The following is a 57,671-nucleotide window of genomic DNA, read 5'->3' on the forward strand; positions in this document are numbered from 1 at the left end:
ATCTCGTACCGTACACTTGATGATGACTTCGATACTGACAACGGTTATAGCGGTAACGTACAGTTTGGCTATATCCTGCGTGATCCCAAAGTAGCTGACCAGGCTGGTGACTCTAATACGTTTGAGTCGGACAACGATGCCGGTGGATCAGAAGCTACTCCTAAGACCAGTGCTAAGTTTGCTAACATCACTTCTACCATTGCGGCTGGTGACCTGGATTCTAAGTACCGTTCAGCGATGCGAATTCGTCGCAGCAGCGAAATCTCCATCTATAACAGCATATTCGCAGGAGCTTTCCCAACCGGTATCGAGCTGCAGGATAAAGTAGCTGATAACTACAAAGCTGGTAAGATGAACATTCAGGGTGTAGGTATCCAGGGGGCTGTGACTCCTATGAAAGGTGTAGATACTACCATGTTCAACACTACGGCTCACAAAAACAAAGTATATACCAGCGTAGCCGAACTGCTGCTGCCTGCTGCTTACAACTCTATCTCAGCTCGTCCAAGCGCCGTTCCTCAGGCTGGATCACCTCTGATGGGTAATGGTGTAACCCTGCCTGCCGGATTTGAAACTACTACCTACGTAGGTGCTTTCGGAGCTACTGACTGGACTCAGGGCTGGGCTAACTTCGATCCTCAGAATACTGATTATTAATAGTATAAAGATCTCTAAGTAAACATCTTATATTGGTGTCAGATTGTCAAAAGGCCGGGGGCATTGCTCCCGGTCTTTTTTGTATGTGATGTTCACTCCCGCCCGGGGCGTACGTCAGAGAAGGCAGCTCAGCTGAAAAAGCAGTCCATTACCGCTGGTGTAGAATATCAGTAACCTTTACCTACGAAATCAGGGCTTTTGCGTAACTTTACCGATTGGATTTACGTTCTTTGATGGGAAGTCTTCTAAAAATATATTTAGAGCTTCAAAAACGTAAACTCTTACTAATTAACGGAGGTAACGGGCAGGAGCCGGCGAATAGTTGCCGTTATGCTTTTACCTGCAATTTACTTTTTATAAAAAACTGAATGGAAGTATTGATTATGGCCGGACAGCTCATTCTGGGCTTGTCCATACTAGTAGGCTTACATGAGTTAGGGCACCTGGTGGCCGCCAAGATGTTCGGAATGAAGGTGGAGAAGTACTTTATAGGCTTTCCGCCCAAGGTGTGGAGCATTCAGCGGGGCGAAACAGAGTATGGTTTAGGAGCAGTACCCCTCGGAGGTTTTGTAAAGATATCCGGGATGATCGATGAATCACTGGATACTGATCAGATGAGCGCGGAGCCCCAGCCGTATGAATTCCGGGCCAAGCCGGCCTGGCAGCGGCTGATCGTTATGCTGGGTGGTATTATTGTCAATGTCATTGTAGGTATTATCATCTTTATTGCCATCGCCTATAGCAACGGAAACAGATTTCTGTCCAAGGAAGAAGTAAACAAGAATGGTATCGTAGCGGGAGAGCTGGCCCAGGAGATCGGCCTTCAGACCGGTGATAAGATCGTCAAAGTAAATGGTAAAGACTTTAAGGATTTCAGCGATGCCGTTGGGTCGGATGTGTTTCTGGGCAGTGGCAGCTACTATACCGTTCAGCGCAACGGTAATCTGGTAGATATAGATATCCCAAATGATTTTATTGAAAAACTGTCTGAGCCGGAAGCAAGAGGTACGTTTATACGCCCTGCCGAGCCTTTTGTGGTAGGAGAGGTAGCCGCCGGTTATCCGGCTGAAGAAGCGGGTCTGCAAGCGGAGGATCGTATTGTAGCCATCAACGGCAAACCTGTAACTTTCTTTCACCAGCTTCAGCAATCGCTGGATTCGCTGAAAGGCAAGACAGCTACCCTGACTGTTCAGCGTGGCGGGCAGAACGTAACACTTACCTCCAAAGTAACTCCCGAAGGAACGCTTGGTTTCCAGGCTAAGAGCCTGCTCAACTACACTGTTGTAGATTATACGCTCGGCCAGGCGATGGTCGTAGGTACCAAAGAGGCCTTCGGTGTCGTTTATAATAATATCAAAGGCTTCGGCAAGATATTCCGTGGCGAAGTATCTGCCTCTAAGGCCATCAGCGGTCCTATTGGTATTGCCCGGATGTTTGGTGGAGTGTGGGACTGGGGCCGCTTCTGGTTCCTGACGGGCCTCCTGTCGATGGTACTGGCCTTTATGAACGCTCTGCCTATACCGGCTCTTGACGGCGGACACTCGGTTATACTACTTTATGAAATGGTATCAGGTCGTAAGCCTTCGGACCGTTTCCTCGAAAACGCCCAGAAGGTAGGTATGGTACTCTTGCTGGGACTGATGGCTTTCGCTATATTCAACGACGTCTTTAAGGCAGTTTTCTAAGATATTACACGTATTAGTGCCTACGACAGCCCACGCTACTTGGAGAGAGCGCGGGCTGTCGTAGGCTTATCTTACAGGCTGTAAAAGCTATGACGAAAAGAGTAACTACATGGTTGGCTTTGGGAGTACTGGTGTTATTCATAGCAGCCAGGGCTATTCATGAATACCACGTGAGCGTCACGCAGATGCAGTATAACCCCGCTCAGAAGGCCCTCGAGATTAGCATCCGGGTATTTACGGATGACCTTGAGAAGGCGCTGTCGGTAGAAAATAGCAACCGCCGCTTCGTGGTAAACAATACTGACCAAAATGACCCCTTCGTAGAAAAGTACCTGCGAAAGAGTTTTGTACTGATGGATGCAAAGCAGCAGGTGCGTAACTTTCAGTACGTTGGGAAAGAGCAGGAAGCGGATGCCACCTGGATTTATCTGGAAGTACCTGCTGCGGGTAGCCTGGAAGGGTGGGCGCTACAGAACAATTTGCTGATGGATGTGTTCAGTGACCAAATGAATATGCTGAACCTAAAGCTGCCTACTGGCAAAAAAACGATTTTATTCAAGAAAGGACAGTCGCTGCACCCGCTCCAGTAGTCAACATGGATAACTTGTCAGTAGTAAGGCAGGTAGTTGGCAAATGGATGTGTGGTATGGCTATTTTATCATTAGTATACCCCTCTTGATAATTATATTTTATTGTAAATTGGGAAAAGAATCTCTGTCAGCCTGACAGAATGCCTATGAAGTTTGAAAATTCTGATCTATACAGTCGGATATTGATGTCTGACACCGACCTTGATAGCCTTGAAATTGTACCCCTGGGTGGGCCCGAAGGCTCCGATGAGCCGTTTGATGTCCCCGAGGAGCTCCCCATATTGCCAATCCGCCAGACCGTACTATTTCCGGGAATGGTCATTCCTGTTACCGTAGTGCGGCAGAAAGCAATACGGCTGGTGAAGAAGATCTACCGTAATTCGGATGTGAACTCCCGGATCATGGGTGCGGTTACGCAGGCCAAGCCTTTAAAAGAAGATCCCTCCGCGGATGATCTTTATAAGGTAGGTACAGTAGCGCATATTCTGAAAATGATCACCCTGCCCGATGGCAATGTGACCATAATCGTACAGGGACGGCAGCGTTTCCAGATCAAGAGTATCATACGCGAAGAGCCTTATATTACGGCTAAAGTGGAAGCCATTGAAGATTCTTTCGCGAATCCAAATCGCAAGGAGTCGAAAGCCTTGCTGCAGTCATTACGCGATGGCGCCCACCGGATCATGCGACTGAACCCTGAAATACCTCAGGAAGCTCGTATTGCGCTGGATAATATTGAAAGTCCCGTTTTTCTGATCCATTTCTTATCTTCCAATATCAATGTGGAGGTTGCCGATAAACAGCGGCTTCTGGAAGAGACCAATGGGCAAAAGCAGGCCAATCTGCTGCTGCAGTACATGATGCGCGAGATTGAAATGCTCGAACTGAAGCGGGAGATACAGACCAAAGCCAGTTCGGACATTGACCAGCAGCAGCGTGACTACTTCCTGCGTCAGCAGATCAAGGTACTGCACGATGAGCTGGGAATCGATAGCCCGGAGCGTGATATGGATGAGCTGCGCATTAGGGGAAGCCAGAAAACCTGGCCCGCTCCGGTACGTCAGCATTTTGAGAAGGAGCTAAGTAAGCTTCAGCGTGTAAATCCCATGGCTCCGGAGTACCCGGTTACGCTCAACTACCTCGAAGTTATGGTAGATCTGCCCTGGAACCAATACACCAAGGATAACTTTGATCTGGTGCGGGCGCAGAAAATACTTGATGCCGATCACTTCGGTCTGGAGAAGGTAAAAGAGCGGATCATTGAGTACCTGGCGGTACTGAAGCTCAAAAACAATATGAAGGCGCCTATCCTGTGCCTCTACGGGCCTCCGGGTGTAGGTAAGACCTCGCTAGGCAAATCCATAGCTAAGGCTCTCAACAGAGAATATATTAGGATGGCGCTGGGTGGTGTGCACGATGAGGCCGAAATACGGGGCCACCGTAAGACCTACATTGGAGCCATGCCTGGTAAGGTTATTCAAAATATTAAGAAAGTAGGTTCTTCGAATCCGGTTTTTATTCTGGACGAAATAGATAAAGTAAGCTCTGACTTCCGGGGTGATCCGGCTTCGGCCTTGCTGGAAGTACTGGACCCCGAGCAGAACTCGTCGTTTACGGATAACTACCTGGAGGTGGAGTATGACTTGTCAAAGGTACTTTTCGTAGCGACTGCCAACTCACTAGAGACCATTCACCCCGCCCTGCGCGACCGGATGGAGATCATCGAGATGACAGGCTATACGATTGAGGAGAAGCTTCAGATCGCTAAAAAGTATCTGGTACCTAAGCAGCGTAAAGAACACGGTCTGAAGTCGACTGACGTAAGGGTAGAAGACAAAGCCCTGCTCCGCATTGTAGAAGGCTACACCCGTGAGTCAGGTGTGCGTATGCTCGAGCAGAAAGTAGGCGCTCTGATCCGTAAAATAGCCAAGGCCATTGCGATGGAGCAGGACTATCCTAAGGTCATCAAAGAAGACCACGTAGAAAAACTGCTGGGTGCCGAAATATTTGATAAAGACCTGTATCAGGATAACGATATAGCCGGTGTGGTAACGGGCCTGGCTTGGACATCGGTAGGGGGTGAGATCCTCTTCATTGAGTCAAGCCTTAGCCGTGGTAAAGGTGGCCTGACACTTTCCGGGCAACTGGGAGATGTAATGAAGGAATCGGCTATCACGGCCCTTTCGTACCTCAAGGCACACTCGGATGACTTTGATATAGATTACCGCATCTTTAACAACTACGACCTGCACGTACACGTACCGGCCGGTGCAGTACCTAAGGACGGTCCTTCGGCGGGTATTACCATGCTGACTTCGGTAGCGTCTATCTTTACGCAGCGTCGTGTGAAGCCTTTTGTGGCCATGACGGGTGAGATTACCCTGCGAGGAAAGGTACTGCCGGTAGGAGGCATTAAGGAGAAGATCCTGGCGGCCCGTCGGGCTGGCGTAAAGGAGCTTATCCTGTGTGTCAAAAACCGTAAAGACGTAGAGGAAGTACATCCTGATTATATCAAGGATCTGCAATTTCACTACGTTGATACCGTTGATGAGGTACTGGCGGTAGCTCTGCTACCCGAGAAGGTGTCAAACCCGATTAAGTTTATACTACCCGAAGAAAGAAAAGAAACGGAGGATAGTATGATCAAGGTTAACGTGGTTTAAGAAATACAATTTTATAAAAGCGGAACGGCGTGCTATCAGGTACGCCGTTCTGCTTTTAGTAAGGGTTAAGCCAGAGAAAGTGCGTCAGGAACTATGAACACTTTTACCAGAATACTATGACGCGCCTTACACCCCAGCTACTGATACAAAAGCCTGAACTATGCCCTGATGCCGAGCGACTACTGGCTTTACCCGAAAAGATAGTGCAGTTTGGTACCGGAGTACTACTACGGGGCTTACCCGATTACTTTGTGAACAAGGCCAACCAGCAGGGCATCTTCAACGGACGCATTGTGGTGGTCAAATCCACGGATCGGGGTGGGGTAGATGCCTTCGCTGATCAGGAAAATATCTACACCCAGTGCATCAGAGGTATCGAGGGAGGAGCTCCGGTCCAGGAGGATATCGTCAATACCTCCATCAGCCGTACGCTTTCGGCCCGTACTGAGTGGCCCACTATACTTGAATGTGCCCGTAACGCCGATATCCAGATTATCATTTCCAATACAACCGAAGTAGGTATTCAACTCACGGATGATGATCTGATGGCTTCGCCGCCCGCTTCCTTCCCGGGTAAACTCACCGCTTTTCTTTGGGAGCGTTTTAATGCCTTTGCCGGCTCGCCCGAGAGCGGTATGGTCATAGTACCTACCGAGCTGGTACCTGATAATGGTCCTAAGCTACGCGAGATCGTGCTCGAACAGGCGCGCCGCCATGCACTGGGAGAGGCATTTGCTACGTGGGTGGAGGAGCATAACCAGTTCTGCAGCTCCCTGGTCGATCGTATTGTGCCCGGTCAGCCCGATGAGGCTACCCTGACCGAACTGACGGAGAAGCTTGGCTATCAGGACGACCTGCTCATTATGTCAGAAGTATACCGCCTGTGGGCTATCGAAGGCGACGCTCAAGTACGCTCTGTACTGAGCTTTGCTGAGGCCGACAAGGGCGTAATCATTGAGCCTAATATAGATCTGTACCGTGAGCTGAAGCTACGCCTGCTGAACGGTACCCATACTCTGTGCGTAGGCCTGTGCTATCTGGCCGGACTGGATACCGTCAGAGAAAGCATGGAGACTCCAGAAACCGAACGCTTCATATCAGAGCTGATGCTGGACGAGCTGGCTCCGGCTATTCCGTATGAGGTAGATTTGGGTCGGGCCCGGCAGTTTGGCGGGGAGGTACTCGATCGGTTCCGCAACCCATTCATCCGTCACCAGCTTATTGATATTACGGTCCAGTATACCGCTAAGATGCGGATGCGTAACATCCCGACTCTGCTGAACCATTATAGTCAGCAGAGCGAAATACCTGTACGTATAGCCCAGGGGTTTGCCGCTTATCTGCAATTTATGAAGGCCGTTGAAACTACCGAAGGCAAGTACTACGGCCTGCGTGATGGTGTAAAATATCCTATTCGCTGCGACTCGGCCGACTATTTCTATAAAGCATGGCAGCAGCACGGTACTGATTCGGCTAAGCTGGTAGAGGTAGTACTATCAGATAGCCAACTATGGGGGAGCGATCTGACGGCCCTGGCGGGCTTCAGGGAGGCTGTTACTGAATATATTCAGTTTATAAATGCAAACGGAGCTAAATCACTTTTGACCAACGAAGTACCTTCTTAAGTACCTCCATGAACAGACTGTGGAGTAGGTAGTAGTTTCGATCTGCTCCACTGGCATACTTTTTTATCAAGGCTTTCTTATGTAATCTTCTCCTACATTGTGGGAGAAGATTTTTTTAACTAAACACATCAGAAAACTTTGAGAAAGTCTGTCAAGATATTGCTGGGATTGGTAGTCTTACTGATCATAGCCCGGCTTTTGCTTCCCTACTTTGTCGTTCGCTACGTCAATAAGGTACTCGCAGATATGGATGGGTATACAGGTCGTATTGAGGATGTAAACATATCCCTTTTACGCGGAGCCTACCAGATTGAGGGTATGAATATTCAAAAAGTAAATGGCCAGGTAAAGGAGCCGTTTATCCAGATCCCTTTAACTGACTTATCTGTTGAGTGGGATGCTATCTGGAAAGGAAAGCTGGTAGGTGAAGTAATAACCTATAACGGCGAAATAAACTTTGCTTTCAGTGAGGACGAAGGCTCTAGTCAAACGGGGGTTGAAAATGACTGGACCCAGGTTGTAAAAGATCTCATGCCAATCGAAATCAACCGCTTCGCCATTGTAGATGGCCAGATTGACCTGACCAACGTAATCAGTCAGCCCGGTACTGATCTGTCCATGAAAAACTTCCAGCTTCAGATCGAAAACATCCGGAATGTAGAGGAGAAGGGGGCACGTCTGCCATCGCCGGTGAAGGCATCCGGTGATCTGCAGGGGTACGGAGGATCGCTGGACTTCAAGGCGGATATGAATCTGTTGAAACAGACGCCTGACTTTGACTATCAGCTCAATTTTGACAAGGTACAGCTGGTGGAGCTTAATAAGCTGGCCCGGGAGTACGCGGATATTGACTTTGAGAAAGGTACAATCAGCATCTACAGCGAGTTGGCGATGTACGATGGAAAGCTGGAAGGCTACGTAAAGCCTCTCACCAAAGATATGCAGATATTTAAGCTGAAGGAGGAGAACAACAAAGAAGAAAAACGAGGCGTCGGAGGATTTATTAAAGAGCTTCTGGCGGAGGGAGGAAAAGAGGTACTGGAGAATCAGAAAAAGGACCAGGTTGCTACCAACATACCTCTACAAGGTGATGTAAGTAACGTCGAGACCAGTATCTGGCCCATACTTGGAGGTATGGTCCGAAATGCCTACATAGAGGCCTTTAAGGCGGAATTTGATAACTCAGTTCAGTTCTCGGATCTTTTTAGCTCATCATCGAATGAAACTAAGGGTAGTTCTAATGCTACCAATAAGGCAAATGATAGAAAGCAGCGCCGGGAGGAAAGAAAGCAGGAGCGAAAGCAGAGGAGAGAAGAACGGAAAAAAGACTAACAGCATCCAGAGCATCTTCCGCCTGAAGTTATAAATAGAAAGAGCTATGGTCGTCAAGGCCATAGCTCTTTTTTAGCTCTATATGTTTAGTGGCTCTAAGATCTGAGCTCCTTTACAATACCGATACACTCAGCGACTTTATTTGTAATCCAGGTGTAGTTGTCACTGGCCAGTACATCCTTTGGAAACAGGTGAGATCCAAGTCCTACACAGTAGGCGCCAGCTCCTATCCACTCCTGCAGGCTTTCCCGAGTTGGCTGTACGCCTCCGGTTACCATCATGCGCAGGTGAGGCATTGGGCCTCTTGCAGCCTTTACAAAGCCTGTTCCTACTACTTCACCCGGAAATACTTTTACCACCTCAGCACCGGCCTGCTGAGCCTGAAAGATCTCTGTCAGCGTAGCTATACCCGGCAACCAGGGGATACCAGCCTCCGAGCATACTTTTCCAACCTCGGGATTCATGAAAGGAGCCACCACAAAATCAGCACCGGCATCAATGAATTTGCGAGCTATATCAGCGTCATAAATAGTACCAATGCCAAGAGCCATACCGGGGAGTTCTTCCTGAACATACTTCAGAAGCTCTACAAAGGTATCGTAGGCGTTTTCACCACGGTTGGTAAATTCAAATACGCGGGCACCGCCGTCGTAGCACGCTTTCAGAACCTCTTTGACAAGACCTGAATCAGCGTGATAGAAAAGGGGAACAACGCCCACCTCCTTCAGAAGAGTAATAATTGTATCTTTATCAATAGATGCCATTGTATATATGTTAACCGGTCAGGTACTGGTTTTATCGTTTAATGCGTCCCGAGGTGTCCCCCTGACGGATAGCCTCTACTTCTGCTTCGGTAGATACCAGAGCATCCCCTTCGATCGTATGCTTCAGAGCCGAAGCCGCTACACCAAATTCCAGTGCGCGCTGCTCATCATTGAATGTTAGCAATCCGTGGATGAGTCCCGCTATGAATGCGTCGCCACCGCCTACGCGGTCTATAATAGGGTTGATCTCGATATCTTCGGTTTCCAGTACCTTTTCACCATTCCACATAGAGGCCCGCAACAGGTTATGACTGGCACTAAGGGAGGTACGGTGGGTATCTACCACCCGGCTTACCTGCGGAAAAGCATTATGAAGACGCAGACACGACTCCTCAAAAGTAGCTCCCGGCTCTATGCCAAAAATATCTTTAAATATAAACGGACTACCAATCACCAGATCGGTACCGGCTGTCAACTCAGGGAGTATATCCGAAGGCTTTTTGCCGTACTTCCATAGGTTGGAGCGGTAAAATATATCGCCGGACACGGTCAATCCACGTCGGCGGGCTGCCTTGATGCCGTCCAGGCAGGCGTCGGCTGCGGCCTGTGACAGTGCCGGGGTTATGCCTGCCCAGTGAAACCACGTAGCATCTTTGAGGATGTGGTCCCAGTCTATTTCAGCTGGATTGATCTCCGCAAAAGACGAAAATTGCCGGTCGTAAACGATCTGGCTGGGACGCATGGCCACACCGGTTTCCAGAAAATACACGGCAATACGATTACCGCCGTAAATCATGTGGGAAGTATCAACGCCGTGAAAGCGCAGGTACTGAGCCGCTGCCCGCCCAACCGGGCTGTCCGGGAAGCGGGTAACGTGGGCAGTCGAGTGGCCCCAGTACGCTAGTGCGGAGGCTACGTTGGCCTCGCCGCCGGCGTAAGTAACATTGAACTGCTGAGCCTGTTCGAAGCGGGCAAATCCGGGCGTACTGAGCCGCATGAGTACCTCGCCAAAAGTAATGATCTGAGCCATTGGGTTACGTTAGTCGTAAATACAAAAAGAACTAATCTTCTGACCTGGCCAGAAAATTAGTTCTTTCTATCAAACAATTCTATTCTACTCTCTTAATGGGTTCCAGGCGGGGCATGATCAGCTGGATGATACCGAGCGCGATCAGATAAGCTACCGACGCAAAGATGAATAAGGGCAGGTATCCAACATAGGCTACTACAATACCCGTTACAATTCCGAAAAGGGTACCTCCGATAGCCCCGGCCATACCTCCGATACCGGTAGCCGAAGCAACCATGCTCTTAGGGAACAGGTCCGAGCCAAAGGTATACAGGTTAGCCGACCAGCCCTGGTGAGCCGAAGCTGCCAGCGATATCAGGGCGATCGCCACATAGATATTGCTCGTAATAGATGCAAAGAATGTAGGTACTACGCAGAGGGCGCAGATGAGCATAGTAGTCTTGCGGGCTTTGTTGAGTGACCAGCCCATCTGCATGAACTTGGTACTGAGCCAGCCAAAGAATACGCTTCCCACATCCGATACCAGATAAATCACCAGGAACGGAATACCGACTGTTTTCAGGTCGAGCTTTTGATCCAGGGCCTCGTTGGAGTTGAAGAAGTCTGGCAACCAGAAAAGATAAAACCACCATATAGGGTCAGCCAGAAACTTACCTACCATCAGCGCCCAGGTCTGTCGGTAGCTTAGCATCTTGATCCAGGGGATTTTCTCCTGGGCTTGCTCCTCAGAAGCGTCACTATTGATATAAGCCAACTCTTCTTTAGTGAGGTTTTTGTTCTCCTCGGGCTTACTGTACAGGATCCACCAGAACAGCAGCAAAAAAGCCCCCAGCGCTCCTGTAATCAGGAACGAAGCCCGCCAGCCGTAGGTCAGCGTCATATAGGGAATAGCCAGGGCAGTCAGAATAACTCCAATATTGGTACCGGCGTTGAAGATACCGTTGGCCAGAGAGCGTTCCTTCTTAGGAAACCACTCAGCAACGGTCTTAATAGCTGCCGGGAAGTTGGAGGCTTCACCAAGACCTAGTAGTCCCCGCATGAAACGCAGGCCCATCAGCGAACCAACAAAGGCAGTACCAATACCAGCTACACTCCAGATAAATATACCTAATGAGTAACCTTTCTTGGTACCGATCCGGTCGATCAGCCAGCCGATCAGGATAAAGCCTAAGGCATACATAAGCTTAAAAGCCCCGTCAACATAGCCCATCTGTACCTTAAACTGCGCATTGGCAGCCTCAGTAAGGGGCTGATTGCTTGCCAGACCCAGCATATCCCTTTTAAAATTATCATCAATAATAGTAAAAGACAGTACCGTACGGTCCACGTAATTTACAACCGTAGCAAAAAAGAGGAGCGCTACGATACGCCAGCGGTAGTTTCCGGCGGGCTTGGGGACCTGTGAGGCCGCAACGGGGGGAATGACAGGCTTGGTAATCATGTGGAATTAAAGTATAAAGGTTGTAAACTCACTACGAGAAGCTGGCTGAGCCGCTGTGTAGTTTATTCGGGTTTAGTGTCAGCAACGCAGGCAGCCTGGCTGCCTGCATTGTATATAATGAGTACTTGTGTAAGTGCGTATTCTCTTTATAAGGAGTATAGGGTAAACACCTACCCTCTAAATCCAAAGTAATTCTTGGCGTTGTTGTAGCTGATATCCTGTACCAGCTTACCTAGCCAGGGAAGATCATTAGGCAGCTCTCCGTTCTCTACGTCATTACCGATGAGGTTACACAGGATGCGGCGGAAGTACTCGTGACGTGGGTAAGAGAGGAAGCTGCGCGAGTCAGTCAGCATACCTACAAACCGGCTCAGCAAGCCCATGTTTGACAGGGCGTTCATCTGTCGCTCCATACCGTCCTTCTGATCCAGGAACCACCAGCCCGAGCCAAACTGAATCTTACCCGCTACACTACCATCGTTGAAGTTACCGATCATGGTAGCGATGATTTCGTTGTCTGAGGGGTTAAGGTTGTACAGGATGGTCTTGGCAAGTTCGTCGCTGGAATCGAGGCGGTCGAGGAAGCGGGTCAGGGCCTGAGCCTGGCTGAAATCGCCGATAGAATCCCAGCCGGTGTCGGGACCAAGCTGGCGCATCATGCGCGAGTTGTTGTTACGCAGAGCGCCCAGGTGGTACTGCTGGGTCCAGCCGGCGGCAGCATCCCACTGAGCCAGCCAGTACAGCATCGCCGACTTGAACATCAGTGACTCAGTCGGGGTAGGTACATCACCAGCCAGTACCTTCGCGAAGGTAGCGGCTACGGTAGCCTCATCGAAGTCAGCGGCATATACCTGCTCCAGACCGTGGTCGGAGAGGCGGCAGCCCATCGAAGCAAAGTAGGCATGGCGGCTACGCAGCGCCTGCAGGTACTCGTTCAATGATCCTATCTCCTGTCCCGTCGCCACCGATAGTTTGGTCACGTAGTCAACAAAAGCCTTAGGCTGGTCGATGAGCAGCATCGATTTGTCAGGACGGAAGGTAGGCAGTACCTGTATATCAAATTCTTCATTCCGGAGTTGCTGGTGCGCCTGCAGGGCATCCACCGGATCATCCGTAGTACATACCACCTTTACATTCATCCGGCGCAGCAGATTACGAACGCTGTACTCAGGCAGTTTCAGCTTGGCTGAACATTCTTCGTATATATCGCGAGCGGTATCTTTATTGAGCAGTACATCTATATCAAAGTAGCGCAGCAGCTCCAGGTGCGTCCAGTGGTACAATGGGTTACGCATGGTATAGGGTACCGTCTCCGCCCATTTCTCAAATTTTTCCCAGTCGCTGGCATCACCGGTGCAGTAGCGCTCATTGACGCCGTTGGTACGCATGGCGCGCCACTTGTAGTGGTCGCCGTACAGCCACACCTGCGTCAGGTTTTCAAACTGAGTATCTTCGGCTATCTGCTCAGGTGAAAGGTGGCAGTGATAGTCAATAATCGGCATGTTCTTGGCATACTGGTGGTAAAGATGCCGGGCGGTTTCGGTGCGAAGCAGGAAATCTTCAGTAACAAAGGTTTTCTGTGCGGTATGTTGAATGACAAACATCGAAATTTGATTTTAATCGTTCCTACTACTATGTACGTGGTGGCTATAAGATGCCAGATCTTTCTATTCCCATTTCCAAACCTCTTAATTCAGCCAGTCCACGCAGGCGGCCAATGGCCGTGTAGCCAGGGTTAATTTTCTTGACCGAGTTGAGGTCGTCAAGCATACGGTGACCGTGGTCGGGGCGGAAGGGCATCCTGAGGTCGCTTCTGCCACTGCTTTGCCGACGTTTCTGCTCCGTCAGGAGTGCTTTCATCACTCCGAACATATCTACGTCTCCCGTCAGGTGGTCGGCTTCGTAAAAGCTGCCGTCCGGTTCGCGGCGGGTCGCCCGCAGGTGTACAAAATGAATTCGGTCGCCAAGACGCTCTACCATACCTACCAGGTCGTTGTCGGCGCGTACGCCGTAAGAGCCTGTACAGAAGCATATACCATTAGCAGGTATATCGCAAGCCTGCAGGAGCTGCCGGGCATCCTGCTCGGTACTTACTACCCGGGGGAGTCCCATGATCGGGTACGGAGGATCATCAGGGTGAATAGAGAGCCGTACCCCCGCTTCGGCGGCGGCCGGGGCTATCTCCTGTACGAACAGGTACAGGTGCTCGCGCAGTTTGGCGTCATCTATATCCTTATACGTATCCAGTACATTCCGAAACTCTTCAATGGTGAAGCTCTCTTCTGAGCCGGGTAGTCCGGCTATGATGTTGCGGGTAAGCTTATGTACCTCCTCGTCGGTAGCGGCATCCAGCCACTGACGGGCCTTCTGCTTCTGCTCATCGCTATAATCCTGCTCGGCGCCTTTGCGTTGCAGTATATACAGTTCAAAGGCCGCAAAGTGCGTAGCATCAAAGCGCAGACCCGTAGAACCATCGGCCATGGGAGCGTCCAGGTCGGTGCGGGTCCAGTCCAGTATGGGCATGAAGTTGTAGCATACGGTATCGATGCCGCTCCGTCCCAGATTGTACAGGGTCTGCTTGTAGTTATCTATGTATTCTTTGAAGCGTCCGGTGCGGGTTTTGATGGCTTCGTGTACAGGTACACTTTCTACCACCGACCAGCTGAGTCCGGCCTCTTCTATAGTTGTTTTACGCTTTTGTATTTCTTCTTCGCTCCACACTACGCCATTGGGCAGGTGATGAAGCGCTGATACGATACCTGTAGCACCGGCCTGTCGTATATCCGAAAGAGACACGGGATCATTGGGGCCAAACCAGCGCCAGGTTTGTTCGAGAGCCATTCTGTAATGTAGTTCAATAAGTAAAAAATAGATTCACAAAAAGAGGACGAAAGATCCGTCTCTTTACCCGCACTTAAGCCACCAGTCGATTTTCGGGTACGCGCTCACGCAGTACCTTCAGCGCACGGCCCATCTGGGTTTCTACGGTCTTAACCGAGATCTGCAGGCGCTCGGCGATTTCGCGGTAACGCAGGCCTTCCTCGCGGCTCAGTCTGAATATGACCTGGCACTGGCGTGGTAACTCACTGATGCAGCCTTCAACCCGGTCATAGAACTCATTGAATGCTATTTCCTCAATAGGAGTGTAGTGGTCGGCGTGGGCCATATTCCACTGTACTGAGTCCAGTGAGTCTCGCTCACGGCAACGATACGACCGTAGCTTCAGATAGTCAAGAGCCTGGTTACGTACAGCACGGTACATATAAGCCTCAAATGAGGTATGTACCTCTATCTGCTCCCGGTTTTTCCACAGTTTCACAAATACATCCGATACTACCTCTTCGGCAATTTCCCGTACTACTACTACGCGCATCGCATAGGTACACAGGCTGCGGTAATGGCGCGTAAATAACTCACGGAATGCAATGTAATCGCCCTCCCGAACGACTTTCCCGAAAAGTACCTCCATACCACCTGACCGGCGCGAGGTAAAAGAAGCTGAAGTAACAGCAGTGATTTCCATGGTAACTGTGTGAGGTAAGGAATAGTAATTTTTTACGAAAACGATTGAATGGCTCGGGTAGATTATAGAGTATAATCTTACTGAGATTACACAGAGTACCGTTGATATGCAAAAAAACTTCTTGAAAAAAAGCAAGAAATCTACGCAACCGTTCCCGGAACCGTTCCCGGAAGACCGTCTTTTTCCGGGAAATTTTATAATTTTCGATATATTGCGGAGAAACGAGTGTGCAGACGAAGCAAAGGATGTTTTGAAATAATTGCATTATTCAAATAATATACATGGGAAAGGCCTCCGTAACCATCAAGGAAATTGCGCGTGAGTTGAATGTGTCCAAATCGACGGTGTCCAGAGCACTACGGGACAGTTCGGAAATAAGCGAGGAGACCAAGCAACGGGTACTGGAGCTGGCCCGGCAACTCAACTATTCGCCTAACCCCATTGCGCTCAGCCTGTTGAAGAACCGTACGCATACCATCGGGATCATAGTACCTGATATCGCCAATGCGTTCTTTTCGTCGGCTATCGCGGGGGTAGAGGATGTAGCGTACAGCCGGGGGTACCATGTGATGATCTACCAGAGCCACGAATCGTACGAGCGGGAGTTGATAGATGCACGACACATCGCTACCCGACGGGCGGATGGGTTGGTTGTTTCGCTTGCCAGCAGTTCAGAGCGCTATGATCACTTTCGGGAACTTCAGGAGCAGGACATTCCGGTTGTTTTTTTTGACCGGGTTACGGATGCCATCACTACCCATAAGGTACTGGTAGATGACTACAAGGGTGCTTTTGAGGCCACTGAGCATCTGATTCAGCGGGGATGCCAGCGTATTGCTCATATAGCCGGACCTCCCAAGCTGTCCATTAGCCGCAACCGGTTCAACGGCTACAAGGATGCTATGGACAAGTACGGAATTGCCATGCGGGATGAATGGGTCGTATCCAGCGAGTACAACCAGGCCGGAGGTACCGAGCGGGCCTACCAGCTGATGGCGCTGCGGGAGCGGCCGGATGCTATATTTGCCGCTTCGGACCGGATTGCGCTGGGGGTACACTGGGCCTTGCGCCAGCTAGGGTACCGTATGCCCGCAGATGTAGCGCTTATTGGTTTCTCGGATCTGGCGATTTCGTCGTTGCTGGACCCGCCGCTGAGTTCGGTAGCGCAGCCTTCGTTTGAGATAGGGCAGCAGGCCGCCGAGCTGCTGCTGGAACTGATTGAAAGCAGAAACACCCCAGTCTCTTTCGAAACCAGGGTGCTCAAGACAAAACTTATGATACGTAAATCCTCAATGAAAGAGATTAGCTGAGAGAGTCCAATCTCTTCTGGAACTCGCGCAGGATACGATCTTTCATTGCTACTTTACGCTTCTGAATATTCAGCTTACCCAGTAGTTGCTTATCCTGGTCCTCGTTGCCAGTCAGCATACTTTCGGTACTCTGTGTAGCCAGCTCGAGATCGCTTCGCTCCCGCTTTACCAGCCACTCCATCTCCCGGATCTGGGTACGTAGCTGCTCTTCTTCGCTTTTCAGTTCAAAAGCCGGGTACTTGCGGTGGATCACCCGAGCCAGGTAGCTCAATTCAAATATTTTATCGCAGGTAGAGCGGAATTTCTCGGCCATGTCCTTGTCCACCAGCTTGAAAGGAATCTTGATATCCTTCCACTTGCTCAGTAGTACTTTGGCCTGCTCTGCCGCTACTACTATGTTTTCATTTTTAAGGAGTGACTCCGCCTGCGTGAGCAGCTTCTGCTGTTCGAGCACGCGAGGGTCTACTTTTACCTTCGGCTCAATACCCTTGGCGGTGTTGTAGCGGTCGTAAAACAGCTTGAGGAAGTGTCGGTAGGCTTTATTGATCTTAAAGAATTTCTTGGGAGGTACTTCACCTATAGTATTCCAGGCCTGACGTATGTCGCGGGCCTTCTGATACGAACCATCGAGGTCATTCCCCCAGTTGAGTTGCTTGGTCTGCTTGATAAGTCGCTCGTAGGCGTCGATCCGTTCCTGAATCACGCGGTTCTGCTCGGCAAAGAAATCGCGACGGCGCTGGAAGAAATCATCAAGTACCCCCTGAAAAGCAGTTTCCACTTCTTCCTGGTACTCTTTGTCGACTGGGCCCGTCCGTATCCACTTGGCCTTTACCTCCTGGATCTCGTCCGTCGCATTTTGCCAGTCTTCAATGGCAGCGGCAGTTTTGGCATCCTCGATAAGGGCGCGTTTGATCTCAAGATTTTTTAGCTGGTTGGAGTGGATCAGGTCTGTCAGGTAGGACTCTGCTTTGTCCAGGCGCTCGAGCAAAGGAATAAAGTCACCGATTGCATCAAAGCCAATCAGTTTACGACGTAGCTGCATCAGTTTGGTCAGGTATGATCCTTTGTTCTGAGCCTCAGCTACTTCCTCTTCCAGTTGGGCCACCTTACTTTCGGCAATCGTGAAACGATTCTTAAAGTAATCAATGGCTTCCTGTTCTGTGCGCTTCACTTCGCCAATCTGCCGATCGGGGTACTCAAGGTATCCCTTTAAAAATACTTTGCCGTCTTTGACGTAACCGTATTCATCCATTAATGTGGCATTTTCCATTATTTCACTTTTTATCTGCTTTACTGTAAGGGTTTATTTGATGATATTTGCCAAGCACAAATTAACTAAAAAATGAGTAACGAAACCATTATTTTCTCGATGGCGGGAGTTAGTAAAATAATTCCGCCTAATAGACACATCATAAAAAACATCTATCTATCCTTTTTTTACGGTGCCAAGATCGGTGTTTTAGGTCTGAACGGATCCGGGAAATCTACTCTGTTGCGTATTATAGCGGGTATTGACAAGGATTTTCAGGGCGAGGTAGTATTCTCACCCAACTACTCCGTCGGTATGCTTGAGCAGGAGCCAAAATTAGATCCCACAAAAACTGTGCGAGAGGTAGTAGAGGAAGGGGTGCAGGAAATCGTAAACCTACTAAAAGAGTTTGATGAAATCAATGAGGCCTTCGGTGATCCGGATGCGGATTTTGACAAACTACTGGCTCGTCAGGGTGAAGTACAGGAAAAACTGGATGTTACCGACGCCTGGAACCTGGACAATCGCCTGGAAGTAGCCATGGATGCGCTACGCTGTCCACCCCCGGATGCTACTGTGGGTAATCTGTCGGGGGGAGAGAAGCGCCGCGTGGCCCTGTGCCGCCTGCTGCTGCGCCAGCCCGACGTACTGCTACTCGATGAGCCTACCAACCACCTCGACGCTGAGTCGGTACTGTGGCTGGAAGAGCACCTGCGTCAGTACAAGGGTACCGTTATTGCCGTAACGCACGACCGTTACTTCCTCGATAACGTAGCCGGCTGGATTCTGGAACTGGACCGTGGAGAAGGTATCCCCTGGAAAGGCAACTATTCATCCTGGCTGGAACAAAAGCAGGACCGCCTGAAGAAAGAAGAAAAGCAGGAGTCGAAGCGTCAGAAAACCCTGCAGCGTGAGCTGGAGTGGGTAAAGATGGCACCCAAAGCCCGTCAGGCTAAATCTAAAGCACGCTTAGGTGCATACGAAAAGCTACTGAGTGAAGAAGGACGGGAGAAGGAAGAGAGACTGGAGATCTTTATCCCGGCCGGTCCGCGCCTGGGTAGCAAAGTAATTGAAGCTCACGATGTGTCCATGGCCTTCGGTGATAAGCTGCTGTTCGAAGACCTGAGCTTTGCGCTGCCGCCTGCCGGTATCGTCGGTATTATCGGGCCTAACGGTGCCGGTAAAACAACGCTCTTCAAACTCATCACCGGGCAGGCCAGCCCACTAAAAGGTCACTTTGATGTAGGCGAAACCGTGCAGTGGTCGTACGTAGATCAGGAGCACGACAACCTGGACCCTAACAAGACCGTATTCCAGACTATCTCTGATGGGAACGAGTGGGTGATGCTGGGTGGAAAGCAGGTGAATGCCCGTGCCTACGTGAGCCGCTTCAACTTTGCCGGAGCTGATCAGGAAAAGAAAGTAGGTAACCTATCAGGGGGAGAGCGTAACCGTGTACACCTGGCTCTGATGCTCAAAGAGGGCGGTAACCTGCTGCTGCTTGATGAGCCTACCAACGACCTGGACGTAAATACCCTGCGGGCGCTGGAAGAAGGTCTGGAAAACTTTGCCGGCTGTGCGGTAGTCATCTCCCACGACCGCTGGTTCCTTGACCGAGTAGCCACGCACATCCTGGCTTTCGAAGGTGAATCGCAGGTATACTGGTTTGAGGGCAACTTCTCCGAGTACGAAGAAAACCGCCGCAAGCGCCTCGGTACCGATGCCACGCCTACCCGGATCAAGTACAAGAAGCTGGCGTAGGGCAATTATGAGTTGATAGGTAATTAGCCGGAAGCTAAACAGAAGATAGATGTATATTTTCAAAAACATAATAACGCTGGAAGAAGGAAAGCGTAGCGGTAAACCCTGTATAAGGGGAATGCGCATAACCGTTGAGGATATACTCCGCTGGTTAGCTTCCGGAATGACTACTGAGGATATATTGGAAGACTTTCCAGAGCTTACCAGAGAGGATATTCTGGTAGCACTTGAATTCTCAGCGCTACTTCAGCGCCGTACGTTTTTTGATGTTGCGGCATGAAGTTGTTGGTAGACCAAAATATTTCTCACCGGTTGTTAGGAAAAGTAGAGAATTTCTCTGCTACGTTAACACATGTTAAGGATGAAGGGCTTGTAGACGCCAGCGACCATACTATATTTATGTATGCGCGCATGGATTTGATGCCGGGATAACACTAGATGATGACTTTGTGCGGCTACTAAATGCCTATTCTGCTCCTCCAAAAGTAGTATGGATACGTACAGGTAATTGTTCTACCGCATACTTGGCGGATTTGCTTTTGGATAAAGCAACTGTAATCAAAGAGTTTGTAGAGAGTCCAGATTTTATTCTTTACGAGCTGTTTTGAGTACTGGTATTGATAAAGATAACAGCGGCAGCCCATCAGGCTGCCGCTGTTGCTTTGTACCCCAATAGTATTACTGACCGTACGGAATTTCTTCGACCTTTAGAAAGCCTACTGCATACAGATCAAAGCCGCCTTTGCCGCCGGGGCGATTGGAGGAGAAGATTCCTACGTGGTAGTCAAAGTTACTTCGGTCGCGGAGCGTGACAGGGCGGTATTCATCGTAGGTAGTATTGATGCGGTTGCCCATGTTAACCGGTTGTTTCCACTGGCTATTCTCCCGCGTCGAATAATAAATATCAAAACCTCCGTACCCGCCAGATCGATCAGACACAAAATACATCACATTGTCATTGCTCCATTTTCCCGGCAGATATGATCCTGGGAGGTGAGGGCACTTATCATCGGCGGGGGAGGAGAGACGCGTATTTTTAGTAACCGGCAGAAGCTTGTCCGATAGCAGCGTTTGCAGGAGCTGTTTTTTGTCAGTGGGTACGGCTACTTCAAAAATGTCGAAATTGCCGTCGCGGTTGGAGCAGAAGTACACGGTCGAGAAGTCGCTCGAGAAGGTAGGGTAGGCGTCGTCCTTGTAGCTGTTGAGCCAGCTTACTTCAAAGGGGCCTTCGGCCTTCGTCTTATCGTTAAAGTTATGGACAAACTTAATTTGCAGATCCCCCCTTGCTGTCGTCGGCGTAGAGTAGCAGGTGCTTTCCTTTCTCGTAGATGCTCGGGTTAGTAAGTTCCTGCTCATACAGGGTATACATCACCGGGCCCAGCACGTTGCAGTCCTGATTGGCCTTCTCTATTAGCCTTTCGTAGTAATACTCATCCTGGGCAAGTTGGCCCCAGCCAGAGTGTACTATGCGAGCCGTAAGTTGTCTGGTATCATCATACGCCAGCGCAAGAGGCTTAAGTACCAGGTTAAACTTATCCCTGCGGTCACGCTTTGACGAAAAAAGGAGGTAGTCATGGCCATACCGGTTCCTGGGTAGGTCTGAGTTGTAATCATCCGTATCCGAGTTAATAACGTCCAGGTTAACGGGTGTCGCCTGAAATTTTCCATGGCGCTTGTTGAAGATGGAACCCGGACAGGAGCTCAGGCCTATCATAAGGCCCAAACACAGGGAGAAGATCAGGAGGCGATTCATGACAGGGGAGTAGTGGTTCTTACCAAATATAAGGAGTAGTGTCATCAGTCCAACCCTCCTTCATCTAAACTTAACATAGTAGTAACTCTCGGTTTGCAAAGCCCCTCTGCCTGACGTATTTTTGTTGGTTAAGCAACTAGTTCATCAACCATTTTCATGTTCAAGCCCTTACGCTATCTTATATCTTTGGCAGTACTGCTGACTGCCCCCGAGGTATCCGCCCAGACAGCCCCTTCCTGGCTGCGCTACCCGAGTATCTCGCCCGATGGCAAAACCATCGTCTTTACGTACAAAGGGGATATCTGGAAAGTACCTGCTGCAGGAGGTACTGCCACGCCCCTGACGCTGCACGAAGCCCACGATTATATGCCCGTATGGTCGCGCGACGGCAAGTCCATTGCCTTTGCTTCGGACCGTTACGGTAATTTTGATGTATTCGTAGTCCCTGCCGATGGTGGACAGCCCCGGCGGCTTACGTTCCACTCGGCCGATGAGTCACCCTATGATTTTATACCCGATGGCAAGGGGGTACTCTTCGGAGCAGCCCGGCAGGATGTAGCCTCCAACCGCCAGTTCCCGACGGGCTCGCAGCCGGAGCTATACTCGGTAGCCATCATCGGAGGCCGCGTGGAGCAGGTACTTAGTACCCCCGCCGAAGATGTCAGGTACAGCAAGGATGGTAGCCAACTGGTGTACCACGACAAAAAAGGGGGCGAAAATACCTGGCGCAAGCACCATACCTCTTCCATCGCCCGGGATATATGGGTATACGATGTAAAGTCGGGTAAGCATACTAAGCTCACTACCCACAATGCTGAGGACCGCAACCCTCTATTCACCGAAGATGGAAAAAAGGTGGTGTACCTGAGCGAGCGCAATGGTTCGTTCAATGTACACCAGATGAGTCTGGCTAATCCGGCCTCGTCCGAAGCACTTACTACATTCAAAAAGCACCCGGTTCGTTTCCTGAGCCGCGCCAATGATGGTACGCTGTGTTTCAGTTACGACGGTGAGTTGTATACACTGAAAGCTGGCGCGAAGCCTCAGAAAGTACAGGTACAGATATCCTCTGACACGCGTAGCAACAATGAGCAGGTAATGGCAGTTAGCGGTGGGGCTCGTGACATGGCCGTGTCACCCAATGGTAAAGAGGTGGCCTATATATTCCGGGGTGAAGTGTTTGTGAGTTCGGTAGAAGGCGGTGTCACCAAACGTATCACCAACACGCCTGAGCAGGAGCGGAGCGTGAGCTTTTCTTCCGATGGAAAGGCGCTGCTATACGCGTCCGAGCGGGGCAATAGCTGGAAAATCTACGAAACCCGCATGAGCCGCAGCGAGGAGCCTTACTTCTACGCCTCGACGGTACTGAAAGAAACGCCTATTATTGAAAATAGTAAGGAGAACTACCAGCCGGAGTACTCGCCCGATGGGAAAGAGATCGCTTTTGTCGAAGATCGCATGACTCTGAAGGTGTACAACATCGCCTCCAAAAAGGTACGTACCCTACTGACCGATAAAGAACTCTTCTCCATGCGCGACAACGACCAGTACTTCCAGTGGAGCCCCGACAGCCAGTGGATGCTTTTTGACTACAGCGTACCCGGGATGGCCAGTGGCGAGATCGGTATCATCGCCGCCGACGGCAAAGGCAAGGTAACTAATCTTACCCAGAGCGGCTTCCAGGACTACCGCGCCAAGTGGGTAAATGGTGGTAAGATGATGCTATGGTTCAGCAACCGCGATGGCCTTCGGAGTCAGGCGCAGAGTGGCGGCTCACAGGCCGATGTGTACGCGCTGTTCTTTACGCCCGATGCCTATGATCGCTTCAAATTGAGCAAGGAAGATGCGGCCCTGCTGAAAGAGCAGGAGGAAAAAGCTACCAAGGCGGATTCATCTAAAAAGAATAAAAATGAACCCGTAGTGATAGATTGGGACGGTCTGGCGGATCGTAAAGCCAAGCTGACTATTCATTCGGCCAGCCTGGCTGATGCGCTCCTGAGCAAGGATGGTGAAACGCTGTACTACCTGGCCCGCTTCGAAAAAGGTCATAACCTGTGGAGTACCAACCTGCGTACCAAGGAGACCAAGCAGCTTATCACACTCAACTCTGGCGGTGGCTCGATGGTATGGGACAAAGACCAGAAAAATATCTTCCTGAATACCGACGGCAAGATCCTGAAAATAGACCCTGAGAAGAGCAAGCAGGAGCCTGTCAGCCTCAAGGGCGAGATGAACCTGGACGTAGCGGCGGAGCGTCAGTTTATGTTTGAGCACATCTGGCGCCGCACCAAGAAGACCTTCTATACCGCCAGTATGCACGGAGTAGACTGGGACAGCTACAAGCCCGACTACGAGAAGTACCTGCCGCACATCGGCAATAACCACGAGTTTGCGGAAATGCTGAGCGAGTTGCTTGGTGAACTGAACGTATCGCACAGTGGCGCGCGCTACGGTACCTCTAACCCTACTGACGATGCTACCGCTTCGCTGGGAGCCTTCTACGACCTCAGCTACCGGGGCAACGGCGTCCGGATTGAGGAGGTACTGAAGGACGGTCCACTAGATAAGGCCGGTTTTAACATCAAGCCCGGTATGATCATCGAAGCCATAGACGGCGAAGCGATCACACCCGACCGCGACCTGGCGCAGTACCTCAACCGCAAAGGGGATAAGAATACACTGGTAACTATCCTGGACGGAAAGAATCACCGGGAGGTGATAGTAAAGCCTGTATCAACAAGCGAAGAAAGCCGCCTGCTGTACAGGCGCTGGGTAAAACGTAACCAGGATGAGGTAGAGCGACTGAGCAAGGGAGCCCTGGGTTATGTACATATACCCGGTATGAATGACGGTGCTTACCGGACTACTTACGAAGAGATTATGGGTAAATTTGCCGGTAAAAAGGGCATCGTGGTAGATACTCGCTTCAACGGCGGAGGCGACCTGGTAGCAGACCTGGCGATGTTCCTGAGCGGGAAACAGTTTATGGACTACACCACCGATACCCGCAGCAACGGCTACGAACCCAACTTCCGCTGGACCAAACCAAGCGTGTCGCTGGCCAACGAAGCCAACTACTCCGACGGCCACTGCTACGCCTTCATGGTGCAGGATCAGAAGATCAACAAGCTGGTAGGTATGCCTGTGCCCGGTACCTGTACCTTCGCGGGTTGGGAGGCCTTACAGGACAACAGCATCCGCTGGGGAGTACCGCCGCTGGGTGTAAAAGCTATGAACGGCCAGTACCTCGAAAACTCCCAGACCGAGCCCGACGTACTGGTATGGAATGAGTACGAAACGGTAGTAAAGGGTAAAGACGCCCAACTCGAAAAAGCCGTGGAGGTACTAATGCAGGAGGCGAAGTAATACAATACTATTGATCGTAAACAGCGGCGCCTGCTTATCCCGATGGAGAAGCAGGCGCCGCTGTTTTATAGGTAGCAGTTGGGAGTTGCTTACTTTACAGTCAGCCGCACGTAAGCAAAGTCCTCCGGTTGGGGCTGACCTTGTAATGCCTCGTATTTAGCCATCGGTACTACCCGTAGTAGTATAACCTGGGGTGACTCCCAGTACAGTTCCAGCGGCTTCCAGTCGGGCGAATCCACCTGGAAGTACTTCTCGATTGTGGCGCTTTCCCCCTGCTTCGTGACCCGCCACACCTGTATGCCATTCGGTGCTGATGGCGTCGTGTCTGGTGAAGAGATATTAGCCAGGTACTTTCCATCGGGTGAGAGTACCGGCTCGGACCAGGTGGCGGTTAGCGAGCCGGTTGTCTTATCGACGAGGTACGTCTGATAAGTATTAGTTCCAATCTCGGCTACCAGGTACTTGTTCAACTGACGGTTTTGCCCCAGGTACTTGTATTCTCTCTTTTCAGGAGTAGTAGTGTTGAGCAGCGTGTCCCGAAAAGCTTCTATGGATTGCCACTTCCCGTTGATTTTGAGGCTGAGGGTACCGTTGGTTTTTTGAGCATCGCCGGGTTCCAGGCCGAAGCCCACGGTGGAAGTAGTAGATGCTTTATCAAACTCCTCTTCTGTGGTCGCTTCTATTGTGTAGAGGTCGGAGGAGGTACCAGGGGCTTCCTCGGTGGGAGCCGTGGCGGTTTGCTCACTCGATGGGCTGGTACAGCCAAGAGTAAGGAGTAGTAGGAGTGGTAATAAGTTAGATTTGAACATAATACTAATTAGGTGCTTTTGCTTCATACTTCCCGGCGGATGCCAGCCTGTTAAGTGGTCCAAAACTGATACCTCACTATGTTCCGAATGGGGTGCATTTGGTTGGAAACTTATACTATTAATGTACCCGGTCCACCTGCCACATCTGCCCGATAACCAGCGCCAGGCTCAATCTGTGGGCGTGAGCGGGTGGTGCAAGAGAGACAGGAGTAACGAGCTGGCGAAGGCGAATTTACTATAAAGTATCCGGCAGTTGCTGTTGTCTGGATGGCTGAAATTCACCATCTTTCCATTCCTAATTTCTCCTAAACCCCAACCCGCATGAAACGCCTACTGCTGGCCGGACTGGTTCTGTGCCAAACTGTACTTTACGCCCAGGCTCCTTCCGAAACCTACCCCGAAGACCCGGCCTCGGTAGAGCAGGCCGGGGTACCGAAGGGCGAGGTACTTAAATTCACATTCGAGAATTCCACCATTTTTCCGGGTACCTGGCGGGAGTACTGGGTGTATGTACCCGCGCAGTACCGCCCCGACCGCCCCGCCTGCGTATACGTAAATCAGGATGGTATTCAATGGAAGGCCCCGACGGTATTTGACAACCTCATCCACCGTAAGGAGATGCCCGTGACCATTGGCGTGTTCGTGACGCCGGGGCGGGTACGGGCCGCGCAGGCGGACGGTGCTCTCGACCGCTTCAACCGGAGTTTTGAGTATGATGGCCTCGGCGATGCCTACGCTCGTTTTATTCTCGACGAAATCCTGCCAGAGGTCGAGAAGCAGAAGACCAGCGACGGCCGCCACATCCGCCTCTCTAAAAGCGGCAACGACCGTGCCATCGGCGGGTCCAGCAGTGGGGCCGTGTGTGCTTTTACAGCCGCTTGGGAGCGGCCGGATGCTTTCTCGCGGGTGTTCAGCGCCATAGGTACCTACGTAGGTCTGCGCGGTGCCGACCGCTACATCACCCTCGTGCGGAAGTACGAGCCCAAGCCCATTCGTATCTTCCTGCAGGATGGCTCCAATGACCTTAATATCTACGCGGGCGACTGGTGGAAGGCCAACGAAAGCATGGAGCGGTCGCTGCGCTTCGCGGGCTACGACGTCAGGCACGTCTGGGGCGAAGGCGGGCACAACGGCCGGCACGGTACCGCCGTTTTTCCGGAGGCTATGCGCTGGCTCTGGCGCGACTACCCGGCTCCCATTCAGGTTGGACGCTCGGCCAACCAGTTCCTGAGTGATATTTTGGTGAATAATGAGAGCTGGGAGCTGGTTGGGGAAGGCTACTCCTTCACCGAAGGCACGGCCGTCAACGCCGCCGGTGAGGTATTTTTTCAGGATATTCCCAACTCAAAAACGTACAAAGTAGGCCTGGACGGCAAACTCACGGCCTTACCTCTCGACTCTAAAAGAGGTAGCGGTACCGCCTTTGGCCCGGACGGGCGGCGGTACGTAGTAGCTGGTGGAACGAGACAAATCCTGAGCTACGACGCCAGGGGCAAGGAAACCGTGGTAGCCGACAGCCTGCCCGGAAATGACATGGTGGTGTCGCACCAAGGTAATATATACGTGACATCTCCCGATGGCAGGGAACGTCCTGGCAAGCTGTACCTGCTCCGCCCGAATGGCGCGAGAGTTGTCTTGGACGAAGGCCTCAAGTACCCCAATGGCGTGGCACTGTCGCCGGACCAGACGCAACTGTACGTTACCGAGTCGACCTCGCACTGGGTGTGGGTGTACCAGGTGCAGCCCGATGGTACCCTGGCCCACAAGCAGCGCTACGGCTGGCTGCACGTGCGGGACACCGACGAAAACGCCTGGTCGGATGGACTAAAATGTGACCGCGATGGGCGCGTGTATGTAACTACGCTGACGGGCGTGCAGATTATGGATCAGTTGGGGCGTGTCAACGCCATTCTGCCCGTTCCCGTCACGAAGGGGCAGGTCTCTAACCTGTGCCTCGGCGGCCCTGATTTTGACACGCTGTACATTAGCTGCGTGGACAAAGTGTACCGCCGCAAGTTGCACGTACGCGGGGCCAACGCCTTCGAAAGCCCCACCAAACCGGCTACTCCGAAGCTATAACAGCGGTTGCCAAATAGCCCTATAGGCCGAAGGCTTGGAGGTAGAATTCCGGAAGGTCCAGCTCACGCCCATTAAGAAGCTCAGTGATAGCTAGTCGTTCCGCTCCTCGTCCTCCACGTGCAGGATGTGCAGCAAACGATGGATGATAGGAGCAAAGAATACAGCCGTAATACGCAGGAGGGCCACGCCGCTGTACAGGGCATAAAGGAATGAAAATAACTTAACCGTATCAGAAGGCATGTCGGCTACAGGACCCATGTCAGGATCATGCAGGTCATGTAGAAACTGTCGAGCCAGCTGAGGTGGGCCAGGTAGTAGTAGCCCAGGGTACCAATGGCGGCGGAAAATGTAATCAGTATAGACGCAAAAACACCGTAGCGCCCCATACGAATAAAAAACTGCGGTAGGGACACTACTTTCTGTTTCTTATTTTCCAGCTTCATTTGGGGTTTATCCGTTTCAGCAGATCCTCTAAGTAGTTAATCTGTACTTCCTGAATTTCCAGCAGCTTTTTGTTCTGGTGTACCAGCAGGTGGTCTATCTTCTCGCTCAGCAGCTTGATCTCTAGCTCGGCCTTCAGGCTAATCTTGTAGTCGTGCTCGGCGCGCTGGCGGTCTTTCTGCTCCTGTCGGTTCTGGCTCATCATAATGATTGGCGCCTGAATGGCCGCCAGGCACGACAGGATCAGGTTCAGAAGAATGAACGGGTAGGGATCAAAGGGACGCGCAGAAAGTACAAAGACATTTATGGCCATCCAGAGTACCAGGAACGAAAAGAAAACAATAATAAAGGTCCAGCTGCCGCCGAAGTCAGCAATCTTATCCGCCAGCTTTTGGCCAGTAGTGAGTTGAGCTTCTATTTCATCCTGAATATTCTCCGATAGAATGGAGTTGTTGCGGATGGCCTCCATCACGTCCCGGTCCATCACGGCCTACTCACCTTTTTCCTGCTCTATCAGGCGGGTCAGGTACTGACGCCGGTACTTATTCAGCTCTTCAATAGAGATAACCAGTTCCCTGGTAAAACCCGGATGCTCCGCCTGAATCAGCGCAAATATTCCTTCGCGGATGTCTTTTCCGGCTACGGCCTCTCCGGCGGGTACTTCCTGTTTACTGATGTAGCTGGTAGCCATTTAAGATACCTTTTCGGTTTTAAGCTTCCTACTTTCTGTTGTTACTAATAATAGGTAGTACTTACTTTATAACAATCTGATTGGAGGTCTTTTCTCCCCGCTCATTCTCGAAATTAAGTATATATACTCCTGCACTGAGTCTTGTTACATCAAGTACCGCCTGCATTTCCTGCTTCAGGGGCTGGCTGGTATGCGGTTGTCCATTTAGATCAATCAGCTGAAGTTTACCGGTTACGGGCTGCCCAAAAGTGATGTTAATAAAGTCCCGGGTAGGGTTGGGGTAGATAATCCAGTACCTTTCGTAGCCAGGAGTTACCGACAGTATCGGATCTGTTTTAGCGGTCAACTCCACCACCGGCGACTCTGATAGCGGACTCACCGCCTTCAAACGGTAGGTGTAGGCAGTGTTAGCTTCCAGACCTGTGTCGGTGAAGGTAGCCGCTTTGCCATCGTATTGGGTAACGGGGGTGAAACTAGTCTCTCTCTCCTTCCTTCTTTGCAGAACGTACAGTATATCCGTACCACTGACTGGTTGCCAGCTCAGTTTAATTGAACTTTCGCTACCTACTGCCAAAACATCCTTTTTGAAGTCCTTGATTGCCAGCGGAGCTCCTATCGCAACTTCATGGAATGAGAAAGCCGATACTCCGTTTTTGTTTTTGATGTACGGGCCAGGAAACACACTGAACCGGGTCCCGTAGTTAAATGCGGGCAGGTAGTTGATCCGTTGGGCATTGGCGGGTGAAGCCAGTTGGAGTACTAACCGGTTGCCCTGGGCCTGAGCCGAAGCGATGGGAGCCGGTGCTGATTCGTTGCCGTCAAAGAAGAAAAGGTTTCTGGCGCTCACGGTGACGTTGGCTCCGTTGCGGTCTTTCACGACTGTATCAGATGGCCAACGCATATCCTGTCCCTCATCAAAAAGCAGCGTAATTTCATTTTTCTCTGGAGAAGAATAATAGGCTTTCTGTATGTTAGGAGACTTACGGTTGGGGTCATCGGGAGTACCATACACGATGGATGAAATAAAATTGAATATCTGGCGACCTAGCTCCTGATAACCTTCCCTCCCATAATGAATACTATCGTAGTACGGAAGTCCTACGGTTGCAAAATGCAAGGTCTTGGGGTATAGGCTGGAAGTGCGGCGTTGAAAATCACGCAGCGCTCCAGCATTGTAAGCCGGGTGGAAGAGAATATTGATCTGCATCACAACAAAGTTGTCCACGATCGGGAAGTCCCTTTGCCACATTTTATGCAGTATATCGAACTTCTCCGCATAGCCATCTGGGTTAGAGAGAGCATCATCTTCTCCCTGCAACCAGAAGAACGCCCGTATACGGGTAGCCCCCGAGGCTCTTATACGAGTACGTAACAGATCGTAGATAGTGTATGTGGCGTTGGGATTGGTATCAATGTGACGCTCAATCTTGGAGCCGGGAATCGATCCGTTAATAACACAGGTCGGAATTTGATGCTCTTCCAGTATTCGTTTCTGAAGCTCCAGTCCCCATATCCCTACAGTTGGCCATGACCAGGCTGCCAGGCCCCACAGGGTATCTCCCTCAAAATAGCCGGGGCGGTCGTCGGGAGTACGGGCTACAGTCCGCCAGTACTTGCTCGACGAGTTAGAGCCTCCGATGGCCAGCGCGTTGGACTGTCCATTGATCACGTAGAAATCACCCGCCACGACATCATCCCGGCGTACGATCCGAACCGAGTCAGTTTGGTTACGGCTGGCATATACTTCAAAGGAGTAATCAGCCAGTTCTGCTCTGATTGTGGACTCCATCGCAAAGCTAGCAGAAGTACTACCAGCATTATAGACCAGGTTGCTACGGTGGTAGCTTATACGTTCATTATTCCGATATACTACCAGCGACATGTGGCTCCAGTTGGGGAGCTCAATCACACCCGAAACTGGTACTACGGCCTCGTTCTGATCATTCCGGGCATATAACTGGAAGTCGCGGGGAAGCTTGTCAAAAACTACGGAAAAAAATCGTTGTGCCTGGGATTCAGTTATAAGACCTAAGGTAAGAATACCGATCACACAAAATTTGAGTACAGCTCTATTCATATCACAGGATTTAATTGCTTGATTCAGTGGCCAGAGGTACCTGTTCCCTGGATCTTTTACTATTTAATGACTTGTATTCACCAACTTTGGTTTAAAATAAAGTTCGGGTAGGCATCGACTCTTATCCTTTGAACAACCAGGACTTACCCGAAGGAGCAAATTGACCAGCACAGGCTATTTGCTTACGCTCATTTCCCGGATTAGTAATAGTACAATCGTTACCAGCATCAACTCCTCGAAGAGGGGACTGTTTCGGCAAACTTTTGGTCCCAATCAGAGTTAACAGATGGTTAAAGTCCCCTTAAAGCAGCTATTGTAAGTTCCGTAAATAATGAAGGAAAGGTGTGTATAGTAAGATCGTTGAAGGTAACCAGCAGGTATATAGTGTAGATCGGCTACTGGTTGAACGGAATTACGATAGTGCAGGGATTGAGACTCGTGCTGATATAGTTCAACGTAGACTCCTCTCTTATGAATGTAGAATGAGAGTGAAAAAAACAGTAAAATATAATTGAAGTACTAAGCTTTTTTATATCCATAGCTATAATGAGAATGATCCTGTCGGACAAAAGTAAAAATAGGGAATCTGAATTACTAATCATTATTTTTGCCGCCGAACGATCAGTGAATGCATGAATTCTAAACGGTATTTTCCTAATTTAAATGGTATTCGAAGTGTTGCGGCACTCCTGGTACTCTTTCACCACATCGAGCAGGCCAAAGCCGCACTGGGCATACCTAACATCTACGGAATTTCGCTTATCAAGCACATTGGTAGACTGGGAGTCGGGTTGTTTTTTGTTCTTAGCGGATTCTTGATTACGTACCTGCTCCTTCAGGAAAAGCTGAAGCACAGTGACATTTCTACGAAGAATTTTTACCTGCGGCGGGTGTTTCGGATCTGGCCTATCTACTACCTGATTATAGGTCTGTCGTACTTCGTCTTTCCATATATACCTATATTTGAGTATCCGGGTGCGTCCGAAAACGTATTTACGTACTACTACGAGCGTTTGGCTTTTTTGGCTCTGGTCTTCCCCAATTACGCATTTGTGATATACAATCTGCCGTACTGGTGCGCTCAGGCCTGGAGCATCGGGGTAGAGGAGCAGTTTTACTACCTGTGGCCCTGGCTCATTAAGTATCCCAGGCGCAGCATTCTGATAGTACTGCTATTCTTAACGGCTTCCGCTGCCCTGCTTTACTTTGCTATGCAGACTGTTTCGCCTACACCGGCTGAGCAAATGGAAATGGTACTAACCTTTCTGGGACAGTTCCGTATCCAGACTATGGCCGTCGGAGGAATATGCGCCTATATTGTGTTCAAGAATAAGCGCAACTACCTGGACATCCTGTACCGCCGTGACTTACAGATAGGCGTCTACATCCTGACAGCCCTGCTCCTGCTATCAGGATTTCACTTTCCCGCATTTATGGAGGTGTACTCTATCCTCTTTGGTATTATTATCCTCAATCTGGCTTCCAATCCGGATAGTATTCTCAATATTGACAACCGCTTCATGAACTTCAGTGGAAAGATCTCCTACGGACTCTACCTCTACCACGTTGCGGTGATGGTGCCGATACTGAATCTGCTCCGGGACTATCAGCCTGGTATGTCCGGAGTGGCGTACAATCTGACCCTATATACAGCGGTGATAGGCATTTCTATTCTGGTTGCCTCTCTCTCGTACGAGTACCTCGAAAAGCCGCTGCTCCGCTACAAGGATGAGCGCTTTGGCCGCTGATCCGACAGGGCCGGTAGCTCCGACATGGTATAGAACTGTAGGTCCAGACTGTCTGCCTGGGCCAGTATGGAATTCAGAAAGCTGACCCGGAAGCCATACTCACCCGGTCTGGGCTCCTGGTAGAGGGGCTTATGGCCAAAAAGCATCAGTACCGTTCCGGTGTCCCTGGCTTTTATAAGGCCTTCCCTTATCTCTTCCTGGCTGATATGTACATCTGTGTCTATGGTCAGGGCATCAACTGTACTGTCATGGTCAAAAGTGTAGTAGATGTGAGGCATGTACTTGGGGGGCAGATGGTATAGCTGTACCCCATAAAGCGATCGCTCATTCTTAGCCACATCACGTAGTATGGTGAACCCCTGTGCCAGCAGGACAGAGTCAGCCAGAGCGTTATGATTACCGCCAGGATGGGCATAGGAAGTAGGGTGAAATCCCGCCTGCTGCATGTACTTCATACCCGGTTCCAGTTCAGTACTGATGTAGCCATCTACGCTCGCACTGCTCAGGAGCTGCGTAGCATTGCCATGGACAGTACCGTGAAATCCAATCTCATGGCCATCCTCCTGTAGCTCATGTAAGAGCCTCTTTTCAGCTTCAGTAAGTGTGTCGGCACAGGTAATAAAAAAGGTGACTTTAGCCCCGTGTTGTTTAAAAAGAGGCCTCAGCTGATACCATTCATCTATAAAGTGATCATCAAATGAGATAGCTACTCCGCCCTTGTGTTGTAATTCATCTTCTGCAGTAGTACATCCTATCAAAAGGAGATGAACAATAAATACAAATACCACCTTCACGTAAAGTGTCAGCGGGGGGATTATCTTCTGCATACTGGTATCCTCCTGTTATCAGCTTCTATGGTAAAGTTAGCTTGCTGGGTAGATTATTTTGCCTCTGGTAACTTCCGATGATCTGATAAGGAAGCAGCAAAGGCCATGTTTTAGATTTTCAAGGTAGAGATTTCTGTCTTCCGGTCACACCAGTACCTGAATCTTTTATTTGCTTTGACATAGTAAAGGCCAGGCTACTCCTGTAGAACCTGACCCTATTGATTAGAAGATGTACCTACTTCCTTACTTCTTGCAGCCATACTTTTACTACCCACCGCAGGCTCTGTTCCTGCTTCGCCACCTCATCAAGATTAGTGAACTTCACCGTCTTACGGCCGTCGGGGTAGGTGCCCTGCAAGAGCCCCGTCTGATCGTTGATATGAGCTCCCGTTGGGAATACCAGCAGTACCGCGTCTTTTTTGTGCAGGTTAACTACCACCAGGTCCCGCTTGTATTCTTTGGGATCAAAGGCTTCCATAGCTCCGGTAAAGTAAAAAGCCGGGGAGTTCCACTTGATGTGCTCACCTACCTCTTCATCCGTTGATAGGATAATCTTTCGTAACGCTTCCACTACCTCGACCAGCGGATGATCCAGTTGCTGAAAGTACTCCTGTACCTGTTCTTCGGGAGTGGATTTAGGAGTCTTATCCATACTTATTTTCTGAAATCCAGTCCTTGTCCGATTAAGGCTTCCCGTAGTTTGGGAAGCGAGCTTTTGCCCATGCCATGCAGGGCTAGTACCTCTTTCTCAGTCAGGCTGGCTAGTTGTGGCAGGGTAGTGATACCATGGTTTGCCAGCGCGCGCCTGGCCGGAGCTGCCAGCAGGGAGAAGCAGTCTCCCGACGGCTTCGGAGCAGCCTTCTTTTTAGTAGCTTTCTCCTGATTCTCCTGGATACGGAACTTTACAATTTCTGCGATCAGGTCCAGGGGCAGGGGCTTGCTGAGCGGAAACTGTGCCGTGCCTCTTCCGCCTTTGTACTCCGATAGTACCTGTTCGAAGGCTTCGTGTTGCCGGGGGACCGGGTACAGGCTCACGTGCTTTTTATAGCCTGCAAAGTAAATAAATTGCCGGCCGTTGAGGTAGTAGGCGGGTATACCATAGCTAATGCTTTCCACCGCATCGGGGGCTGCCTGCTTGATAAGCGCCCTGATCTGCTGTAAAATGACTTGAACTTCGGAGGGGAACTGGGCGATGTACTGATCTACATCCATTGGAGCTGTGTTCATAGGCTTTCGACTATAACTGGTGTACATGCAATGTCAACGTCAGGCTTTCTCCTTCGGCAACCGCTCGCCACTGCCGGATCAGGTCCTGGTAGTGGAGCAGCATCTGATTAACGCGTTCTTTATTTAGGCTTAAAGGGGAGTTTATTCCAAACTTATCCAGTTCCTGTTGTACCAGGTCCGAAAACTGATCTGGGGTACAGGCACCGGTACTTAGCGACTGCAGCGCCCGGGTAATTATCTCCGAAACCATTGATTCCACATCCAGGCGCTGGATTACCTCTTTGGTAGAGAGCTGCTCCACCGTGTAGCCACTGTATATATTGCCATAAAATCCCTTTCTGAGCTTTAGCTCCCGCTCCACCACGTAGTGGGCTATATCGTGGTAGGGAAGCTGAGGCCCGATGTCCGCTACCTCATAGCTGCCGTCGTGCCGCTCGCAGGTAAGGAGGTTGCGGGTACCTTTATTGACAAGAGTAATTTTCATGAGTACTGCGTGTTATCCCTATGTATGAGTATTAAGGTACTCACTCCTTTTTACATAGGCAGAATAGTAGCACCCGGAGTGGCACAGATGTGGATAAAAGTACAGGTACTTAATTACTTACTGCTTTTGCAGGTATTGGGTAGTGGTTGTCTCTCCCTGATAGTGCCCTTTCAGAATGCTTTTATAATCTGCTGGATTGTGCAGCCAGGGAATGTGTCCGCTGTTTTTGATGGTTAGTACCCTGGCCGTTGGATAGCGGTTGATAACAAAGTCTTTGCTTGTCTGATAAATATCCTGATCACCGTAGACAATCGAGATAGGATAGGCCGGCTGCTCCTGTCTGGCCAGTACGGGGTACTTTACGATTTGGGGTCTGGTGCGGTTGATGGGTTCTGCTTTCAGATTTGAGAAGTCAACTCCTAGATTTTGGGTGTCAATAAAGTCGTCGTTGTAGTTTTTCATCACCTGCGTAAAGAGTCGTCCGTAGGCCCTATCGCTGCCTAGCATGCCCAGGAGGTTGTTCCAGCCCATAAGGGCCCATTGCCAGGTAGTACACTTTGACTTATTGAGCTGCATCACCTCTTTCTCCGTCTGCTTCCATTCCAGATTGGTACCCGATCCTGGGCAGCACAAAAACAGGCTCAGTAGGTTATCAGAGTACTTGTCAGCGTAGACCTGCGCATACAATCCACCCCACGAGTGCCCCCACAAGTGGAATTTATCAACCTTATAGAAGCCTCTGACCGCCTCGATGTCACTCAGGTAGGCATCCATGGAGTAGTCCTTGATTGCGCAGGGCGACTTTTTGGTACCTCTCTGGTGAAAGGTAATTACCTGAAAGTTCTCTTTCAGGATATCTACTACTTCCATCAGATCGCTGGAGAATCCCGGGCCTCCGTGTAGCAGGATAATTGTCTCCTTACCCGGGTTAGGATAGATGGTTGTATAGAGCATATCGCCCTTATTGTCCACTACATTAGTTATGTACTCGCCGTTGGACTGGGCTTTTGTAGCTAGTGATACGAGGAGGGTCATACCGAAGATTATCTGTCTCATATTGATTACTGATTAGGTGTTTCAATGAGACAAAGTTGAGAGTTAGCTAAGCGATTTCTGTTATCATTTGATAAAATCGCTATTCTCTCGAAAGTTCACTTCGCAGCCTGCTGAAAGAGACATGGGTAATACCCAGGTATGAGGCAATAACGTGGTGGGGAATCAGGTTTTCCAGGTTAGGATACTGCTTTCGCATGGCTAGCAGTCGCTCTTTGGCACTGAATGAGCGCAGAGCTACCTCAACTAATACGGCCCTTGACAGTTCCCTTTCGACTACCCTCTGTCCGAAGTCGTGAAATTCCTGATTGGTAGCTCTCAATTCATCAAGCTTTGCCACCGGAATTTCGGCCAGGACTACATCCGTCAGCGTTTGCAGGCTGAATAGGTTTTTCCCTTCGCTTGTTCTTGCAAAATGAGGCGTTACCACTGAATTGGACAGATAGAAACCTGTTGTTACAATGTCGCCCTTGTCTGAAATGTTATATCGATGAGCAACGCCCGAAATCAGCAGGTACTCGCTGTGATTCTTTTTGCCTTCAACAAATATGTCTATGTTCTTCGGTAGTTCTACAATAGTAGCCTGCTCCCTGAACAGTTGCTTTGAAGTTAAAGAGCTTATACCAAAGCTTTGTAATGTGTCGTCTACTGGATCTGCCATTCGTATAGTGAGAAGCTGAGTTGTGGCCTTGCTACTGGCTTTACCTTTGCAAAGGTACCATCGGCTGGAAAGGTACTTGCTGAGGGGAAGCAGGTATTTCTGCCAGCTAAGGCTAACCTATTTGGCTATTTTTAATCCAAAGTCAAATCGTTCATGGACTACTCGTTTCAGTAGCCCCAACTGTCCGCAGTGCCACATGGTATGCTTGATGTTCCAATCTATGGCTTCAAACCTGGTATTGGCAATGGGATGGGGTACGGGAGTAGGTATCAGGGGGCCTGTAAGCTCCTCTGTGGTAAGGGATCGAATAACAGCCAGCGATTTGTCTTGCATCAATAGCAAGTGACGGTGTAGGACCGGGGCCTCTACCCGCCCTGTGACCTTCTGAGGAGCCGCTACCGTAAATAGCTCATTGTACTCTTTCAGCGGTACTTGCAGCAGGATATCTGTTTGATGCCCTACTATGACCATCACCGTGTGGTAGTACAGACTCATTACGAGGTGCCCCACCTGCCAGGTAACACTGGACTCAACTACTTCCGGCAGTACATCCCACTGTTCATAAGGAATGGGATCAATAAGTTTATTAAGCCAGCTATAGGCGTCTTGAGTCTGCCTGGATAGCATTTCTGGTGAGGTCATGTGCGAAGGTTTGTAGTAGCCGGAAGTACCACCGGCAAGTTAAGTACTTACTTGCTGAGGAATAGCTGGTGTGAGCCAGCCAATAGATCAGTTAGGAGCCGTAGCTGCTTCTGTATTTCTCCTTATAAAATCAGCCATAAGGTCCCGGTAGATACTTTCGGGTGCGTAAGACAGATTTTTCCATAGCTCTCCGTGGTTGAGCCGGTGTACGTGTAGTACCTCCAGTTGCTTATAATTGGCCTCCCGTAGCTTATCCTCAAATAAGCGGGTATACTTGAAGGTGTTGGTCTCTGAAACTAGCAGCATTGGCGTCGAAAGGCTGTCGATATAGCTGGTAGGGGAGCCCAGTTCAAATTCTTTGGGAGTTAATCCAAACACGCTGCCTATATGGTTGTCCGCAAAGGCCAGTCCGTTGCCGCTGGTCAGTACCTGGTGGTAATGCCCTATGTCATAAGTGCCTGCCATGGGGATAACGCCCCTGATCATACTTTTGGAAAGGCCCTCGCTGGCCAGATATTGCCCATCCATCACGATCAGGGCCGCCAGATGCCCGCCGGATGAGTACCCTCCCACAAATATATTCCGGTCGGAGTAGCCGTAGGTAGCGGCGTTGGCGTGCAGGTACTTGATGGCCCGGGCAATGTCCTTGATGTGTTCAGGATGCTTGATTCCGGTGTTCAGGGCCGGGTCCTTCCAGGTGGCAGCACTGAGCCGGTGACTAACCGAAGCTACCGCAAAGCCTTTCGAGGCCATTTTGCGGACTACGTCCATCTCCATGTTCCGGTTGACGTACGACCAGGCCCCGCCCCCAATCCAGATCAGCAGCGGCGGCTTCGTTACATTTTTGGGCAGTACCAGGTTCAGTTTATGGTTGGCCGTGTCCTGGTCAGTTTCCTGGTAGTAGGGTATAGCGCTAATCTCGGTATAGGCTGTCCCGGTGCTGGCGGTCTGGGCAAGTACCTGACAGGCCCATCCTAGTAGTAATGCTGTAAATATAGGTTTCATGGCTGGTTGATTAGTTGTTTAATGGGTACTTGTTTATACTAGTGTTGTATCGTTTGACTTAGTACTTGAGGGGAAATAGTTGATAGAAACGCCAGCCGCGACAGAAAAAGCTTTGTACAGCGAATGTACACTTTCTTAACCTATTGTAAAGTGCTCTGAACTTGCTACTTCCACTTTCATAGCTCACTGAGTTAATCCTTTACTTCTAAGAAAGCATTATTCGTTTGTAAAGAAAGCAACATTCAACCTTAGACCTGGATAGACGTTTTTGAATAGCCCATTCCAGTAGAGTTCGGGCTCAATGTTAATACGCCTGGCGACATTGACTCTACTGGCCAGGCGCCAGGTATTCTTTGTAAAGTAATCTCCATTTCTGTTAACCAAATAACCTAACGTCAAAGCACCTCTTTCAGGAGGAGCCGGATTATAATTGGTCTTACTGGTTTTGGGATAAGGATGGAAAAGCACTAATCCGACATTCAGAAAAGAATTCCGTACAATGCGTGTAGGTGCGTTATCCTGGTTTCTAAAAAAGAAATATTCGTCCCAGCCAACCCTAAGCCCTGTCCGTTTTAATTCGGGTAGAACAGTTATTTCACCAGAAAGGCTACTATACCACTGATTGCGCGCCAGTCCAGTTCCCATGCCTAGCTTTATAACTTTACTAGGCATAGATGAATACGCTCGGGCCGTAACTGGAAAAGTAGAGGTTGAATCCAAAGTAACAAAACTCATATAGCGGGGTTCCAACACCTTCTTTTTGGGATGCTGCGCAGCCAGTACATTGGCCCGTTGAATATACTTATTGATGTTCTGATAGTGGCCTATTTCCTCAAAGCGGTTCAGGATAAAGTAGTAGCGAATATTCTGAGGTAACTGCAGGGTATTAGCAGAGTTAATCTGCTTTTCGATAATTAGGGTATCAGGACCGGAATAGGCTGGTATGACTGAATCCTGCTCTACCCTAAAATGTAAGCTTTGACCCGGATCAGGAACAGGCTTAAATGAACGCTCGCCGTTCCTATCTAAGATATATAGTAGTTTATGGTATTCTTCAGGTGAAGAATTAGCCGCTTTGAAAATGGGCCAGTCTCTTTTGAACAACTGCACCAGTGAATCAATAGCCGCATGTGCATTCAACTCCTGCCAATGATTGAAGGCAACGAACAAGCTGTTAGTATCAGATAAGGGAACATAGATTTGATTACGGCGCCGGAGCGAGTTTTCTTCATAGATACGTCTCTGTGAAAAAGACTCTGTTGAAATAATAAGTAGCAGGCCAATAATCAGAAGTCTCATAAGGAGGATCAACAGGTTTTCGTAAGGGTAGAAGGTGGTTAAATCTGCAGTCCTACCGAGGTAGGTATAAGTACTACTTCACACATCAATCTATCTGGAAGAGTACCAGATAATGAGACCTGCGTCTGACTTAATGCGGCATATAGGATATATTGATAGGTATGCCTACAAAGATTAGTAATACAGCATTATATACTGTTAATAAGCACGTTAAAAAATGTTAACGCCTTTTTACAGGGAGTAGAGTATCTTCTGGAAAGTTTCTAAACTAGGGCTATTATGCCCTTTGTCAATGCTATTTCCAAGGAATGAGGTACCTATAGATACTAGTAAATAGAAATGTCAATAATTATTTTTAAATGCTTTATAAGTGCTTGGTAACTAGGGTTTAATAGACTCAACACTAATCATTATTAAAATTATTTTCTCCATATTTACCTGTGTCATCAGCGGCAAGCGAAGTACCTTCAAAATAGCTAGTCTTTCTCACCAGTTAAGGCAAAAATCATCCGGCAAGCATGAAGCTACCTTATTCCCAAATTCCAGTCCTGTTATTAGCATTGCTATTGAGTAGTTGCGGTGGGTTTATAGAACATATGCATAAGCGGAAAGCCGTGCGGAGTGGCTATGTAACGCAGAAGGGATTTGTACGTGAAATTCCCTTTGAAATGTACGTAAGCAATAAGCTTATTATTGAAGCCAAGCTAAACGGTTCTTCCCGAACCTACCGCTTTATTGTTGATTCTGGGGCACTGTCAGTACTTTCTAAAAATGTAGCCGAAGAATTAGGCCTGATCAAACCCGGGAAGAAAGCCCTTCCCGCTCATATGGTATTGGACAAGGTAGAAATAGGCGGATTAGTTTTTAACGAGGTAGGAACCATAGTTTTTGATCTGGAAAAAGATCCTTTCCTATCTAAGTGTGCTCAGGTCGACGGTATGATAGGTACCTCTATATTAAAGCATTTTATCTGGCACTTTGATTTCCGTAACCATAAAATCCTAGTATCTGATACACCTGATTCTTTGCCGTCTGCGGCTTCGCAGATAAGCTTGCCTTTCACCACCGATGAGTATAACCGCGCCCGGGTCAACTGCACTTTCCCCAATGGGAAAACCAAAAAATTCATCTTTGATACGGGAGGAAATGGCTTTATGACTAATGATATCGCCTTATTTGAATCCCTTAGGTCACAGGTACAGTACAAGGCTAATTCCGGACTGGCCAATTACGGTAGTCTGAAGGACCCGGTCTACGACAACACGAGCTATACCGCCAGAATTACCGATTTTAAAGTCGGCCACTTACTGGTAGATACCGTAGAGGTACTCTTTGTTCCTAAAACGGCAAATCATGTGGGCTGGCATTTTTTGCACAACTACACCGTCACATTTGATTGGAGCAAGCGAAAAATAGGCCTGATCCCCTATGCCCAGCAGCTCCCGCTCGGAAATCCAACATCCTTCGGCTTTACCTTATTTTATAAGGTAGATGCACCAACCAATGAAAAGCGAATGATCGTAGCGGCGGTCGACAAAGATTCTCCTGCTGATAAAGCGGGCTTAAAAGCCGGTGATCGGGTACTACAAGTAGGGAATAAAGATTATCGGGTGCTCACGGATGAGTGTGTCGTATTCGAGGGTGTAGGGATAGAAGGAGATGAAGCCCAATTGACCATCTTAAGGGATGATCAACCACAGGTAGTAACCGTGAAACTAGCAGCGCAGTAGTATCATCCTATTTCTATTACCTCCGTTATCTGATCGTGTATTTCAGGTATTTTAGTCTTTACTACGTCCCAGACCAGCAGGTAGTTAACACCCATGTAGTCATGAATAAGTCTGTCGCGCATACCAGCCATGCTTCTCCATGGTATAGATGATCGTTCTGCTTTAAAATCAGCAGGTATCTTCTTGGTGGCTTCGCCAATAATCTCTAAGCTTCTGGCGATAGCTCTTTTTAAGGTTTCATCTTGCAGAAATGCCTCCACTGTTACCTCCTCTCCAGTTACAGACAAGATGTACTTACACTCATCCCTGATATGTTTCAGGTACTCAATGGCTTCCTTAGACATAGACTACCTCCTTTAGTATCCTTGGGCCAATGTAGGGACTCAAGCCATTCTTTGTTACGACGTCTACTTTCTGATATTGGAATAGCTCCTCGAATAGGTCACATACCTGCATATAGTTATCAAACTTCTCCTGCCCGGGTTCAAAATCCAGGAGTAGGTCTATATCGCTGCTGGGTGACTGCTCGTTCCGAACATACGAACCGAACAAACCTACCTGCTTAACGCCCAATCTTTCGAGCTCAGGCTTGTGCAATTTTATAGTTTCCAGTATGTAATCTTTCGTTGTCATACCTGGCTCGTCTTTATTCAAAGGTACTATCTCTTTCATTTGCCCCTTTGTCCTAGTCGGTGTTGTTTCCGGCGAATGAGGGACTTGTAATGAAGGATGGTAGGGGCCTTCAGCTTCAGCGGATTAACTAGCTATTATTTTTATGTTGCAATGAATCAATTAGAAGTTGATGAAGTTTTAGTTCGGACTTTTTATTATTATTCATTCGCTCTAATTCGCTTTTTATGTCATCCAGCTTCTTAGGAAGCTTCTGAATCTGATATTCAGCCTTTAGCTTTTCATCAATATGGTCAAGTGTCCATTTATTCTCTTCTAGCGAGATTGGGATAAGATATGAATACTTTTCTCCATCAATAAAGCTATCCTCGAATGTAATTCTGGCAAGAAAGCATGCAGGTTTATTTTGCTTAAAGAACTCGTTATGGCTATTAACAAGTGTATAGTGAGTTTCTCCCTTTTGAAGAGCAAGAATACGGTTAAATTGATCTTCCTTATGGAAACGAATAGGTTTTCCTTCAAGATTTTTTGGTATTGAATAGGAAGAACTACTATTGTTTAATTCATTTAACCATTCAACTTGAACATTGAATGCAGTTGATCCACCTATATTTTTAACTACGAACTGGAAGAAACTATATCGGCTGTGATCGTCGAATCCAATAGTTACGAAAGGTAGTTGATTCACTTTATCCTTATGAATTATTTCATATGCGAAAATAGCTGATATTGTAGAAGCAATAACAGCAAAGGATCCAGCTGTAACATCATACTTTGAAATATTTAAGGAGTATAAAAGTAGTATACATGCGCTAATAATTAGCCATAATAACATTCCTATTATTCCATGTCTTAGATATAGTAGCCTTTTCATATTATAGTATTTGAACAATGATACAAAAATAGCTGGTGAGAGACACCAGCTATCTAAGCCTTACTCAAACTTCCTTCCCTCCGTCACGCCTTTCCAGGTATCGGTACGGAAGGGGGAGGCGGGCAGGCCTTCGGCGTTGTAGAGGTTGGCGTCGGTGGGGGAGTTGGACCAGCCGTAGCGTACAGCCACGGGGGTAAGTACCTGCGGGTGCGACACCACTACTGTATTGCCTTCTATACGGGCGTTAGCATAGTAAAACTTTCTGTCTGCCCCGGCTATTTCAAAGCCTTTGAGGTACCCGTACTTGTCTTTGGTGGAGAGGCCCCCGCCTACGTTATCGAAGTTCAGGATGGCCTGACCGTCTGTAAAACGCACGTCTTTATAGGTAGGGCCGCTGTATACTACATCCTGACCATAGGCTACCTTCAGGGCCGACAGGGCCAGCCGCTTGCCTACATCCTGCTTATTGGTCGGGTGAATATCGTCGGGATTACCGATGTCGGTAGTCACGGCCATGCCAGTTTTGGGGATACGGAGGGTCATAGCCTGGGCTTCGCGGAGCTCGGCCCAGTCGCTGCCGTCGTTGCTGCTCTGGTTGCGGCCGTAGTTGGCCAGCTGCACAAACAGGAATGGAAATTCGTAGCCCCAGTCCTGTCGCCAGCTATTGATCAGGAGCGGGAATGACTGACGGTACTGCTGGGCCCTACCCGCATTGGTTTCGCCCTGGTACCAGAGCGCGCCCGCAATGGTGTAGGGTACCAGCGGCGCGATCATGGCATTATAGATGGTAGTACCTACGTTATTCATGAAGTGGTCGTAGGTACGTGTGGCCTTCCAGGAGGGCATCATGTTCCAACGGGTATCGACCAGCGGAATAGTGTTACCGGCTCCTTTGACAGAAAAATCAGAAGGAGCACCCATAAAACCCATTCCAAAGTACTGCGGCTCCCGATTAGGCTCCATCTTTATCAGGAGCGAGTTAGGCCCCTGCTGCCAGGTACCGGCAGGCAGCTTGATCTGGATAGGTTCTTTGGTAGTACCTTCAAATACCTTCTTACCATTAATATAAAAAGCCAGGTCGCCGGTGTTGCGGCCAAAGTGGAGGGTAGTTTCGGCAGAGGCTAGCTCGGCCGGTACATCCACCGTGCGCTGTACATAGGCAGTACCACGGTAGCCCCCGACGCCCTGCCACACCCACTGCCCCATCGGGTTTGCCTTTAGTTTCCACTGGCTATAGTCGTAGCCGGGCTTGAGGTAAGCGCTTTCGTCTACGGCGCTGATGTTGTAGGTGTCAGTACCGTACGCCTGTTTGATGAGCTTTTTCTCCTGAATTTTGGCGTCTTCGTCCCAGTTGCGGGCCATGGTCTGGGGGTAGTAGTAGAGTACATCCGACTCCTTCATAGCCTTCTCGCTGATCCAGCCTTCGATCTGCGAGCCTCCCCATGATGAGTGGATGAGACCTATGGGTACGCCCAATTTCTGCGAAATATCACGGGCAAAGAAGTACCCTACCGCCGAGAAGTCGCCTACGGTACTGGGAGAGGCTACTTTCCATTCGCCCTTACCAAAGTCTTTCTGCGGTTCAAAGGCCAGCTCATGCGCTACCTCAAAGTGCCGGATGGTAGCGTTGTTAGCCGAAGCTATTTCAGCTTTGGCATTATCGGCGCTCCGTACTTTCCACTCCATATTGGACTGTCCCGACAGCAGCCATACTTCGCCGATCAGTATATCGTTTAGGGTAATCTGGTCTTTTTTGCCTTTTATAATGAGCTGGTAGGGGCCACCTGCGGGCATGATGGGTAGATCGGTCATCCACTTGCCGTCAGGACCGGCTTTGGTGGTGACAGTACGACCATTCAGAGTAATAGCTACTTTTTCACCTTTATCGGCCCACCCCCATACCATGATGACTTTATCGCGCTGCAGCACCATGTGGTCACCAAAGACTTGTGCTACTTTGAGCTGCGCGAAGGTCAGGCTGGTAGAAAGGAGTAAAAATAGCAGGGGGAGAATTCGTTTCGTTGTCATATTAACAGACCAGGTCTTTCTAAATTTTTATGTGAATATACATTACCTATCTATAACAGTCTATCCGGCTGGTTATACTCAGAAGTAACTCTGGGATTAGCTTTATGGACCGGAATAATGGTATAGGATATGGAGGCAGAAGCGGTTGTCCCGACTAAGCTAAGTACTCCAACGTCAGGATAGGAAAAAACTTGTTAACTTCGCTGCCAATCAGAAATTACAAAAAGATAGTATGAGTCAATCAACTCCGTCTCGAAAAATACACTTCATCTCCATTGGGGGGAGTATCATGCATAACCTCGCCATCGAGCTAAAACGCAAAGGATTTGTCATTACCGGATCTGATGATGAGATATATGAGCCTTCGCGCACCCGACTGGCTAGTCATAACCTGCTACCTGCCGAAATAGGCTGGTATCCTGAAAAAATAACGGCGGATCTGGAAGCTGTTGTTCTGGGTATGCACGCCCGGCAGGACAACCCGGAACTGCTCAAAGCCCAGGAGCTAGGTCTGAAAGTATACTCGTACCCCGAATTTATATTTGAGCAAAGCAAGGATAAGCAGCGTATTGTAGTGGCTGGTAGCCACGGCAAAACCTCCATTACCTCCATGATTCTGCACGTACTGCGGTACAACCAGCGTAAGTGCAACTACCTGGTGGGGGCTCAGTTGGAAGGATTTGATAACATGGTTCGTCTGGACGAGGATTCTCCCATGATCGTAGTGGAAGGAGATGAGTACCTGACTTCTCCCCTCGACCCTACGCCTAAGTTTCTGCACTACCACCCGCACATAGCACTGATCAGTGGTATTGCCTGGGATCATTTCAATGTATTCCCTACCTGGGAGGCCTACGTGAAGCAGTTTGAACTACTGGCCGATAGCCTGCCCAAAGCCGGTGTGATCATATTTGACGAAACGGATGATATGCTGGACGTGATCGGGCAGAAGGAGCGTCCTGATGTGACCAAAATCCCGTATGAAGCACACCCGTACAAGGTAGTGAATGGCCAGACCTTCCTCAAGACCAAGACCCAGGGCGATGTACCTCTGCTGGTATTTGGAGAGCACAACATGAAAAACATCAGCGGCGCCCGTATCGTCTGTGAGCGGCTGGGTATTACGGATGAAGAATTCTACCGTGCTATTCAGGCGTTCAAAGGAGCCTCTAATCGTCTTGAGCTGCTGGGAAAGAATGACCAGACCATCATTTACAAAGATTTTGCCCATGCTCCCTCTAAGGTAGAAGCTACTACCAGAGCGGTAAAGGAGCAGTTCCCCAAGCGGAAGCTGGTAGCCTGTGCCGAGTTGCACACTTTCAGTAGCCTCAATAAGACCTTCATGAGCCAGTACCGCGACAAGTTTGAGGCGGCAGATGTAGCGGTTGTATTCTACAACCCCCAGACCATCGAGCACAAGCGCCTGGAACCGATCACGGAGCAGGATATCCGTACCGCCTTCAGGCGTAATGACCTCCACATATTTACAGACAGCGAGTCGCTTCAGGAATTCCTGCGGAGTCAGTCGTGGCAGAATGCCAACCTGCTGATGATGAGCTCAGGTACCTTTGGTGGCCTGGATCTGAAAACCCTGGCGGCAGAGATAGTAGGATAGTGGGTAGCTGTTAGCAGGTAGATTTTAGGTATTAGCTTTTTTGTTTTTATTCATAAATGAAAAAGCTAACACCTGACGAATAGGTACTTACACATCGTAATGATTGGTAAGTCATAAGAAAATCTACTATCTAACCAGCTAACGCCTGACATCCTAAAAAACTAACACCTAATAACTAAAAGCTAACAGCTAATAATGAAATCTGTAGTAGTGTATTGTGGGGCAAATCCGGGTAATAAACCGGTATATACAGAAGTAGCGCACCAGTTGGGAAAAGAACTGGCGGCGCGAAATACAAAAGTGATATATGGAGGAGGTAACCTGGGGCTGATGGGTACCATCGCCGACGGTGTACTGGAAAACGGCGGAAGCGTAACGGGTATCATCCCCAACTTCCTGGCTAAGCTGGAAGTAGCGCACAAGACGCTGTCGGAGATTCATTTTGTAGAGACGATGCACGAGCGCAAGGCCAAAATGGTATCGATGTCGGATGGAGTAATTGCTCTGCCCGGTGGCTATGGTACTATGGATGAGTTGTTTGAGATACTGGCCTGGTCACAGCTGAAGATCTTCCACGGGCCTGTAGGCCTGTTGAATGTCAACGGTTTCTACGACCACCTGCTGGTACACCTCAACAAGATGGTAGAGGAAGGTTTTCTGCGGCCGGAAAACCGGGCGCTGCTGCTGGTAGCCGATACGGCCGAAGCTTTGCTTGAGAAGATGGAAGCCTTCCTGGCTAGCCGTGAGGAAAATAAGACGCTGGATACATCGTTGTATGTAACGAATCCGTCTAAGTAATAGCCTGATCATAGCAATGCGCGTTGTACCCTCTTTACTAGTTACTTTTTTCGTAAGTACCTTTTGTGTAGCTCAGATGGCTCCCCGATTTGAAAATCTGGGTCAGACCATCAATTCTGAGTTTAACGAAATAGGTCCGGTCATTTCACCGGATGGGAAGACCCTGTATTACGCGCGCATCAGTCACCCACAGAATACCTTTGGAACCAAAGGAAGCCAGGATATCTGGTACTCCGAAAATCAGAACGGGCAGTGGTCGCCTGCCCGGCGCCTGCCCGCTCCACTCAATAAAGAAGAATACAATAGCCTTTATAGCATCTCACCCGATGGCAATACCGCCCTGCTAAAAGGGGCCTACCTCAACGGTCGCTACGAAACCCGGGGCTTTTCTGTTACGCAGCGTACAGCCAAAGGCTGGTCGGCTCCTCAAAAACTGGATATACCCGGCTACGAGAAGATGAGTAAGGGCCAGTTTGACTGCGGGTACCTATCCACCGACGGGAGAGTACTGGTAATGGCCTTCAGCGAGAAGAAAAACAGCAAGGACGACGACATCTACGTTAGTTTTAAGGAAAAGGGAGGTAAGTGGACTAAACCCATGAACCTGGGTTCGGAGATTAATACCAACGACTTTACCGAAACAACGCCTTTCCTGGCTCCCGATGGGGTGACGCTGTACTTCTCGAGCAACCGCTCGGGTGGTCAGGGGAGCAACGATGTCTACTACACCAAGCGCATCGACAAGTCGTGGAAGCGGTGGAGCAAGCCTGTTAACTTGGGTGCAAGTATCAATACCGACGGCTACGACGCCTACTATACCGTATCCGCAGCGGGCGACTATGCCTACATGACTTCCTTTAAAGAAACTCTTGGTAAAGGCGACGTAGTACGTATAGACCTGCGGCCAAAAACGCAGCCGGGCGAAGCCCAGCCTACCGAACCGATGGCACCGGCTCCTGATCCGGTGGTACTGGTTAGTGGCAAAGTAATCGACTCCAAAACAGGCAAGCCCGTAGAGGCGCAGATTATCTATGAAGATATGGCCAGTGGCGAAGAGGCCGGTACGGCTACTACCAATCCCCTTACGGGTGAGTACAAGCTAGTGCTACCCTACGGCAAGAAGTACAGCATGCGGGCCGTTGCCCCTAACTTCATCGCCGAAGGTGAAAACGTAGACCTTACTGATTCCACTACCGCTCAACAAGGAAAAGGCTACCGGGAGATCAGCAACAAATCCCTGAAACTGGTACCCATCGAAGAGGGGCAGATTGTCCGCCTGAATAACATCTCGTTTGAATTTGGTAAATCTACGCTGCGTACAGAATCCTTTTCTGAGCTGGATCGTATTGCCCTTACCATGACCCAGAACAATAAGTTAACTATTGAGCTGGGCGGACATACCGATAACGTAGGTACGGACGCTGCTAACCTCAAGCTCTCGCAGGACCGCGCTGATGCCGTACGGGAGTACCTGATCGGAAAAGGCATTGAGCCTGACCGGGTAGCCAGCAAAGGCTACGGTGAAAGCCGTCCGACGGCCACCAACGATACCCCCGAAGGACAGGCTGCCAACCGCCGGGTAGAGTTTACGATCCTGAAAAAGTAGTGTTATCAGTGTACCGTGGGGCTGATTTAAGAGTAATTAGCAATCTCACCATTAGGTATGCTTCGCAATAAACAGCTACGTGCTTTCATCAGGCTAGTACTTCTGATATTTCTGCTCGATGCTATGGCCAATGCCTTGCCGGCTGCTTTTGCGATGGCAAAGCCAAGCGGTTATCTAAATGAAAGTACTACGCTTTTATCTTACTTTACACGGTTCCTTCAGTTCCTACTGTTTCATTCGGTTATTTATATTCTGTTTCTATGGTGGGTACATCCACTCGTTGCGGTACTATATCTGGCAGTGGTATCAGTCCTGAAAAGAACCCTGCTTAATTCTATCGGAGCTGGCGTGGCTGTTTCGTTTACTATATACCTGCTCTACGCCTACAATTTTTCAGTTGACCGATTTATGGATTACTTTCTGTATCGCGTTCTGTGGTATAGTACCCTGGGAGGGTTGTTTGGGTGGCTGTATTATAAGAAGAACCTACGGCTTAGCACTGCCTCCTAAAAACCAGGCAGTACAGTTCAACCGCAGTTAATGCAATTTCACCTTTTTTTTTGGCCACTTTATAGCATCATTCGTTGATGCTGATTCTGAAAGTAAATAGCTTTACCTGTTTCCTTTTAATTTCAAAGCTGTTTCTGCATGAATGTTTTTATCATAGAGGACGAAGAGCTGGCCGTACGTAAACTGACGCGGTTGCTGGAGGAGGTGGATCCTAGCCTGCGCGTAGTAGGTACGGCTCCGAGCGTGCGGGCCTCTGTTAAGTGGCTGGAAAGTAATACGACTGATCAGGCTTCGGCTCCGGACCTGATCCTGATGGATATAGAACTGGCCGACGGGCAGAGCTTTGAGATATTTGAGCAGACTACCGTTTCGGCACCGGTTATATTTACTACTTCATACGATGAATATGCGCTACGGGCTTTCAAAGTCAACAGCATCGATTACCTGCTAAAGCCCATTAAACGGCACGAGCTGGAGGCCAGTCTGGAAAAACATCGTCGGCTAAGTAACGGCCAGGGCGTTGATAGTGCCCCCCGTATTGCCATTGACGCGCTGGTACAGCAGCTACGCCAGCAGGTAACACCAACCGACTATCGGCGCCGGTTCCTTGTGCGCCACCTGTCGCAGTGGGTACCCGTCGAGGTACAGGATATTGCCTTTTTCTACTCCGAATCCGGTGTCAGCCTGTTCCGTACCAAGGCCAACCAGAAGTTCTCGCTGGACTATACCCTGGATGAACTGGAAGCCATGCTGGACCCTGAACATTTCTTCCGGGCCAACCGCCAGTACATTGTCAGTATCAATTCGGTGCAACAGATTCACCCATACTTCAATAACAAACTAAAATTGACCCTCAAGCCTGATCCGGACGAGGAGGTACTGGTCAGCCGTGAGCGGGCTAGTGACTTCAAGAAATGGATGGGGAAATAGCTACTTTAACTCGGCCAGCCGGCTTTCGGTTACCAGTGGCATACTCACCACAAACCAGTCCGGCTGTTCTTCAATAATCAGTTCACCTTCATTTAACAACCCGTACCGTATGGTCAAGTTGGTCAGGCCAGCTCCGGTGGTTTCCACGCGGAGCGGTTTGCGCTGTAGGCTATTGGCTACGGATAGCCGCTGGTCAGGCGTGGTGTATATCCGGATGTGCAGGGGCTGCTCGGGCAGAATGACGTTGTAACGCACGGCGTTTTCGACGAGCATCTGCAGGGTCAGGGGTGGGATAAACAGCGACTTCTGCGTGGCATCAATAGAAATATCCATGACAAGCCCGGCCGGGTACCTGACCTGCAGCAAATGACCGAACGATTGTATAAACTCTACCTCCTCACTCAGAGGCACCAGCTGGCGCTCACTTTGCAGCAGGTACCTGAATACCGAAGTTAGCTCATCCAGAAAAGCATCAGCCCGGCTGGGACTCTCCCTGATGAGTGATGATAAGGTATTTAAGCTATTGAACAGAAAATGCGGATTGACCTGGTGCTGCAGCGACCGGAGCTGACTTTGCAGTGATACCTTCTCCAGGGTACTTGTTTCGATGGCTTCCTGTTGCCACTGCCGTATCTGATACCAGCCTTCGTATATAACAAGGTAAATAAAAACGTGAAAGAACTGGATACCAACACTACGGCTGACTTCGGCCGTATCGGTAAAGAACATGAACTGATCCTCAATAAAGTAGCGGGCCGCATGACGAATAAAAAACGATACAGCTACCAGCAGAGGCATGATGGAAAGCAGCCGCAGGAACCGTTGGCGCGTGTTGGTCAGGCCAGGGGTATTTAGCTGAATACGCAGAACAGCCCAACGGGCTATTTGCCAGTTTAGTATACCGGTAGCCAGTTCTACGGAGTCATTGAGCAGGATCGTAGTCCAGGGCCAGCTGAAGAAGTAGCGGTTGAGCCGGAAAAATATGGCTACGAAAGCGAACAGGACTATCGGGCCCAGCAGGCGGAGTCGGGTATCGTTGAATGGCTTCATAGTGCAGGCCTGGTTTGGGGCTGACCAGTCAGCAAGGGGAGACTTACTGTAAAAAAGCCATTCTCTTCGTGCATAGCAATAGAATGGCCGCTCAACAACTGGTACTTGGAAGCAATGTTGGCTAATCCTAGCTTACTGGAGTAGGCGGCTATGTTTTTACGCTGCAGGTTGTTGCGCACTATCAGGGCCTGCCCCTGTGTCTCTATCCAGACTACCAGCGGCTGCTCAGGCAGGATGATGTTATGCTTTACCGCATTCTCAACCAGCAATTGTAGTGTCAGTGAAGGTATCCGCAGGTCTTGCTGCCAGTCTTCTACCGCTATGTGCATATCAAAGCCCGCACCGTATCGGGTCTTCAGTAACTGAAAGTATGAGTTGATAAACTGTAGCTCACGTCCGAGCGTAGTAAGCTCCTGATCATTGGATCGCAACAGGTAACGGTATACGTTACTGATTTCGTCTACAAAGTTCTCTGCCTGCCTGGGATTCTCGTGAATCAGCATTGAAAGCGAATTAAGGCTATTAAAAAGGAAATGCGGGTTGATCTGGCTTTTCAGTGAGTCGAGCTGGCTCTGTAGTTTATTTTTCTTAAGCCGCTCATTCTGCTCATAAGCATGTTGCCAGGCCTGCAAGCCGTAACTACCCTCGTAGATAGCGTAGTAGACACAGTGGTAAAAAATCTGGATGCCAAGCGAATAAGTATACTCAGTAATGTTTTCGCTGGCAAAAGAGGCATTGTTGAAGATGATGTGGGCAAGCTGCCGGATCAGCCAGGCAAAGTTGACCAGTACCGGCAAAAGAACCGCCATCCAGAGTAGTCGGCGCTGGAGGTTAGTAATGCCCGGGTACTTTTTTTGTAGAGAAATTACTACCCAGCGGGTTAGGTTCCAGCATATATATCCTGCACACAGTGCTATCAGATCCGCCCGGATCAGCTTTTCAAACGTATAGTCAACATACCAGTTCAGCCGAAAGAACAGTGTGCCTATCAAAAACAGGATAGGAGGGCCAATAAGGCGGATTTTTCTGTCGTCGGCCGCTTTCATCAGTCTGGTGTAAGTTAGTAGTATCGGGTAATGCTAAAATAAGAATACTAGCATTATATACTCGCTTCAATCAGGGGGAGCGTCACCACAAATAATCCGTTATCCTCCCGGATGGATGGGTCGGGCTGGCTCAGCATCCGATATTTAGCTAATATATTGGTCAGGCCAACTCCATTTGAATTGATGCGGCTGTTTTTGCGCTGCACGTTATTCTGTACCAGCAACCGACCTTCATTATCCGTTACAATATCAATCACCAGAGGCTGATCGGGTAGTACAATGTTGTGTTTGAAGGCATTCTCTACCAATAGCTGCAGTGTAAGCGGGGGTAGCTTATAGCTCTGGTACTTCTTACCGATATTTACATTCAGCTGCAGGCCATTTCCGAGGCGGGTTTTTAGTAAGTGATAGTAGGAGTTTATAAAGTCCAGTTCATTTTCCAGGTTAATCAGGTACTGCTCATTGGAACGGAGCAGGTAGCGATATACGGTACTGAGTTCTTCCAGGAATACCCGGGCCTGCCGGGGATCATCCTCAATGAGTGAATCCAGCACGTTCAGGCTATTGAACAGAAAGTGCGGATTAACCTGCTGCTTCAGGGCGTCGAGCTGGCTCTGCAGGTTGGCCGCCCGGAGTTTTTCCCGCTCCTGTTCGGCCTGCTGAAGCTTTTTCTCTTTCAGAGATGATTCACGGATAAAAAATAGGGTTTCGTATATAGCCTGAAAAAACAGGAAGTTTGTAATCGCCATCACAAAGTCAAACCCGAACAAGCTCAGCGAGATAGTCATCTTATTGAGTGTAATTCTGGCCGTTTGATGGTAGGTCTCATAGCTGGTAAAATCTCCGAAAAGTATCCAGTAGCGTATGGCCCCCATAAACCGGATAATGATGTTAGAAGCAATACTGCCGGTCAGGAATGTCAGTAACAGCCGTTTAGGAAGGAGTTGTTTTTCCGGATATCTGTTTCGGAAATAAAGGATCAAAAACCGGTTGACATGCCAGTTTAGAAAAATGGACAGAAAGAAGACCAGGAAGCTAGCCAATAGTTTCCCTGTCACTGGTTGTTGACTATAGTAGTTAGCAAAGTAACCTATTACCGTCAGCAGGCCTATTCCGGTAATGCGTAACCACTTATCATCCAGGGTATTTATAGCTTGAGGAGTCATTAATCAATGCAATAAAAAGAAATGCTATATAAAGATTATCACAATTTCTCGTTTTCTAAACGCTGTTATGACATGAAACGTAAAAAGCCGCTGGTGAAGCGGCTTTTTACGGGAATGATCCGTATTCTGTTTTTCTGGGATTGGGTTGTAGTTCTTAGTGTTATGGAGGCTCCGGTTCAGGCCGGAGCGTAGTGTATATTTTTATCTTTTATACAGGTTATTTCAAGTCTTTTAACCACGCACGAGCCAGATCGCGGGCTGCTATGACGGGCTCACGGCCAATCCGGTACAGCTGCTTCCACTCCCTGGATTGATTGCGGTAGTCATCTTTCACAAATTCAACCCGATAGCCTTGCTTCTCAATCTGGGCATTGAAGTCGACCGACTCAGCCAGGGTTATAAATTCGCGAAGCCGTTTCTTAAGCAGACCATTCGGGTCTTTCCGGGCCTGGTACTCGGCCTGATTAGCCTTTTGTTCCTCTGCCTGCTCTTTCGCCTTCGCCAGCTGTTCTTCCTCATTCTGCATGCCCTGCTCCAGCTGACGGGCCATGGAGCGCTTCATAGATGCAAGGAATCGGGTTTTAAATTCAGCAGGTTTGGTAGTGGCTAGTGGCTGTATTTGTTTCAGCTCCGTCAGCTCACGGTTCAGGGCTGCTTTGGTGGGGGCATCGGCCTCCTGCATCTGCTCCTGGATCTGGGCTACTTGCTCAGGCAGCATCATAGCCAGTAGCTGCGGTGTCAGATTAGAAAATGCCGCCAGTGTCTGATCCAGTTGCTCGTCCATCATAGCCCTCAGGTCAGCATTGGTCATAGTGGCCGACGGGTCAGGGGTGTCGCTGATGTGGTACTTGCTCCGCAGCCAGTTATCGTAGCGGCTCCTGAAGTCGTCAGATTCCACATACGTCCTTACTATAGGGTAGATGGCCCGTACGGCGGTAGCCCGTGCCTGAGCGGAAAGTTGCTTAGCTGCCTGACGGCTCTCGTAGGAGAGGTACAGGGACGGATGGTCGTAAGTAAACTGTTCGAATACCTGACTACTAACCTGCTCCTGGGTCAGCTTCAGCTCCTTGAGTACATCCGCCGGGCGGGTAGCCAGCGCACCCACAAGAGTAGCTAGCAGAAGGACTTTGAATGATGTTTTTTTCATGGCTAATGATAATTTCTGTAATTCGGTAGGTTGGACTCACCAGGACAAACTTGTAGAAAGTCGGAGGCGTATCCAACCCAAAGAATCACGAAACGGTAATAATGCGTAATGAATTAGCTGCTAAGGCAGTTTAACAGGATAAGGATTAACCCTTCCGTCAGCAGGCACTTCTGCACTGCTGATTGATGGGTTGAAGTAAAGAGCCTCTTAACCAGGCAACCTGTATTTCTTCGGGCATTAACCGGCTTTCCTGCTCCTTTGCCAGTGCCTCAATGTAGTGTGTAGCCAGCTTATTAGCGTTGTAGGTACCAAGCTCCCGGCCTAGCTTCCGCACGTTACGCCGGTAGGTACCATCCGTCAGTACCTGGTCTATCGCCTGCCAGATGTGAACTGTCTTAGGCTTTTCGGTATTCAGATTTATTCCTGCCTTACAGTACTCAATACGAGCGGCTATTTCGTTTCTGCCGTCATTGATTCCTGCTACCACTATGGGAAGGTTATGCTTTAGGGCTTGCATAACTCCGCTGTACCCTCCATTGGTGACAAATACACTGACGTAGGGCATGACCGTATCAAAGTCAATATGGTCTTCAATGATGAAGTTATCCTGCGGAAAGCGGTTGCGCAGTTCCTCGGTGCCATAGCCTCCGGTGGTAGCGATCACCAGCGTTGAGGGCTCCTCCCTGTATGCCTTCAGAGTAGGTACCAGTAGCTTCTCAATGTCTTTTTCGGTTGTTTCCTGCGTTACCAGTACTACCCGCCTGGCCTGTAGCGCCCGGAAGGTATGCTCATAAGCCCTTTTGCGTCCGCGAGTATAAGGGAGTATGGCTCCTACAAACCTGATGTTGAGGCTGATGTGTCTACGAGGGTATTCGAAGCCCGGTACACCGCTTTGCAGGTACAGGTCGGCGTGGTGAATAACGGCATCAAAGACAAACTCCTGGGCCTTAGGAAGCCCTTGCTGCTGACGAAGCTTATTATACAGATCATCAATCGGTTTAAGTCGTACCTGTTGTACAACGTACCGCATCAGATGCTGCATCCAGCGGCCGGGCAAGCTACGGGCCGGTTGCTTCCCTAGTCCATATGCGGGTAGAGAAGGATCGGATTCAGCCAGAGGAGCTACTCCAATCGCTACGGTTTTTACAGGTAGTATCTCCCGCAGGAAATCCCCGCCCAGAAAGTCCGCATCGTGTACGATCAGATCATAGGGCCAGTCTGCGTAGATGTCTTTCAGGTCCTCGACAAACTCGGGAGCCCTTAGTAAAGATAATTCTTTGTAGTCGAAGCGGAGCTTGGCAATAGTGCCTTTGATCCTGGACCTTTCAGGAAATAAGGTTTTCAGATTGTCCCGATCTACTGTCCTGGCTTTTACAAATGGGTAGTGGTGCAGACCCAGTCGGGTTACTTTCTCTCCGTAGTGTCCGCCTGCGTACCAGCGAACGTCATATCCCAGATCGCTCAACTGAACAGCCAGGTTGGTCAGTGGGCCAAAATGGGTATCCGCTGGAATAGTGGCGAAAAGAATACGTAGATTTTTCATGGCTAACAGATAGTTAAGGATGTGTGGAATAGTCAGACCCAAAATTGTCTGATCTAAGTCAGGTAGCCAACAGTGACTTCGTTGAAACGTCAAAAGCCGCTGATGAAGCGGCTTTTGACGGATAAGTTGGTGTAGAATATATCGTTCGGATCGGCTAACTACTCTTCGATCAGTACGTTGGTCTGAGCGTTAGATTCAAATACGTTGGTGGTAGTAAGGTCGTCGTTAACGGAGGAACCATAACTTACAAATACCCCGTGACCACCACTGCCACTGATTACGGTGTTCTTGATCGTCAAAGCTGAACCATTACCGTATACGGCTACGTTGGCCTTTTTGCCTGATACTATTGTATTTCCCCCGGCATTTCTAACCTCTGCATGTTCCAGCGTATTGCTATTATCCGACGAGTAACAGATGATTCCCCTCCAGTAAGCTGGCGCGCCGTTAGCACTCGTAAACACGACTTTTTGAGTGGCAGTACCTTTGGCCATTATGTACCCTTCTGAGTTGATGCGAATCACTGCGTCGCGATCCATTTTTAATGTTACGCCAGGATTAATTTTCCAGCCTGAACTGACCGCAAAATCACCACTGATCAGGTAGGGAGTTTTGTCTTCAAAGCCCTTCCATACAATCTCAGCTTTGTCTTCCATGCCTGATGGCGTTACCTCCACCACATCACGGCCATTGCCTCCCGTAAACTTCGAAGCAGGATCCAGCTTGGATACGTTCATGGCGTCGATCAGAATACCCGCCTCCGTGTTGTTAGAAAATGTATTCTGAGAAAACTGCCGCAGGGTAGCACCTTCGTAGATATAGATTCCGTAGCCTTCGTTTTGGGAGAACAGGCAATTGTTTAGTGCGATCTGGGCTCCGCTGCTACCTGGGATGAAGAGGGCCGACTTAATATCACTATACGTAGGACGGCTGCAGGCGTGCATTATTTCTACGTGTTCCATCACGTTGGCGTTGCTGCCTGAGTACAGTACTATACCTGTCCAGTATCCTTTGGTTTTCTGTACACCTACCAGTCTGATTTTTTTCTCGGCAGTACCCTTCGCGATGATCACTCCACCATCGTCATTGATATTAACCCGAACATCCCGCTCAAAAGCGATCACTACCCCGGGATTGATAGTCAACTCATGGTTAATGTTGAAGTTTTCCGCAACAATGTAGTCGGGCAGATTGGGATCCTGGATA

The 57,671-nt window shown here is 49.4% G+C and carries 54 protein-coding genes (2 of these 54 cut by a window edge); 20 read left to right on the forward strand and 34 right to left on the reverse strand.

The window, feature by feature from the left end:
- The 6 genes from JUB14_RS00500 to JUB14_RS00525 all read left to right on the forward strand — a co-directional run.
- Positions 1–657: the final stretch of a beta-helix domain-containing protein gene (locus tag JUB14_RS00500; protein ID WP_207503501.1), read on the forward strand. 663 nt of this gene lie to the left of the window's left edge; only the last 657 of its 1,320 coding nucleotides appear in the window; its start codon lies off the left edge, out of view; it ends in the stop codon at positions 655–657.
- Positions 658–1,025: 368 nt separating this feature from the next.
- A complete protein-coding gene (gene rseP, locus JUB14_RS00505; RefSeq protein WP_207503503.1) occupies positions 1,026–2,342 on the forward strand; it encodes an RIP metalloprotease RseP in 1,317 nt (438 codons plus the stop codon).
- A gap of 89 nt (positions 2,343–2,431) precedes the next feature.
- Positions 2,432–2,932 carry a DUF6702 family protein gene (locus tag JUB14_RS00510; RefSeq protein WP_207503505.1) on the forward strand — a complete coding sequence of 167 codons (501 nt, stop codon included), beginning with the start codon at positions 2,432–2,434 and terminating at the stop codon, positions 2,930–2,932.
- 146 nt (positions 2,933–3,078) lie between these two features.
- Complete coding sequence (gene lon / locus JUB14_RS00515) at positions 3,079–5,595, forward strand: endopeptidase La (RefSeq protein ID WP_229367460.1); 2,517 nt, start codon at positions 3,079–3,081, stop codon at positions 5,593–5,595.
- Positions 5,596–5,711: 116 nt separating this feature from the next.
- Positions 5,712–7,220, forward strand: coding sequence for a tagaturonate reductase (locus tag JUB14_RS00520; RefSeq protein WP_207503507.1), 1,509 nt, complete (start codon positions 5,712–5,714; stop codon positions 7,218–7,220).
- 138 nt (positions 7,221–7,358) lie between these two features.
- Positions 7,359–8,552, forward strand: coding sequence for a DUF748 domain-containing protein (locus JUB14_RS00525; protein ID WP_207503509.1), 1,194 nt, complete (start codon positions 7,359–7,361; stop codon positions 8,550–8,552).
- A 95-nt stretch (positions 8,553–8,647) separates the two neighbouring features.
- Here JUB14_RS00525 and JUB14_RS00530 read toward each other — a convergent pair whose 3' ends face one another.
- The 6 genes from JUB14_RS00530 to JUB14_RS00555 all read right to left on the reverse strand — a co-directional run bounded on the left by JUB14_RS00530 (position 8,648) and on the right by JUB14_RS00555 (position 15,310).
- Positions 8,648–9,316: a bifunctional 4-hydroxy-2-oxoglutarate aldolase/2-dehydro-3-deoxy-phosphogluconate aldolase gene (locus JUB14_RS00530; protein WP_207503511.1), complete on the reverse strand. Its 669-nt coding sequence runs from the start codon at positions 9,314–9,316 to the stop codon at positions 8,648–8,650.
- A gap of 31 nt (positions 9,317–9,347) precedes the next feature.
- A complete protein-coding gene (locus JUB14_RS00535; protein ID WP_207503513.1) occupies positions 9,348–10,346 on the reverse strand; it encodes a sugar kinase in 999 nt (332 codons plus the stop codon).
- 79 nt (positions 10,347–10,425) lie between these two features.
- The gene (locus tag JUB14_RS00540) at positions 10,426–11,787 is read right to left on the reverse strand and encodes an MFS transporter (protein WP_207503515.1); all 1,362 of its coding nucleotides are present in this window, start codon (positions 11,785–11,787) and stop codon (positions 10,426–10,428) included.
- A 170-nt stretch (positions 11,788–11,957) separates the two neighbouring features.
- The gene (uxaC, locus tag JUB14_RS00545) at positions 11,958–13,391 is read right to left on the reverse strand and encodes a glucuronate isomerase (RefSeq protein ID WP_207503517.1); all 1,434 of its coding nucleotides are present in this window, start codon (positions 13,389–13,391) and stop codon (positions 11,958–11,960) included.
- 43 nt (positions 13,392–13,434) lie between these two features.
- Positions 13,435–14,628, reverse strand: coding sequence for a mannonate dehydratase (uxuA, locus tag JUB14_RS00550; protein ID WP_207503519.1), 1,194 nt, complete (start codon positions 14,626–14,628; stop codon positions 13,435–13,437).
- 73 nt (positions 14,629–14,701) lie between these two features.
- Positions 14,702–15,310 (reverse strand): RNA polymerase sigma-70 factor, encoded by a 609-nt coding sequence (locus tag JUB14_RS00555; RefSeq protein ID WP_207503522.1) that lies wholly within the window; start codon positions 15,308–15,310, stop codon positions 14,702–14,704.
- Positions 15,311–15,591: 281 nt separating this feature from the next.
- Between JUB14_RS00555 and JUB14_RS00560 the strand changes: the two genes are divergently transcribed.
- Complete coding sequence (locus JUB14_RS00560; RefSeq protein ID WP_207503524.1) at positions 15,592–16,620, forward strand: LacI family DNA-binding transcriptional regulator; 1,029 nt, start codon at positions 15,592–15,594, stop codon at positions 16,618–16,620.
- On the opposite strand, the gene JUB14_RS00565 is transcribed toward JUB14_RS00560, so the two are convergent.
- A complete protein-coding gene (locus JUB14_RS00565) occupies positions 16,613–17,890 on the reverse strand; it encodes a DUF349 domain-containing protein (RefSeq protein ID WP_207503525.1) in 1,278 nt (425 codons plus the stop codon). The genes JUB14_RS00560 and JUB14_RS00565 overlap by 8 nt on opposite strands.
- 72 nt (positions 17,891–17,962) lie before the next feature.
- Between JUB14_RS00565 and ettA the strand changes: the two genes are divergently transcribed.
- Genes ettA through JUB14_RS28065 form a run of 4 tightly spaced genes read left to right on the forward strand, consistent with a single transcriptional unit; the run spans position 17,963 to position 20,238 of the window.
- Positions 17,963–19,630 (forward strand): energy-dependent translational throttle protein EttA, encoded by a 1,668-nt coding sequence (gene ettA, locus JUB14_RS00570; RefSeq protein ID WP_207503527.1) that lies wholly within the window; start codon positions 17,963–17,965, stop codon positions 19,628–19,630.
- 49 nt (positions 19,631–19,679) lie between these two features.
- The gene (locus JUB14_RS00575) at positions 19,680–19,910 is read left to right on the forward strand and encodes a DUF433 domain-containing protein (RefSeq protein WP_207503529.1); all 231 of its coding nucleotides are present in this window, start codon (positions 19,680–19,682) and stop codon (positions 19,908–19,910) included.
- On the forward strand, positions 19,907–20,062 hold the full coding sequence (locus tag JUB14_RS28060; RefSeq protein ID WP_207503531.1) for a DUF5615 family PIN-like protein: 156 nt from the start codon (positions 19,907–19,909) through the stop codon (positions 20,060–20,062). Before JUB14_RS00575 ends, JUB14_RS28060 begins: the two co-directional genes overlap by 4 nt.
- Positions 20,059–20,238, forward strand: coding sequence for a DUF5615 family PIN-like protein (locus JUB14_RS28065; RefSeq protein WP_374757801.1), 180 nt, complete (start codon positions 20,059–20,061; stop codon positions 20,236–20,238). Before JUB14_RS28060 ends, JUB14_RS28065 begins: the two co-directional genes overlap by 4 nt.
- Positions 20,239–20,308: 70 nt before the next feature.
- Here JUB14_RS28065 and JUB14_RS00585 read toward each other — a convergent pair whose 3' ends face one another.
- Positions 20,309–20,986, reverse strand: a complete 678-nt coding sequence (locus JUB14_RS00585) for a TolB-like translocation protein (protein WP_207503532.1) — start codon at positions 20,984–20,986, stop codon at positions 20,309–20,311.
- On the reverse strand, positions 20,895–21,428 hold the full coding sequence (locus JUB14_RS00590; RefSeq protein ID WP_207503534.1) for a hypothetical protein: 534 nt from the start codon (positions 21,426–21,428) through the stop codon (positions 20,895–20,897). Before JUB14_RS00590 ends, JUB14_RS00585 begins: the two co-directional genes overlap by 92 nt.
- Positions 21,429–21,539: 111 nt before the next feature.
- Between JUB14_RS00590 and JUB14_RS00595 the strand changes: the two genes are divergently transcribed.
- The gene (locus tag JUB14_RS00595; protein ID WP_207503536.1) at positions 21,540–24,749 is read left to right on the forward strand and encodes a S41 family peptidase; all 3,210 of its coding nucleotides are present in this window, start codon (positions 21,540–21,542) and stop codon (positions 24,747–24,749) included.
- An 89-nt stretch (positions 24,750–24,838) separates the two neighbouring features.
- Here JUB14_RS00595 and JUB14_RS00600 read toward each other — a convergent pair whose 3' ends face one another.
- Positions 24,839–25,558, reverse strand: a complete 720-nt coding sequence (locus JUB14_RS00600) for a TolB-like translocation protein (protein ID WP_207503538.1) — start codon at positions 25,556–25,558, stop codon at positions 24,839–24,841.
- Positions 25,559–25,879: 321 nt separating this feature from the next.
- On the opposite strand from JUB14_RS00600, the gene JUB14_RS00605 reads away from it, so the two are divergent.
- Positions 25,880–27,637 (forward strand): SMP-30/gluconolactonase/LRE family protein, encoded by a 1,758-nt coding sequence (locus tag JUB14_RS00605; RefSeq protein ID WP_207503539.1) that lies wholly within the window; start codon positions 25,880–25,882, stop codon positions 27,635–27,637.
- Between the two features lie 90 nt (positions 27,638–27,727).
- Here JUB14_RS00605 and JUB14_RS00610 read toward each other — a convergent pair whose 3' ends face one another.
- The 5 genes from JUB14_RS00610 to JUB14_RS00625 form a co-directional block, all read right to left on the reverse strand.
- Positions 27,728–27,895, reverse strand: coding sequence for a hypothetical protein (locus JUB14_RS00610; protein ID WP_207503541.1), 168 nt, complete (start codon positions 27,893–27,895; stop codon positions 27,728–27,730).
- Complete coding sequence (locus JUB14_RS00615) at positions 27,883–28,080, reverse strand: hypothetical protein (protein WP_207503543.1); 198 nt, start codon at positions 28,078–28,080, stop codon at positions 27,883–27,885. The genes JUB14_RS00610 and JUB14_RS00615 overlap by 13 nt, the downstream gene beginning before the upstream one ends.
- Positions 28,077–28,562: a DUF1003 domain-containing protein gene (locus tag JUB14_RS00620; RefSeq protein ID WP_229367636.1), complete on the reverse strand. Its 486-nt coding sequence runs from the start codon at positions 28,560–28,562 to the stop codon at positions 28,077–28,079. The genes JUB14_RS00615 and JUB14_RS00620 overlap by 4 nt, the downstream gene beginning before the upstream one ends.
- A gap of 6 nt (positions 28,563–28,568) precedes the next feature.
- The gene (locus tag JUB14_RS27620) at positions 28,569–28,769 is read right to left on the reverse strand and encodes a hypothetical protein (protein WP_229367461.1); all 201 of its coding nucleotides are present in this window, start codon (positions 28,767–28,769) and stop codon (positions 28,569–28,571) included.
- A gap of 61 nt (positions 28,770–28,830) precedes the next feature.
- A complete protein-coding gene (locus JUB14_RS00625) occupies positions 28,831–30,846 on the reverse strand; it encodes a T9SS type A sorting domain-containing protein (RefSeq protein WP_207503545.1) in 2,016 nt (671 codons plus the stop codon).
- Between the two features lie 632 nt (positions 30,847–31,478).
- Between JUB14_RS00625 and JUB14_RS00630 the strand changes: the two genes are divergently transcribed.
- Positions 31,479–32,594, forward strand: a complete 1,116-nt coding sequence (locus JUB14_RS00630; RefSeq protein ID WP_207503547.1) for an acyltransferase family protein — start codon at positions 31,479–31,481, stop codon at positions 32,592–32,594.
- Here JUB14_RS00630 and JUB14_RS00635 read toward each other — a convergent pair.
- The 9 genes from JUB14_RS00635 to JUB14_RS00675 form a co-directional block, all read right to left on the reverse strand.
- Positions 32,567–33,421: a polysaccharide deacetylase family protein gene (locus JUB14_RS00635; protein WP_207503549.1), complete on the reverse strand. Its 855-nt coding sequence runs from the start codon at positions 33,419–33,421 to the stop codon at positions 32,567–32,569. The genes JUB14_RS00630 and JUB14_RS00635 overlap by 28 nt on opposite strands.
- A 235-nt stretch (positions 33,422–33,656) precedes the next feature.
- Positions 33,657–34,073 (reverse strand): DUF1801 domain-containing protein, encoded by a 417-nt coding sequence (locus JUB14_RS00640; RefSeq protein ID WP_207503550.1) that lies wholly within the window; start codon positions 34,071–34,073, stop codon positions 33,657–33,659.
- A gap of 2 nt (positions 34,074–34,075) precedes the next feature.
- Positions 34,076–34,648 (reverse strand): DUF1801 domain-containing protein, encoded by a 573-nt coding sequence (locus JUB14_RS27975; protein ID WP_310586057.1) that lies wholly within the window; start codon positions 34,646–34,648, stop codon positions 34,076–34,078.
- Between the two features lie 10 nt (positions 34,649–34,658).
- Positions 34,659–35,132: a hypothetical protein gene (locus JUB14_RS00650; RefSeq protein ID WP_207503552.1), complete on the reverse strand. Its 474-nt coding sequence runs from the start codon at positions 35,130–35,132 to the stop codon at positions 34,659–34,661.
- 117 nt (positions 35,133–35,249) lie between these two features.
- A complete protein-coding gene (locus JUB14_RS00655) occupies positions 35,250–36,188 on the reverse strand; it encodes an alpha/beta hydrolase (protein ID WP_207503554.1) in 939 nt (312 codons plus the stop codon).
- 79 nt (positions 36,189–36,267) lie between these two features.
- Entirely contained in the window at positions 36,268–36,846 is a 579-nt protein-coding gene (locus tag JUB14_RS00660; protein WP_207503556.1) for a Crp/Fnr family transcriptional regulator, read from the reverse strand.
- 117 nt (positions 36,847–36,963) lie between these two features.
- The gene (locus tag JUB14_RS00665) at positions 36,964–37,488 is read right to left on the reverse strand and encodes a DinB family protein (RefSeq protein WP_207503558.1); all 525 of its coding nucleotides are present in this window, start codon (positions 37,486–37,488) and stop codon (positions 36,964–36,966) included.
- 87 nt (positions 37,489–37,575) lie between these two features.
- Positions 37,576–38,493: an alpha/beta hydrolase gene (locus tag JUB14_RS00670; protein WP_207503560.1), complete on the reverse strand. Its 918-nt coding sequence runs from the start codon at positions 38,491–38,493 to the stop codon at positions 37,576–37,578.
- Positions 38,494–38,709: 216 nt separating this feature from the next.
- The gene (locus JUB14_RS00675) at positions 38,710–39,792 is read right to left on the reverse strand and encodes a hypothetical protein (protein ID WP_207503562.1); all 1,083 of its coding nucleotides are present in this window, start codon (positions 39,790–39,792) and stop codon (positions 38,710–38,712) included.
- A 596-nt stretch (positions 39,793–40,388) separates the two neighbouring features.
- Between JUB14_RS00675 and JUB14_RS00680 the strand changes: the two genes are divergently transcribed.
- Positions 40,389–41,522 carry a retropepsin-like aspartic protease gene (locus JUB14_RS00680; RefSeq protein WP_207503564.1) on the forward strand — a complete coding sequence of 378 codons (1,134 nt, stop codon included), beginning with the start codon at positions 40,389–40,391 and terminating at the stop codon, positions 41,520–41,522.
- 2 nt (positions 41,523–41,524) lie between these two features.
- Here the strand turns inward: JUB14_RS00680 and JUB14_RS00685 are convergent, their stop codons facing one another.
- The 4 genes from JUB14_RS00685 to JUB14_RS00700 form a co-directional block, all read right to left on the reverse strand.
- Entirely contained in the window at positions 41,525–41,866 is a 342-nt protein-coding gene (locus JUB14_RS00685) for a HepT-like ribonuclease domain-containing protein (protein WP_207503566.1), read from the reverse strand.
- Positions 41,859–42,155 carry a nucleotidyltransferase family protein gene (locus JUB14_RS00690; protein WP_207503568.1) on the reverse strand — a complete coding sequence of 99 codons (297 nt, stop codon included), beginning with the start codon at positions 42,153–42,155 and terminating at the stop codon, positions 41,859–41,861. The genes JUB14_RS00685 and JUB14_RS00690 overlap by 8 nt, the downstream gene beginning before the upstream one ends.
- 127 nt (positions 42,156–42,282) lie before the next feature.
- The gene (locus JUB14_RS00695; RefSeq protein WP_207503570.1) at positions 42,283–43,026 is read right to left on the reverse strand and encodes a DUF8453 domain-containing protein; all 744 of its coding nucleotides are present in this window, start codon (positions 43,024–43,026) and stop codon (positions 42,283–42,285) included.
- Between the two features lie 60 nt (positions 43,027–43,086).
- Entirely contained in the window at positions 43,087–45,054 is a 1,968-nt protein-coding gene (locus tag JUB14_RS00700; protein ID WP_207503572.1) for a sialate O-acetylesterase, read from the reverse strand.
- Between the two features lie 232 nt (positions 45,055–45,286).
- Here JUB14_RS00700 and JUB14_RS00705 point away from each other — a divergent pair, with 232 nt between their 5' ends.
- The 5 genes from JUB14_RS00705 (at position 45,287) to JUB14_RS00725 (ending at position 50,513) form a co-directional block, all read left to right on the forward strand.
- On the forward strand, positions 45,287–46,669 hold the full coding sequence (locus tag JUB14_RS00705; RefSeq protein ID WP_207503574.1) for a UDP-N-acetylmuramate--L-alanine ligase: 1,383 nt from the start codon (positions 45,287–45,289) through the stop codon (positions 46,667–46,669).
- A 195-nt stretch (positions 46,670–46,864) separates the two neighbouring features.
- A complete protein-coding gene (locus JUB14_RS00710) occupies positions 46,865–47,467 on the forward strand; it encodes an LOG family protein (RefSeq protein ID WP_207503576.1) in 603 nt (200 codons plus the stop codon).
- Positions 47,468–47,483: 16 nt separating this feature from the next.
- Positions 47,484–49,073, forward strand: coding sequence for an OmpA family protein (locus JUB14_RS00715; protein WP_207503578.1), 1,590 nt, complete (start codon positions 47,484–47,486; stop codon positions 49,071–49,073).
- 57 nt (positions 49,074–49,130) lie between these two features.
- Positions 49,131–49,583: a hypothetical protein gene (locus tag JUB14_RS00720; protein ID WP_207503580.1), complete on the forward strand. Its 453-nt coding sequence runs from the start codon at positions 49,131–49,133 to the stop codon at positions 49,581–49,583.
- 138 nt (positions 49,584–49,721) lie between these two features.
- Positions 49,722–50,513, forward strand: a complete 792-nt coding sequence (locus JUB14_RS00725; protein ID WP_207503582.1) for a LytR/AlgR family response regulator transcription factor — start codon at positions 49,722–49,724, stop codon at positions 50,511–50,513.
- Here the strand turns inward: JUB14_RS00725 and JUB14_RS00730 are convergent, their stop codons facing one another.
- The 6 genes from JUB14_RS00730 to JUB14_RS00755 form a co-directional block, all read right to left on the reverse strand.
- Positions 50,514–51,563 carry a sensor histidine kinase gene (locus JUB14_RS00730; protein ID WP_207503584.1) on the reverse strand — a complete coding sequence of 350 codons (1,050 nt, stop codon included), beginning with the start codon at positions 51,561–51,563 and terminating at the stop codon, positions 50,514–50,516.
- Entirely contained in the window at positions 51,560–52,609 is a 1,050-nt protein-coding gene (locus JUB14_RS00735) for a sensor histidine kinase (protein WP_207503586.1), read from the reverse strand. The genes JUB14_RS00730 and JUB14_RS00735 overlap by 4 nt, the downstream gene beginning before the upstream one ends.
- A 53-nt stretch (positions 52,610–52,662) precedes the next feature.
- The gene (locus JUB14_RS00740) at positions 52,663–53,775 is read right to left on the reverse strand and encodes a sensor histidine kinase (RefSeq protein WP_207503587.1); all 1,113 of its coding nucleotides are present in this window, start codon (positions 53,773–53,775) and stop codon (positions 52,663–52,665) included.
- Between the two features lie 217 nt (positions 53,776–53,992).
- Entirely contained in the window at positions 53,993–54,922 is a 930-nt protein-coding gene (locus JUB14_RS00745; RefSeq protein ID WP_207503590.1) for a hypothetical protein, read from the reverse strand.
- Positions 54,923–55,079: 157 nt separating this feature from the next.
- Complete coding sequence (locus JUB14_RS00750; protein ID WP_207503592.1) at positions 55,080–56,465, reverse strand: glycosyltransferase; 1,386 nt, start codon at positions 56,463–56,465, stop codon at positions 55,080–55,082.
- 158 nt (positions 56,466–56,623) lie between these two features.
- A protein-coding gene (locus tag JUB14_RS00755) for a right-handed parallel beta-helix repeat-containing protein (protein WP_229367462.1) crosses the window boundary here: on the reverse strand, positions 56,624–57,671 show its 3' portion. 116 nt of this gene lie beyond the right edge of the window; only the last 1,048 of its 1,164 coding nucleotides appear in the window; its start codon lies off the right edge, out of view; the stop codon is at positions 56,624–56,626.

Origin of the sequence: Telluribacter humicola, assembly GCF_017355935.1 — a bacterium.
GTDB classification, from domain to species: domain Bacteria; phylum Bacteroidota; class Bacteroidia; order Cytophagales; family Spirosomataceae; genus Telluribacter; species Telluribacter humicola.

What these genes read in the sequence shown, in the direction of transcription:
- JUB14_RS00710 (WP_207503576.1), top strand. Translation starts at nt 46,865, where the DNA reads ATGAAATCTGTAGTAGTGTATTGTGGGGCAAATCCGGGTAATAAACCG.
- JUB14_RS00555 (WP_207503522.1), bottom strand. Translation starts at nt 15,310, where the DNA reads ATGGAAATCACTGCTGTTACTTCAGCTTCTTTTACCTCGCGCCGGTCA.
- JUB14_RS00685 (WP_207503566.1), bottom strand. Translation starts at nt 41,866, where the DNA reads ATGTCTAAGGAAGCCATTGAGTACCTGAAACATATCAGGGATGAGTGT.
- JUB14_RS00750 (WP_207503592.1), bottom strand. Translation starts at nt 56,465, where the DNA reads ATGAAAAATCTACGTATTCTTTTCGCCACTATTCCAGCGGATACCCAT.
- JUB14_RS00565 (WP_207503525.1), bottom strand. Translation starts at nt 17,890, where the DNA reads ATGGAAAATGCCACATTAATGGATGAATACGGTTACGTCAAAGACGGC.
- JUB14_RS00610 (WP_207503541.1), bottom strand. Translation starts at nt 27,895, where the DNA reads ATGGGTCCTGTAGCCGACATGCCTTCTGATACGGTTAAGTTATTTTCA.
- JUB14_RS00520 (WP_207503507.1), top strand. Translation starts at nt 5,712, where the DNA reads ATGACGCGCCTTACACCCCAGCTACTGATACAAAAGCCTGAACTATGC.
- JUB14_RS00640 (WP_207503550.1), bottom strand. Translation starts at nt 34,073, where the DNA reads ATGGATAAGACTCCTAAATCCACTCCCGAAGAACAGGTACAGGAGTAC.
- JUB14_RS00665 (WP_207503558.1), bottom strand. Translation starts at nt 37,488, where the DNA reads ATGACCTCACCAGAAATGCTATCCAGGCAGACTCAAGACGCCTATAGC.
- JUB14_RS00730 (WP_207503584.1), bottom strand. Translation starts at nt 51,563, where the DNA reads ATGAAGCCATTCAACGATACCCGACTCCGCCTGCTGGGCCCGATAGTC.
- lon (WP_229367460.1), top strand. Translation starts at nt 3,079, where the DNA reads ATGAAGTTTGAAAATTCTGATCTATACAGTCGGATATTGATGTCTGAC.
- JUB14_RS00560 (WP_207503524.1), top strand. Translation starts at nt 15,592, where the DNA reads ATGGGAAAGGCCTCCGTAACCATCAAGGAAATTGCGCGTGAGTTGAAT.
- JUB14_RS00705 (WP_207503574.1), top strand. Translation starts at nt 45,287, where the DNA reads ATGAGTCAATCAACTCCGTCTCGAAAAATACACTTCATCTCCATTGGG.
- JUB14_RS00725 (WP_207503582.1), top strand. Translation starts at nt 49,722, where the DNA reads ATGAATGTTTTTATCATAGAGGACGAAGAGCTGGCCGTACGTAAACTG.
- JUB14_RS28060 (WP_207503531.1), top strand. Translation starts at nt 19,907, where the DNA reads ATGAAGTTGTTGGTAGACCAAAATATTTCTCACCGGTTGTTAGGAAAA.
- JUB14_RS00740 (WP_207503587.1), bottom strand. Translation starts at nt 53,775, where the DNA reads ATGACTCCTCAAGCTATAAATACCCTGGATGATAAGTGGTTACGCATT.
- rseP (WP_207503503.1), top strand. Translation starts at nt 1,026, where the DNA reads ATGGAAGTATTGATTATGGCCGGACAGCTCATTCTGGGCTTGTCCATA.
- JUB14_RS00720 (WP_207503580.1), top strand. Translation starts at nt 49,131, where the DNA reads ATGCTTCGCAATAAACAGCTACGTGCTTTCATCAGGCTAGTACTTCTG.
- uxuA (WP_207503519.1), bottom strand. Translation starts at nt 14,628, where the DNA reads ATGGCTCTCGAACAAACCTGGCGCTGGTTTGGCCCCAATGATCCCGTG.
- JUB14_RS00540 (WP_207503515.1), bottom strand. Translation starts at nt 11,787, where the DNA reads ATGATTACCAAGCCTGTCATTCCCCCCGTTGCGGCCTCACAGGTCCCC.
- JUB14_RS00735 (WP_207503586.1), bottom strand. Translation starts at nt 52,609, where the DNA reads ATGAAAGCGGCCGACGACAGAAAAATCCGCCTTATTGGCCCTCCTATC.
- JUB14_RS00615 (WP_207503543.1), bottom strand. Translation starts at nt 28,080, where the DNA reads ATGAAGCTGGAAAATAAGAAACAGAAAGTAGTGTCCCTACCGCAGTTT.
- JUB14_RS00660 (WP_207503556.1), bottom strand. Translation starts at nt 36,846, where the DNA reads ATGGCAGATCCAGTAGACGACACATTACAAAGCTTTGGTATAAGCTCT.
- JUB14_RS00635 (WP_207503549.1), bottom strand. Translation starts at nt 33,421, where the DNA reads ATGCAGAAGATAATCCCCCCGCTGACACTTTACGTGAAGGTGGTATTT.
- JUB14_RS00650 (WP_207503552.1), bottom strand. Translation starts at nt 35,132, where the DNA reads ATGAAAATTACTCTTGTCAATAAAGGTACCCGCAACCTCCTTACCTGC.
- JUB14_RS27975 (WP_310586057.1), bottom strand. Translation starts at nt 34,648, where the DNA reads ATGAACACAGCTCCAATGGATGTAGATCAGTACATCGCCCAGTTCCCC.
- JUB14_RS00700 (WP_207503572.1), bottom strand. Translation starts at nt 45,054, where the DNA reads ATGACAACGAAACGAATTCTCCCCCTGCTATTTTTACTCCTTTCTACC.
- JUB14_RS00630 (WP_207503547.1), top strand. Translation starts at nt 31,479, where the DNA reads ATGAATTCTAAACGGTATTTTCCTAATTTAAATGGTATTCGAAGTGTT.
- JUB14_RS00745 (WP_207503590.1), bottom strand. Translation starts at nt 54,922, where the DNA reads ATGAAAAAAACATCATTCAAAGTCCTTCTGCTAGCTACTCTTGTGGGT.
- JUB14_RS00625 (WP_207503545.1), bottom strand. Translation starts at nt 30,846, where the DNA reads ATGAATAGAGCTGTACTCAAATTTTGTGTGATCGGTATTCTTACCTTA.
- JUB14_RS00675 (WP_207503562.1), bottom strand. Translation starts at nt 39,792, where the DNA reads ATGAGACTTCTGATTATTGGCCTGCTACTTATTATTTCAACAGAGTCT.
- JUB14_RS00600 (WP_207503538.1), bottom strand. Translation starts at nt 25,558, where the DNA reads ATGTTCAAATCTAACTTATTACCACTCCTACTACTCCTTACTCTTGGC.
- JUB14_RS00690 (WP_207503568.1), bottom strand. Translation starts at nt 42,155, where the DNA reads ATGACAACGAAAGATTACATACTGGAAACTATAAAATTGCACAAGCCT.
- JUB14_RS00595 (WP_207503536.1), top strand. Translation starts at nt 21,540, where the DNA reads ATGTTCAAGCCCTTACGCTATCTTATATCTTTGGCAGTACTGCTGACT.
- JUB14_RS00575 (WP_207503529.1), top strand. Translation starts at nt 19,680, where the DNA reads ATGTATATTTTCAAAAACATAATAACGCTGGAAGAAGGAAAGCGTAGC.
- JUB14_RS00585 (WP_207503532.1), bottom strand. Translation starts at nt 20,986, where the DNA reads ATGAGCAGGAACTTACTAACCCGAGCATCTACGAGAAAGGAAAGCACC.
- JUB14_RS00620 (WP_229367636.1), bottom strand. Translation starts at nt 28,562, where the DNA reads ATGGACCGGGACGTGATGGAGGCCATCCGCAACAACTCCATTCTATCG.
- JUB14_RS00715 (WP_207503578.1), top strand. Translation starts at nt 47,484, where the DNA reads ATGCGCGTTGTACCCTCTTTACTAGTTACTTTTTTCGTAAGTACCTTT.
- JUB14_RS00535 (WP_207503513.1), bottom strand. Translation starts at nt 10,346, where the DNA reads ATGGCTCAGATCATTACTTTTGGCGAGGTACTCATGCGGCTCAGTACG.
- JUB14_RS27620 (WP_229367461.1), bottom strand. Translation starts at nt 28,769, where the DNA reads ATGGCTACCAGCTACATCAGTAAACAGGAAGTACCCGCCGGAGAGGCC.
- JUB14_RS00590 (WP_207503534.1), bottom strand. Translation starts at nt 21,428, where the DNA reads ATGACACTACTCCTTATATTTGGTAAGAACCACTACTCCCCTGTCATG.
- JUB14_RS00670 (WP_207503560.1), bottom strand. Translation starts at nt 38,493, where the DNA reads ATGAAACCTATATTTACAGCATTACTACTAGGATGGGCCTGTCAGGTA.
- JUB14_RS00655 (WP_207503554.1), bottom strand. Translation starts at nt 36,188, where the DNA reads ATGAGACAGATAATCTTCGGTATGACCCTCCTCGTATCACTAGCTACA.
- uxaC (WP_207503517.1), bottom strand. Translation starts at nt 13,391, where the DNA reads ATGTTTGTCATTCAACATACCGCACAGAAAACCTTTGTTACTGAAGAT.
- JUB14_RS00605 (WP_207503539.1), top strand. Translation starts at nt 25,880, where the DNA reads ATGAAACGCCTACTGCTGGCCGGACTGGTTCTGTGCCAAACTGTACTT.
- JUB14_RS00510 (WP_207503505.1), top strand. Translation starts at nt 2,432, where the DNA reads ATGACGAAAAGAGTAACTACATGGTTGGCTTTGGGAGTACTGGTGTTA.
- ettA (WP_207503527.1), top strand. Translation starts at nt 17,963, where the DNA reads ATGAGTAACGAAACCATTATTTTCTCGATGGCGGGAGTTAGTAAAATA.
- JUB14_RS00680 (WP_207503564.1), top strand. Translation starts at nt 40,389, where the DNA reads ATGCATAAGCGGAAAGCCGTGCGGAGTGGCTATGTAACGCAGAAGGGA.
- JUB14_RS00530 (WP_207503511.1), bottom strand. Translation starts at nt 9,316, where the DNA reads ATGGCATCTATTGATAAAGATACAATTATTACTCTTCTGAAGGAGGTG.
- JUB14_RS00695 (WP_207503570.1), bottom strand. Translation starts at nt 43,026, where the DNA reads ATGAAAAGGCTACTATATCTAAGACATGGAATAATAGGAATGTTATTA.